The 57,399-nt window shown below is 58.9% G+C and carries 46 protein-coding genes and 4 pseudogenes; 25 read left to right on the forward strand and 25 right to left on the reverse strand.

What is annotated here, in order from left to right:
- Positions 1-79 precede the first annotated feature (79 nt).
- Positions 80-1,420, reverse strand: a complete 1,341-nt coding sequence (locus D8V06_RS26740; protein WP_130932137.1) for a nucleobase:cation symporter-2 family protein — start codon at positions 1,418-1,420, stop codon at positions 80-82.
- A 224-nt stretch (positions 1,421-1,644) separates the two neighbouring features.
- Here D8V06_RS26740 and D8V06_RS26745 point away from each other — a divergent pair, with 224 nt between their 5' ends.
- A complete protein-coding gene (locus D8V06_RS26745) occupies positions 1,645-2,559 on the forward strand; it encodes a LysR family transcriptional regulator (RefSeq protein ID WP_130932138.1) in 915 nt (304 codons plus the stop codon).
- 109 nt (positions 2,560-2,668) lie between these two features.
- Here the strand turns inward: D8V06_RS26745 and D8V06_RS26750 are convergent, their stop codons facing one another.
- From D8V06_RS26750 to D8V06_RS26770, 5 genes are read right to left on the reverse strand one after another with little or no spacing between them, the layout of a single operon-like run.
- Positions 2,669-3,853 (reverse strand): acetyl-CoA C-acyltransferase, encoded by a 1,185-nt coding sequence (locus D8V06_RS26750; RefSeq protein WP_130906458.1) that lies wholly within the window; start codon positions 3,851-3,853, stop codon positions 2,669-2,671.
- Entirely contained in the window at positions 3,850-4,314 is a 465-nt protein-coding gene (locus D8V06_RS26755) for a thioesterase family protein (RefSeq protein ID WP_130932139.1), read from the reverse strand. Before D8V06_RS26755 ends, D8V06_RS26750 begins: the two co-directional genes overlap by 4 nt.
- Positions 4,314-5,477 (reverse strand): iron-containing alcohol dehydrogenase, encoded by a 1,164-nt coding sequence (locus tag D8V06_RS26760; protein WP_130932140.1) that lies wholly within the window; start codon positions 5,475-5,477, stop codon positions 4,314-4,316. The genes D8V06_RS26755 and D8V06_RS26760 overlap by 1 nt, the downstream gene beginning before the upstream one ends.
- A gap of 31 nt (positions 5,478-5,508) precedes the next feature.
- On the reverse strand, positions 5,509-7,284 hold the full coding sequence (locus D8V06_RS26765) for an acyl-CoA dehydrogenase C-terminal domain-containing protein (protein WP_130932141.1): 1,776 nt from the start codon (positions 7,282-7,284) through the stop codon (positions 5,509-5,511).
- On the reverse strand, positions 7,281-8,519 hold the full coding sequence (locus tag D8V06_RS26770) for a 3-hydroxyacyl-CoA dehydrogenase (RefSeq protein ID WP_130932142.1): 1,239 nt from the start codon (positions 8,517-8,519) through the stop codon (positions 7,281-7,283). Before D8V06_RS26770 ends, D8V06_RS26765 begins: the two co-directional genes overlap by 4 nt.
- Before the next feature lie 80 nt (positions 8,520-8,599).
- Here D8V06_RS26770 and D8V06_RS26775 point away from each other — a divergent pair, with 80 nt between their 5' ends.
- Both D8V06_RS26775 and D8V06_RS26780 read left to right on the forward strand, forming a co-directional pair.
- Complete coding sequence (locus D8V06_RS26775) at positions 8,600-9,517, forward strand: LysR family transcriptional regulator (protein WP_130906463.1); 918 nt, start codon at positions 8,600-8,602, stop codon at positions 9,515-9,517.
- 100 nt (positions 9,518-9,617) lie between these two features.
- Positions 9,618-11,579: an alkyl sulfatase dimerization domain-containing protein gene (locus tag D8V06_RS26780; RefSeq protein WP_130906464.1), complete on the forward strand. Its 1,962-nt coding sequence runs from the start codon at positions 9,618-9,620 to the stop codon at positions 11,577-11,579.
- Positions 11,580-11,593: 14 nt separating this feature from the next.
- Here the strand turns inward: D8V06_RS26780 and D8V06_RS26785 are convergent, their stop codons facing one another.
- From D8V06_RS26785 to D8V06_RS26795, 3 genes are read right to left on the reverse strand one after another with little or no spacing between them, the layout of a single operon-like run.
- Entirely contained in the window at positions 11,594-11,887 is a 294-nt protein-coding gene (locus D8V06_RS26785) for a DUF202 domain-containing protein (RefSeq protein WP_130906465.1), read from the reverse strand.
- Entirely contained in the window at positions 11,880-12,266 is a 387-nt protein-coding gene (locus D8V06_RS26790; protein WP_130932143.1) for a DUF202 domain-containing protein, read from the reverse strand. The genes D8V06_RS26785 and D8V06_RS26790 overlap by 8 nt, the downstream gene beginning before the upstream one ends.
- Complete coding sequence (locus D8V06_RS26795) at positions 12,266-13,594, reverse strand: DUF1329 domain-containing protein (protein ID WP_130932161.1); 1,329 nt, start codon at positions 13,592-13,594, stop codon at positions 12,266-12,268. Before D8V06_RS26795 ends, D8V06_RS26790 begins: the two co-directional genes overlap by 1 nt.
- Before the next feature lie 256 nt (positions 13,595-13,850).
- Here D8V06_RS26795 and D8V06_RS26800 point away from each other — a divergent pair, with 256 nt between their 5' ends.
- The gene (locus tag D8V06_RS26800) at positions 13,851-14,804 is read left to right on the forward strand and encodes a LysR family transcriptional regulator (protein WP_130905057.1); all 954 of its coding nucleotides are present in this window, start codon (positions 13,851-13,853) and stop codon (positions 14,802-14,804) included.
- A gap of 36 nt (positions 14,805-14,840) precedes the next feature.
- Here D8V06_RS26800 and D8V06_RS26805 read toward each other — a convergent pair whose 3' ends face one another.
- The 3 genes from D8V06_RS26805 to D8V06_RS26815 all read right to left on the reverse strand — a co-directional run bounded on the left by D8V06_RS26805 (position 14,841) and on the right by D8V06_RS26815 (position 18,932).
- Positions 14,841-16,097, reverse strand: a complete 1,257-nt coding sequence (locus D8V06_RS26805; protein ID WP_130905131.1) for an MFS transporter — start codon at positions 16,095-16,097, stop codon at positions 14,841-14,843.
- Between the two features lie 110 nt (positions 16,098-16,207).
- Positions 16,208-17,371, reverse strand: a complete 1,164-nt coding sequence (locus D8V06_RS26810) for an acyl-CoA dehydrogenase family protein (RefSeq protein ID WP_130905058.1) — start codon at positions 17,369-17,371, stop codon at positions 16,208-16,210.
- 13 nt (positions 17,372-17,384) lie between these two features.
- Positions 17,385-18,932 (reverse strand): AMP-binding protein, encoded by a 1,548-nt coding sequence (locus tag D8V06_RS26815; RefSeq protein WP_130932144.1) that lies wholly within the window; start codon positions 18,930-18,932, stop codon positions 17,385-17,387.
- Positions 18,933-19,275: 343 nt separating this feature from the next.
- On the opposite strand from D8V06_RS26815, the gene D8V06_RS26820 reads away from it, so the two are divergent.
- The 4 genes and pseudogenes from D8V06_RS26820 (at position 19,276) to D8V06_RS30955 (ending at position 22,913) form a co-directional block, all read left to right on the forward strand.
- Entirely contained in the window at positions 19,276-21,093 is a 1,818-nt protein-coding gene (locus tag D8V06_RS26820) for a DUF1302 domain-containing protein (RefSeq protein WP_347237905.1), read from the forward strand.
- A gap of 180 nt (positions 21,094-21,273) precedes the next feature.
- Positions 21,274-22,437: a serine hydrolase gene (locus D8V06_RS26825; RefSeq protein WP_241667869.1), complete on the forward strand. Its 1,164-nt coding sequence runs from the start codon at positions 21,274-21,276 to the stop codon at positions 22,435-22,437.
- 110 nt (positions 22,438-22,547) lie between these two features.
- Positions 22,548-22,691 (forward strand): annotated as a pseudogene (locus tag D8V06_RS26830) (AraC family transcriptional regulator); the annotation flags it as partial.
- Positions 22,692-22,701: 10 nt separating this feature from the next.
- A pseudogene (locus D8V06_RS30955) lies at positions 22,702-22,913 on the forward strand (hypothetical protein).
- Positions 22,914-22,955: 42 nt separating this feature from the next.
- Here D8V06_RS30955 and D8V06_RS26840 read toward each other — a convergent pair.
- Positions 22,956-23,873 (reverse strand): AraC family transcriptional regulator, encoded by a 918-nt coding sequence (locus tag D8V06_RS26840; RefSeq protein ID WP_130932147.1) that lies wholly within the window; start codon positions 23,871-23,873, stop codon positions 22,956-22,958.
- A 165-nt stretch (positions 23,874-24,038) separates the two neighbouring features.
- Between D8V06_RS26840 and D8V06_RS26845 the strand changes: the two genes are divergently transcribed.
- The 3 genes from D8V06_RS26845 (at position 24,039) to D8V06_RS26855 (ending at position 27,450) form a co-directional block, all read left to right on the forward strand.
- A complete protein-coding gene (locus tag D8V06_RS26845; RefSeq protein ID WP_130905063.1) occupies positions 24,039-25,088 on the forward strand; it encodes an NAD(P)-dependent alcohol dehydrogenase in 1,050 nt (349 codons plus the stop codon).
- A 53-nt stretch (positions 25,089-25,141) separates the two neighbouring features.
- On the forward strand, positions 25,142-26,164 hold the full coding sequence (locus tag D8V06_RS26850; protein ID WP_130932148.1) for an alpha/beta hydrolase: 1,023 nt from the start codon (positions 25,142-25,144) through the stop codon (positions 26,162-26,164).
- 86 nt (positions 26,165-26,250) lie between these two features.
- Entirely contained in the window at positions 26,251-27,450 is a 1,200-nt protein-coding gene (locus D8V06_RS26855) for an MFS transporter (protein ID WP_130905065.1), read from the forward strand.
- A gap of 131 nt (positions 27,451-27,581) precedes the next feature.
- Here the strand turns inward: D8V06_RS26855 and D8V06_RS26860 are convergent, their stop codons facing one another.
- A complete protein-coding gene (locus tag D8V06_RS26860) occupies positions 27,582-28,199 on the reverse strand; it encodes a TetR/AcrR family transcriptional regulator (protein WP_130905066.1) in 618 nt (205 codons plus the stop codon).
- A 134-nt stretch (positions 28,200-28,333) separates the two neighbouring features.
- Between D8V06_RS26860 and D8V06_RS26865 the strand changes: the two genes are divergently transcribed.
- A complete protein-coding gene (locus D8V06_RS26865) occupies positions 28,334-28,774 on the forward strand; it encodes a hotdog fold domain-containing protein (protein WP_130905067.1) in 441 nt (146 codons plus the stop codon).
- Positions 28,775-28,850: 76 nt separating this feature from the next.
- On the opposite strand, the gene D8V06_RS26870 is transcribed toward D8V06_RS26865, so the two are convergent.
- Positions 28,851-30,752, reverse strand: a complete 1,902-nt coding sequence (locus D8V06_RS26870) for a potassium transporter Kup (RefSeq protein ID WP_130932149.1) — start codon at positions 30,750-30,752, stop codon at positions 28,851-28,853.
- Positions 30,753-31,125: 373 nt separating this feature from the next.
- On the opposite strand from D8V06_RS26870, the gene D8V06_RS26875 reads away from it, so the two are divergent.
- The gene (locus D8V06_RS26875) at positions 31,126-31,494 is read left to right on the forward strand and encodes an SH3 domain-containing protein (RefSeq protein ID WP_130905069.1); all 369 of its coding nucleotides are present in this window, start codon (positions 31,126-31,128) and stop codon (positions 31,492-31,494) included.
- 56 nt (positions 31,495-31,550) lie between these two features.
- Here the strand turns inward: D8V06_RS26875 and D8V06_RS26880 are convergent, their stop codons facing one another.
- Positions 31,551-32,516, reverse strand: a complete 966-nt coding sequence (locus D8V06_RS26880) for a TerC family protein (RefSeq protein ID WP_056856799.1) — start codon at positions 32,514-32,516, stop codon at positions 31,551-31,553.
- 386 nt (positions 32,517-32,902) lie between these two features.
- On the opposite strand from D8V06_RS26880, the gene D8V06_RS26885 reads away from it, so the two are divergent.
- Positions 32,903-33,805 carry a universal stress protein gene (locus D8V06_RS26885; protein WP_056856800.1) on the forward strand — a complete coding sequence of 301 codons (903 nt, stop codon included), beginning with the start codon at positions 32,903-32,905 and terminating at the stop codon, positions 33,803-33,805.
- Between the two features lie 347 nt (positions 33,806-34,152).
- Positions 34,153-36,735, forward strand: coding sequence for an EAL domain-containing protein (locus D8V06_RS26890; RefSeq protein ID WP_130932150.1), 2,583 nt, complete (start codon positions 34,153-34,155; stop codon positions 36,733-36,735).
- A 58-nt stretch (positions 36,736-36,793) separates the two neighbouring features.
- On the opposite strand, the gene D8V06_RS26895 is transcribed toward D8V06_RS26890, so the two are convergent.
- Entirely contained in the window at positions 36,794-37,288 is a 495-nt protein-coding gene (locus D8V06_RS26895; protein WP_056856802.1) for a cupin domain-containing protein, read from the reverse strand.
- A gap of 288 nt (positions 37,289-37,576) precedes the next feature.
- Between D8V06_RS26895 and D8V06_RS26900 the strand changes: the two genes are divergently transcribed.
- Positions 37,577-38,023, forward strand: a complete 447-nt coding sequence (locus tag D8V06_RS26900) for a hypothetical protein (protein ID WP_130932151.1) — start codon at positions 37,577-37,579, stop codon at positions 38,021-38,023.
- Positions 38,024-38,122: 99 nt separating this feature from the next.
- Here the strand turns inward: D8V06_RS26900 and D8V06_RS26905 are convergent, their stop codons facing one another.
- The 4 genes from D8V06_RS26905 to D8V06_RS26920 form a co-directional block, all read right to left on the reverse strand.
- Positions 38,123-41,020: an EAL domain-containing protein gene (locus D8V06_RS26905; protein WP_130905072.1), complete on the reverse strand. Its 2,898-nt coding sequence runs from the start codon at positions 41,018-41,020 to the stop codon at positions 38,123-38,125.
- Between the two features lie 178 nt (positions 41,021-41,198).
- Positions 41,199-41,843, reverse strand: coding sequence for a response regulator transcription factor (locus D8V06_RS26910; protein ID WP_130932152.1), 645 nt, complete (start codon positions 41,841-41,843; stop codon positions 41,199-41,201).
- Between the two features lie 108 nt (positions 41,844-41,951).
- Positions 41,952-42,416, reverse strand: coding sequence for a lecithin retinol acyltransferase family protein (locus tag D8V06_RS26915; RefSeq protein WP_241667870.1), 465 nt, complete (start codon positions 42,414-42,416; stop codon positions 41,952-41,954).
- 215 nt (positions 42,417-42,631) lie between these two features.
- Complete coding sequence (locus D8V06_RS26920) at positions 42,632-48,100, reverse strand: trifunctional serine/threonine-protein kinase/ATP-binding protein/sensor histidine kinase (RefSeq protein ID WP_130932154.1); 5,469 nt, start codon at positions 48,098-48,100, stop codon at positions 42,632-42,634.
- Between the two features lie 282 nt (positions 48,101-48,382).
- On the opposite strand from D8V06_RS26920, the gene D8V06_RS26925 reads away from it, so the two are divergent.
- Positions 48,383-48,775 (forward strand): response regulator, encoded by a 393-nt coding sequence (locus D8V06_RS26925; protein WP_130905076.1) that lies wholly within the window; start codon positions 48,383-48,385, stop codon positions 48,773-48,775.
- 150 nt (positions 48,776-48,925) lie between these two features.
- Here D8V06_RS26925 and D8V06_RS26930 read toward each other — a convergent pair whose 3' ends face one another.
- Positions 48,926-49,345, reverse strand: coding sequence for a cupin domain-containing protein (locus D8V06_RS26930; protein ID WP_056856810.1), 420 nt, complete (start codon positions 49,343-49,345; stop codon positions 48,926-48,928).
- Between the two features lie 43 nt (positions 49,346-49,388).
- On the reverse strand, positions 49,389-50,141 hold the full coding sequence (locus D8V06_RS26935; protein WP_130932155.1) for an SDR family oxidoreductase: 753 nt from the start codon (positions 50,139-50,141) through the stop codon (positions 49,389-49,391).
- 248 nt (positions 50,142-50,389) lie between these two features.
- Between D8V06_RS26935 and D8V06_RS26940 the strand changes: the two genes are divergently transcribed.
- The 3 genes from D8V06_RS26940 to D8V06_RS26950 all read left to right on the forward strand — a co-directional run bounded on the left by D8V06_RS26940 (position 50,390) and on the right by D8V06_RS26950 (position 53,159).
- On the forward strand, positions 50,390-51,976 hold the full coding sequence (locus D8V06_RS26940; RefSeq protein WP_130932156.1) for a winged helix-turn-helix domain-containing tetratricopeptide repeat protein: 1,587 nt from the start codon (positions 50,390-50,392) through the stop codon (positions 51,974-51,976).
- Positions 51,977-52,068: 92 nt separating this feature from the next.
- A complete protein-coding gene (locus D8V06_RS26945) occupies positions 52,069-52,473 on the forward strand; it encodes an antitoxin Xre-like helix-turn-helix domain-containing protein (protein ID WP_130932157.1) in 405 nt (134 codons plus the stop codon).
- On the forward strand, positions 52,467-53,159 hold the full coding sequence (locus D8V06_RS26950; protein WP_130932158.1) for an RES family NAD+ phosphorylase: 693 nt from the start codon (positions 52,467-52,469) through the stop codon (positions 53,157-53,159). Before D8V06_RS26945 ends, D8V06_RS26950 begins: the two co-directional genes overlap by 7 nt.
- Before the next feature lie 31 nt (positions 53,160-53,190).
- Here D8V06_RS26950 and D8V06_RS26955 read toward each other — a convergent pair whose 3' ends face one another.
- Positions 53,191-54,864, reverse strand: coding sequence for a tetratricopeptide repeat protein (locus tag D8V06_RS26955; protein WP_056856814.1), 1,674 nt, complete (start codon positions 54,862-54,864; stop codon positions 53,191-53,193).
- 236 nt (positions 54,865-55,100) lie between these two features.
- Here D8V06_RS26955 and D8V06_RS26960 point away from each other — a divergent pair, with 236 nt between their 5' ends.
- Positions 55,101-55,541: a hypothetical protein gene (locus tag D8V06_RS26960; protein ID WP_130905080.1), complete on the forward strand. Its 441-nt coding sequence runs from the start codon at positions 55,101-55,103 to the stop codon at positions 55,539-55,541.
- A 68-nt stretch (positions 55,542-55,609) separates the two neighbouring features.
- Here D8V06_RS26960 and D8V06_RS26965 read toward each other — a convergent pair.
- Positions 55,610-55,756: pseudogene (locus tag D8V06_RS26965) on the reverse strand (GlxA family transcriptional regulator); the annotation flags it as partial.
- A 1-nt stretch (position 55,757) separates the two neighbouring features.
- Between D8V06_RS26965 and D8V06_RS30960 the strand changes: the two are divergent.
- The 4 genes and pseudogenes from D8V06_RS30960 to D8V06_RS26985 all read left to right on the forward strand — a co-directional run.
- Positions 55,758-55,955: pseudogene (locus tag D8V06_RS30960) on the forward strand (thioesterase); the annotation flags it as partial.
- Between the two features lie 54 nt (positions 55,956-56,009).
- Positions 56,010-56,309, forward strand: a complete 300-nt coding sequence (locus D8V06_RS26975) for a hypothetical protein (protein ID WP_130932159.1) — start codon at positions 56,010-56,012, stop codon at positions 56,307-56,309.
- 81 nt (positions 56,310-56,390) lie between these two features.
- The gene (locus D8V06_RS26980) at positions 56,391-56,957 is read left to right on the forward strand and encodes a chorismate mutase (RefSeq protein WP_056856817.1); all 567 of its coding nucleotides are present in this window, start codon (positions 56,391-56,393) and stop codon (positions 56,955-56,957) included.
- Positions 56,958-57,070: 113 nt separating this feature from the next.
- On the forward strand, positions 57,071-57,399 hold a 329-nt coding region (locus tag D8V06_RS26985; RefSeq protein WP_130932160.1), incomplete at its 3' end, for a hypothetical protein.

A 57,399-nucleotide genomic window follows, 5' to 3' on the forward strand; every position in this document is an offset into this window, starting at 1 on the left:
TCCAGATCGCTGACGCCGGCCGGAACAAGCTGAGTGAATTGATTCATGGGTAACTCCTGGGCAGTGGAAAAACAAAAGATCAGTCGACCCATTCAGCCGCTGAGACGCCGACGCTGTCGGTCGATTTTTTTTCATTGTTGAGCAGCACGTTGAGCACAATGGCGGCGATCGCACCGAGAAAGATTCCGCTGTCCAGCACCAGTTTCAGCGTAGGGCCGACGTGCTCGAACAATGCAGGAAAAGACATCGGCAACACGCCGACACTGACCGACACCGCGACGATGATGCCGTTGCGGGTGCCTTCGAACTGCACGCGTGACAGTTCCTGAATACCTGCCACCGTGGTCATGCCGAACATCACGATCGCGCAACCACCGAGCACCGGAGTCGGCACCGCCGCGATCAACGCACCCAGTTTGGGGAACAACCCCATCAGCACCATGATTGCCCCGGCAGCGGCCACGACGAAGCGGCTCTTGATGTTGGAGAGCGCAATCAAACCGGTGTTCTGCGTGAAGGCGTTGTAGGGGAAACTGTTGAACAAGCCACCGAGCATGGTCGACAGGCCATCAGCGCGGAACGCATTGCCGAGGGTTTGTTGGGTGGTTGGCTTGCCGGTCAATTTGCCGATGGCCAGGCAGTTGCCAGTGGTTTCGGCCATGATCACCAGCATCGCCAGGGTCATGATCAAAATCGGTACGAGCGAAAATTCCGGCGCGCCGAATGCCATCGGTGCACTCAGTTCAAACCACGCCGCTTCGCTCACTCGGGTGAAATGGGTCATACCGCAGGCTGCGGCAATCAAGCTACCGACGAACAAACCGATGAGTACGCTGAGGTTGCCGATGAAGCCTTTGAATTTGGCGTAGATCACCAGCGTGACACTGACCGTGGCCAGGCCCAGCAGCAAATTGGCGGGGCTGCCGAAATCTGCCGCCTCAGGGTTGCCGCCGCCCAGCCAGATCGCGGCAGCCGGCATCAGCGAGATACCGATGATGGTGATCAGACTGCCGATCACCACTGGCGGAAAGAATCGCAACAGACGGCTGAATACCGGTGCCAGCGCAATGGTTATGAAGCCTGCGGCAATCACCGCCCCGAATATCTGACTGAGCCCGAACTCCTTGCCAATCATGATCATCGGCGCAAGGGCGATGAACGAGCAGCCTTGAATCAGTGGCAAGCGCGCACCAAATTTCCAGAACCCGATGGTCTGAATCAGCGTCGCCACGCCGGATGTCAGCAGGTTGGCGTTGATCAGCAAGATGATCTGCGCCGAGGACAACCCCATCGCGCTGCCCAGAATCAGTGGAACCGCCACCGCCCCTGCGTACATCACCAGCACATGCTGCAAGCCAAAGGTGACCAGCTGCCGCAAGGGCAAAACCTCGTCCACCGGATGAATGCGTTGTGTATTCATGTCACAGGCTCCTGAAGGTACGGCGTATGGTGTGATCGCGGCATTCTCAGGGGCGGTCGCAAGCATGCTCCAACCCCGGTGATCGATTGACGCAAGGCCATACTCGAGCGTTTTTAACGATGAAACAAATTAGCAACCATCGCTTTTTTCGATGGCGTACAAGCGGCACACTCAAGCACTCTTGTTGATGTTTAAACCCCCACGTTCGACCAGGAGTAAACCGATTGCGCTTCTCACTCGATCAACTGCAGATGTTTTCCCAAGTGGTCAAAAGCGGTTCGTTCTCCGCCGCTGGACGTAAGTTGGGCAAGACGCAATCGACCATCAGCGCAGCGATTGCCAATCTTGAAACCGATCTGGGCGTCGATTTGTTCGACCGCACCAACCGCAGCCCTGCCCTCACCGCCAGCGGCCAAAAACTGTTGATCCAGGCCGAAGCCGTGCTCGCGCGCTGCATGACCTTCGAGGCGCACGCCGAATGCCTGTCGGATAACGTCGAACCCAGCCTGACCCTGGCTATCGAAACGCCCTACGGGCCGATCATGCCGGTGCTCAAGGCCTTCGAGCAGGCGTTTCCCTTCGTCGACCTGATCATCCGCCACCCGGTGCACGGTGACGTCAGTGAACTGGTGAGCAGTGGAGAGGCGGAGCTTGGCGTGGCGTTTTCTCAACCGGGCTACCCGAAGGAACTGGCGTTCCAGCAATTGGGAAAATTGATCATGCTGCACGTCTGCCATCCCGATCATCCGCTGGCACAGCTCGACACCGTTACGTTCGATGACCTGCACGTGCATCGACGCCTGGCATTCAGCGCGCACGCGAACAAACTGCCCAGCAGCGAATACCTGCGCTCGACGCAATTGTGGCAAGCGGAGAACTACCTCGCGTTGCTCGAAATGGTCCGCGCCGCGCTCGGTTGGGCCACCCTGCCCCGTCAACTCATCCAGCGCGAACTGGCCAGGGGCGAACTGGTAGAACTACCCCTCTCGGCCTACCCGCACACCGACTGGCAAATTGGCGTCGACCTTTTATGGGCGCGCCAACGGCCATTGGGCAAGGCTGGACGCTGGCTGAGAGAGAAACTGCAGGGCAATAAAGTGTATGAACTGGATCGCAATGGACAGACCACCACGCTGTGACCAATCTGAAACGGCCGCTGACTTGAACAGTTTTACTAAAGCACACAAAAAAGCCGATCCAACTGATCGGCTTGGTTGCTGATGCTGGCAGCCCATGTTCGGGTTCGGGTTACAAAACCTCGAACAATCCCGCTGCTCCCATGCCACCACCCACGCACATCGTTATCACCACGAACTTCACCCCCCGCCGCTTTCCTTCCAGCAACGCGTGCCCAACCATTCGCGCGCCGCTCATGCCGTAGGGATGCCCAATGGAAATTGCGCCGCCATTGACGTTCAGTTTCGCCGGATCGATCCCCAACTGTTGTGCGCAATACAACACTTGGCAGGCAAACGCCTCGTTCAATTCCCACAAGCCGATATCGTCCACCTTCAACCCGTGCTGACGGAGCAGCTTGGGCACTGCCAGTACGGGGCCGATACCCATCTCTTCTGGCGCCAGTCCGGCGACTGCGATCCCTCGATACAGGCCCAAGGGTGCAATGCCTGATCGCGCAGCCACTGCCCCCTCAAGTAAAACGCAGGCGCTGGCGCCGTCGGACAACTGACTGGCATTGCCGGCCGTGACACTACCGCCCTCCACTATCGGCTTGAGTCCTTGCAGATCGCTGAGTTGGGTTGTCGGCCTGTTGCCTTCATCCTGGACAAGCGTGACATCCTGATAGCTCACCGCCCCGCTCTCCTTGTCAACGACTCGCTTGCGTGCCTTGACCGGAACAATTTCGTCGGCGAAAACACCAGCTTCCTGCGCCGCCGCGGTGCGTTGCTGAGACTCAAGCGCATAGGCGTCCTGCGCTTGCCGACTGATGCCATACCGGCGCGCAACGAGTTCGGCCGTTTGTAGCATTGGCATGTACGCATGCTCGCTCATGCGCAGCACGTTGGCATCGAACGCCTCGCTCGCCATTTGATTGTGAGCATTCTGCACCAGGCTGATCTGCTCTTGCCCGGCACCAACGGTCACCTGCATGCCGTCGACGATGATCTGCTTGGCGGCGATGGCAATGGCCATCAGGCCCGATGCGCACTGGCGGTCAATCGTCTGCCCACTGACCGAAATGGGCAAGCCTGCGGCCAGGGCCGACAAACGCGCCGGGTTGATGGCCGCAGTGCCGCTCTGCATGGCCGTACCCAGCACCAGGTCTTCGATCTGACCCGGCTCGATGCCAGCACGCTCGACTGCTGCGCGAATGGCAACGGCCGTCATACTGGGCGTCTTGAGGTCATTGAATGCGCCACGCATCGCCTTGGCGATCGGTGTGCGAGCGGTGGAAACAATCACGGCGTCTTTCATGGTTCAAGTTCCTTGTTCGATGAGGGCTGGCAGTCGCTGACCAGCTCAGTCAGTGCCAGGCGCAGCCGTTCGGGAATCGGCGCCGGGCGCCTTTGCTGACGGTCAACAAACACATGCACGAAACGCCCGGTCGCACAGGCCAGTGCCTGGCCTTCACGGAACACCGCAAGTTGATAATGCACTGAGCTGTTACCCAGTCTGCTGACCGCCAGTGCCACTTCGATGGGCTCGGGGAACGCAACCGGCGCGTGGTAATCGCAGCCGGAGCTCACCACCAGGCCGATCACCGGACCTGCGTGGATATCCAGCCCTCCCTGCTGGATCAGGACGCTGTTCACGGCAGTGTCGAAGAAACCGTAAAAGACGACATTGTTGACGTGCCCATACACGTCGTTGTCGTGCCAACGGGTGTTGATCGTTGTGAAGTGCCGATAGCCGGCACGCTGCCTGAGGTCGGTCATCAATATGCCGCTTCATAAATGGCCAACGCGTCGGCTTCGGTGAGTGTGCGCGGGTTGTTCACGAGCAGACGCTGCTGTTGCATCGCGTCACTGGCCAGTTGGGCCAGACTTTCTCTGGGAACACCAACCGCACGCAGCGTGGTCGGTAATTCGCAACGAGATCCCAATTGCGCCAACTCAGAGACAAATTGATCGGCGCGAGAATGGTGATCACCTGCCTGCAACCTTTCTCCCAGCAAAGGCAGAGCGAGTTCGGCGTAGTCCGCCATCGCTACCGGCAGGTTGAAGCGCAGCACATGAGGCAGCACCAGCGAATTCGCCAGCCCATGAGGAATGTGAAAGTGCCCGCCCAGCGGGTACGCCAGCGCATGCACCGCCGCCACCGGCGCGTTGGCGAATGCCTGGCCGGCCAGGCAGGCACCCAGCAACATCGCCTGGCGCGCGCCCAGGTTGCCGCCGTTGTACACGGCCTGGTCGAGGTTGCAGGCCAAAAGCCGTAGCGCCTCTCGCGCCAAGAGGCTGGACAGCGGATTGCGCTTGAGCTTGCTGGTGTAGGCCTCGATCGCATGCACCATGGCATCGATGCCCGTGGCCGCCGTCACGGCAGGCGGCAAACCTAACGTACAGACGGCGTCGAGTACGGCGAGATCCGGCAACAGTAACGGCGAGACGACGCCCATCTTGGTGGTTTCACCGGTGGTGACGATCGCGATGGGGGTCACCTCCGAGCCGGTCCCGGCAGTCGTCGGCACCTGAATCAGCGGCAAGCGCTGGCCCTTGGCTTGGTCGACGCCATACAGCTCGGTGATCGGTTGAGTGCACTGCGGATGCGCCAGCAGCGCGACCAGTTTGGCCACGTCCATCGAACTGCCGCCGCCAAAGCCGACGATCAGGTCGGCACCGACATGCCGGGCCCGTTCAACGGCGGCGAGCACGCAGGCCTGACTCGGATCCGCCGACACGTCACTGAAGATCGCCACGGCAACTTTTGCGAGGGTGAAACCGGGCAACACATCATCGAGCATGCCCAGGCGAGCAATACCCGGGTCGGTGACTATCAAGACACGGCGCGCGCCGCGTTCCCTGCACAGATTGGCAAGACGCTGCACGGCGCCGGTTTCGCATAGAATCTGCGCCGTAGTGGCAAAGCTGAAAGGCTGCATGTCCGCGACTCCTGATTGTTGTTATAGGTTTTCAGCAACTGAAGTCGCTCGCTGGCATCGCCATCAAGCAGTTCGCGCCACCCAACAAGGCTTCCCGGTGTGCGCTTGCACGGGGTAATACGCGCCGCCAGTAGAATTCGGCAGTCTGTAGCTTGGCTTGATAAAAGGCGTTTTCACCCGTCCCGTTAGCCAGGGTTTCACCCGCTCGAACCGCGGCCTGCAGCCATAGCCCGGCCAGCAGGACGTAAGCCGAATAGGCGAGGAAGTCCACAGAGACCGCGCCGATTTCCTGCGGATCCCGCTGGCAGGCGTCGATGATGGTCTTGCCCAACTCTCGCCATTGCTCAAGACGCTGACTGACTGCACCCGCCATGTCCTGCAGCTGGGGTAGATAGCCCGCAGCCTCGACGTGCTGAGCGAGCTCATCGATCAGCGCGTGCAATTCGGCACCGCCATCGCCCATCAGCTTGCGCCGGACCAAGTCCAGCGCCTGGATGCCATTGGTGCCTTCATAGAGCTGGGTGATGCGACTGTCGCGCATCAACTGTTCCATGCCCCATTCGCGGATGTAGCCATGCCCGCCATACAGTTGCACGCCCAGGCTGGCGACCTCCTGGCCGACATCGGTGAAGAACCCTTTGACGATCGGAATCAGAAACGCAGCGCGGCGCATGGCTGCGCGACGATCATCGGGTTCTGGCGCACCGTGCTCGAGATCGAGTTGCCGTGCGGTGTAGGCGCCCAGCATCCGGCATCCCTCGGTGAGGGACTTCTGCGTCAGCAACATGCGACGCACATCCGGATGAACAATGATTGGGTCGGCAGCCTTGTCTGGCGCCACTGCACCGGTCAGCGAGCGCGACTGCAGACGTTCACGGGCGTAGGCCAGGCCGCCCTGGAAAGCGGCTTCAGCGATCCCCAGTCCCTGCAACCCGACCTGGAATCGTGCGTCGTTCATCATGGTGAACATGCAGGACAGGCCTTGATTCGGCTCGCCGACCAGCCAGCCCTGGGCACCGTCGAAATTCATGACGCAAGTCGAAGCGCCCTTGATGCCCATCTTGTGTTCCAGCGCGCCACAGCTCAGCGCATTGCGCCGGCCATCGGCAAGGATTTTGGGTACCAGAAACAGACTGATGCCTTTCACACCCGCCGGGGCATCGGGCAAGCGTGCCAGCACCAGATGAATGATGTTGTCAGTCAGGTCCTGCTCACCGCCGCTGATGAAAATCTTGCTGCCGGTGATCAGATAGCTGCCGTCGGCGTGAGGCTGCGCGCGGGTGCGCAACAACGCCAGGTCCGTGCCGGCCTGAGGCTCGGTAAGGCACATGGTGCCGGTCCATTCGCCACTGACCATCTTGCCCAGCCAGGTTTGCCTGAGCGCTTCGCTGCCATGGCGGTGCACAGCCAGGACCGCGCCTTCGGTCAACCCGGAATAGATCCGAAACGACAACGACGCCGCCATTAACATCTCGTGGAAACAGGCCGACGCCATTTGCGGCAAGCCTTGTCCCCCGTAGGCCATCGGTCCGGTCATGCTCGCCCAACCGTTGTCGACGTATTGACGATAGGCTTCGCGAAAGCCATCTGGCGTGCGGACTTCAGTACCGAGCAACTGGCAGCCTTGCTCGTCGCTGTTGCGGTTGAGCGGGGCTATCACCTCTGCGGTGAAGCGCCCCGCCTCTTCCAGAATGCCGTCAAGGGTGTCGCGGTCCAGGTCCAGACCCAGGTGTTGGCAGTGCCCAGTGACATCGAACATTTCATGCAATACGAAGCGCATATCGCGCAGCGGTGCCTGGTAGTTCATACGCGGCCCTCCCCGACATCGGCAAAGTGTTTGCCGCTGGCCATCAATCGGGAGATCAGTCCGGCGGGATGCCAATGCTCGCCGAAAAGACCTTGCAGACGTTCCAGTCGAGCCAGCAGGGAATTCATGCCCTGCCCATCCGCCCAGCGCATCGGTCCGCCGGTTTCAATCGGAAAGCCATAACCGTTGAGCCATACCTGATCGATGTCATGGCTGCTGGCCGCAATGCCTTCTTCGAGGATCTTCGCGCCTTCATTGACCAGTGCCAAAAGGCAGCGATCGAGGATTTCCCGGGAATCGATCTCGCGGCGGCGGTAGCCCAGCCCCTGAGATACCTTGAGCACCCATTCGTCCACCAGTGGGTCATGCTCGGCCTGGCGACTGCCTGGCGCATAGCGGTAGTACCCCGCGCCGGTTTTCTGACCCAGGCGCCCGAGTTCGCACAAGGCGTTATCGACTTGCACCAAGGGGGCGTCCATGCCCTGCCCGGCCAGTTGACGCGCGCGCCACTCCAGATCGATGCCGATCACGTCATACATGCGGAACGGGCCCATGGCGAAACCAAATTGCTGCAGCACCTCGTCCACCTGCTGAGGGAATGCGCCTTCCAGGAGTAATTTTCGTGCCTCGGCCACATAGCTGCGCAGCATGCGGTTGCCGATGAAACCGGGGCAATTGCCCGCCACCACCGCTACTTTGCCGGTACGCTGCGCGAGCCTGCGGGCCACTTCGAGCACTTGGCTGTCGGTGTCCTTGCCACGAACGATCTCCAACAGTTTCATGATGTGGGCAGGACTGAAGTAATGCAGACCCAACACCTGCGGTGAACGCCCGGTGACCGCCGCAATCGCGTCGATGTCCAGCGCCGAGGTGTTGCTGGCCAGGATCGCCGTGGGCTTGAGGTGCGCGTCCAGCGCGCGAAAGATTTCCTGTTTGAGCTCCAGGCTTTCGTACACCGCTTCGATCACCAGGTCCGCTTCTGCCAGCGCCGCGTAACTTTGTACCGGGCGTACTCGCTCGAGATTGGCGTGCGCCTCGACCTGCGTGATGCGTTGTTTACCCACCTGCTGCGACCAGGTTTGCTCAATCATCGACAGGCCCGCGTCGAGTGTCTGGGTATTGCTCTCCAGCCACAGCACCGGAAACCCGGCGCTGGCCAGACTGATGACGATGCCCCGGCCCATGGTGCCGGCGCCGATCACGGCGACCTGCTGGATATCGAAAGGGGTGCTCACACGCGGTGCTCCTGCATTGGGAAAAATGAACAGCCGACACCCTAAGCAGGCTTCAAGTATTTTTGAAATTTCATTTTCATATGCCATATATTCTGCGTATGAATACTTCAAACTTTGATCTGAACCTGCTGCGCGTGTTCGACATGTTGCTGCGTGAGCAGAATGTCTCGCGCGCAGCACAACGCCTGGCGTTGACCCAACCCACGGTGAGCAACGCCCTGGCGCGCTTGCGCGATATGCTGGGCGACCCCCTGCTGGTGCGCGTCGGTCGGCGCATGTGCCCGACCCCTCGAGCGCTCGCGCTGGAAGGGCCTATTCGCGCCGCGTTGCAACAAATCGAGCAAACGCTGTCCACCAGTGACGCGTTCGACCCACTGCGCAGCCATCGTCAATTGAGAATTGCCCTGACCGACTTCGTCGAACAACTGTGCATGCCGTCCTTGCTGGCAAGCCTGCAGACGCAGGCGCCGCACCTGCGCATCGATGTCGCCCACCTAAGTCCCAGCCTGCCCGCCGAGGCGCTGGACAGAGGCGAACTGGACATGGTGCTGGGTCGTTTCGATCACGTACCGGCACGTTTCACTCGCCAGCTCTGGCGCAGCGAAACCCTGCGAGTCGCGGTGTGTCAGGACCATCCGCGACTGAGTGACGGCCTGGATCTGCAGCGTTTCCTGCAATTGCGCCACGTCTGGGTTCATGGTGGCCAGACCCGAGGCATGGTGGACCAATGGCTGGCCGAGCAGAACCTCGTGCGACAGATCGTCTACACCACGCCTAATTACCTGCAAGCCGCGCACTTGGTGGCCGCGACCGAACTCTGTGTCGTGTTGCCGACGCTGCTGGCGCAGCAGTTCGCCCGGCTGCTGCCGCTGAAGCTGTATGAACTGCCGTTCGCGCTACCGCCCTTCGATCTAGAGCTGGTACGCCTGACCCATCGCCAGCACGACCCGGCGCTGACCTGGCTCGAGGCGCAGATCCTGGCCATTCAACCGGGCTGAGCCATTACCCAATGCGATGGCTGGCATGCCGCTCTGATATTGGCTGCGACTCGAACCGCTCCTTAGAGTGGATCGCCCGAACAATAACAAGGACTGCTCCATGCGTTTTTCACAGCCTTTGCTCACCCTCGCCCTGCTGGTACCGCTGACGAGTCTCGCCGCCGCGCCTGCCAAGGATGCGACAACCATTACCCTGCAAAACAACCAGCAATGGCTGCAGCGACTGCCTTTCGCCGATCGTGGAGATTTCGAGGCCGCTGAGCGGGGGCTGATCGAGCGGTATGAGGATGTCGTCAGTAATGCGGGGGGCAAAACAGTCTGGGATTTGAAGCAATACGCGTTTCTGAACCGCACAGACGCGCCTGCGACCGTCAACCCGAGTCTGTGGCGCATCGCGCAGCTCAATACGCTTGCCGGTCTGTTCAAGGTCACCGAGGGTATCTATCAGATTCGTGGCATAGACCTGGCGAACATGACCATCGTCGAGGGCGATAACGGGCTCATCGTGCTCGACCCGCTGCTGGCGGTGGAAACCGCCAGAGCCGGCCTGGAACTGTACTTCAAGCATCGTCCGCGCAAACCAGTGACTACGGTGATTTATACCCACCCGCACGTCGACCATTTCGGCGGGGTGCGTGGGGTGATCGACGAAGCGGACGTGAAGGCCGGCAAGGTTCAGGTCATCGCACCCCACGGTTTTTTTGAGCACGCCATCGGCGAGAACGTGCTGGCCGGACCGGCGATGAAACGTCGTGCCCAATACATGTACGGCGCAGGGCTGCCGCGCGGTGAGCGGGGCCAGGTCGACGCCGGGCTGGGCAAGGGCGTGCCGGCGAACGCGACGGTCAGCCTGATCGCCCCCACCCGGGAAATCAGCAAGCCGCTGGAACGCCTGACCCTGGAGGGCATTGAGGTCGAGTTCCAGCTCACGCCTGGCACCGAGGCGCCGGCCGAGATGAACATCTATTTCCCACGGTTCAAGGCGCTGTGCATGGCCGAAAACGCAACTCACGTCCAACACAACGTGCTGACCTTGCGCGGTGCACTGGTTCGCGACCCGAAGATCTGGGCGCATTACCTTGACGAGTCCCTGGTGCGTTACGGCAATCAGGCCGAGGTGGTTTTTGCCCAGCATCACTGGCCCACTTGGGGTAGCGCGCAGATACGCGATTATCTGGCTGACCAGCGCGACATGTATGCATTCATCGATAGCCAGAGCCTGCGCCTGATCAATCAGGGCCAGACGCCAATGGAAATCGCCGAGACCCTGAGCTCGTTGCCGCCACGCCTGGCCAGCAAGTGGTACAGCCGCGATTACTACGGCTCGTTGAGCCACAACGTGCGCGCCGTGTACCAGCGTTACATGGGTTTCTATGACGGCAACCCGGCGAACCTCAATCCGCTGCCACCCCAAGCGGCTGGCAAGCGATACGTCGCTGCCATGGGCGGTGCCGACCAGGTCCTGAGCCACGCGCGTAAAGCCTTTGACGAAGGGGACTATCGCTGGGTAGCGCAACTGACCAACCATTTGGTATTCGCCGAGCCCGACAACGCCGCTGCGCGCCAATTGCAGGCCGATGCACTGGAGCAACTGGGCTATCAGAGCGAGAACGCCACCTGGCGCAATGCCTACTTGAGCGGCGCTCAGGAACTGCGCGATGGCGTAGCAGCCGCCACCGGCAGCGGCGGTAATACCGACGACATGGTGCGGGCGCTGACACCGACGATGTTTTTCGATTACCTCGGCGTTCGAGTCGATGCACTGAAAGCGGCCGACAACGACCTGACCATCAACTGGCGTTTCACCGATCTGAACGAGGATTACGCCTTGACCCTGCGCAATGGTGTACTCACCCACCGCGACCTTGCACGGCATGACCAGGCCGACGTGCAAATCAGCATGAAAAAATCGACGCTGGATCGCATCGCACTCAAGCAGACGGGTTTTATCAAGGAAGCAACGCTGGGCGATATCACGATTGAGGGTGATCGGGTTAAGTTCCTGCGCTTCATGGGTGGACTGGAGGAAGCGGACGCACGTTTTAATATCGTCACACCGTGAGCGTGGGCGGCGCCTCAGGCGCCGCTCAGCAACCCGATGATGCCGATAAGCGCGAGCAAACACACCGACATGCCTAATGCCAGGATCGCCCGCGAGGCTGGCGCTGCTCGCTCCGACTGGAGCATCGCCAATCCCTGACGATAACGGCGGCCTTGCCTTGCAAGCAAAGTCAGCGCGACGACACCGCCCATCCCCACCGACATCTGGTCACCGGCCCGCCCCGCCAGAACCAGCACCACCAGCAACGCCAACAGCGTCCTTCGCCATGCCAATTCGGTGCGCTCCGCCTGCAGCCCCGGGTCACCCATGCCAACGGGGCCAAAGCACGCTGGCGATCAGCACGACCGCGGTTAAACAGCCCAATGCCAGCAGTGGTGCGAGCGCCGGCAGAGGCAGCGGCTGGCGCTGACGCAGCGCTCGCTCCACCTTCAGCCAGCGCACGCATGCACCGATGCTCACCAACTGACTCAGTAACATCAAACTGATCGCCGTGACCATGCGTAGCCGAGGTTCGAAGACCTCCCCGGCGAGTGCTTCGACGGCGATCCCTCCCCCAAGCAGCGCCAGTGAGGTGCGAATCCAGGCGAGGAAGGTGCGCTCATTGGCCAGCGTGAATCGCGGATCAGGCGACTCACCTGCGCCCAACAGGGTTTCAGTCAAGGTACGGCGCTTTTGCTGCATGCCCATCAGCGCACACCGAAGCTGCGCAATGCGCCCGGTGAAAAGTATGAAAGGCTGGTCGGCAGATTGAAGACATAAGGTTTGCGCTGCTCATTGATCAAACCCGAAACGTGATAACGGCCGCTCTTCAAATCATAGGTGACCTCCATGGCATTGACTGCAGCCTCACCACCGGGGTGGTAAAAACTGTGCGCCCCGGACGTGCGCCACAACGTTCCCCGTTGATCGTAGAGGTCAGCCTCGAGAATCGCCCAGGTGTCTTCGTCGATGTAGTAATGACGTTTGGCGTAGATGTGTTGGGCACCGGGTTTGAGGGTCGCCACGACCTCCCACACCCGGTGCAATTCGTAGCGGGTAGGTACGGGGTCGACATGCCCTGGGCGAATCAGCTCGCTGTAGCGCAGGTGGGGTGAAGCCAGGCGATAGCTGTTATAGGGAACGTGCAGCAACTTCTTGCCTGCCAGATGCCAGTCGTAACGATCCGGCGCACCGTTGAACATGTCACGACTGTCGGCCGTGCGCAGGCCCGCCGTCCCGGGTCCGGTGGTGTCATAGTCGATACCCGGAGCACGCCTGACCCGTCGCTGGCTGGAACTGTAGACCCAGGACAGTCGCGGCTCGGCGACCTGGTCGAGCGTTTCATGCACCACCATTGCATCTCCGGCAAGCCGCGACGGCGCGGTCATGCGGTAAGTGAAGTAGTAAAGGATATTGTCGGCCCCTGCGTCCGGCAGCCCGTCCGGGCGGGCGAATTCCTGACGTGCGCTCATCAGGGTGAAGCGTCCGTTGCCCAACGGCGTCACGCTGTCCGAGACAAGGCTGTAACTGGCGTTGCGGTTGCGCGTCAGATGATTCCAGATGACCTCCAGGCCATTGCGCGGAACAGGGAAAGCGATCGCCCCGGCAAAGCCGTGCAGGCCATTGCCCTGATCCGCCAGTTGCGCGAACTCAGCATTGCGAGCGGCCGATGCGGCAAGCGGCGCAGGGACGGCGACACTGCGATGGGTGGGATAGACCGGCAGTTTCATCGTCTCGGGAAACTTCTTGAGCAAAGCGATCTGCCCGGCCGACAGTTGGTCCTCATACTGCTTGTAATTGCGCGCAGTGATTTCGTACAGAGGTCGCTCGTCGGCGAAGGGGTCGATCGGCGTGCCGTTACTTTCCAAGCGTTGCTGTGCTGCCGTCAGACCACCCTGCCAGGCCGGGATTCGACCGTCAGGGGAAGCACTTCGCTGGGCACCGATGGGCGTCAGGTCAGGGGGTAACTCGCCTGTGGCCAGCGCTGTCGTCGCCCATGACATTCCCAGCAGCAGACAGCAGGAAACGGGGGCCATCGACGACCGGAAAAAACCTCGGGTACGGGTTGTCATCACTCTTAACCTCTTATTGTGTTTATCAGAGAGTGAACAAATGCATGCCCCACCGATGAAGCTTCAAACGCATGACGGGGCAGGTGGAAGGGTCAATCTTTATGGGTGTTCCGATAGCCTCTTGTTGAGTATCAATGGATACTAAGTAGGGCCTTTGGCCCCGACAAATAGCGTCTTCAGATAGTTGTCATATCAGTTCGGCATAGCCAGAGATTTGCCCATGACCTTGAAACAGCTGCGTTACTTGATCGCCATTGCAGAAGCGGGAAGCTTCTCCAATGCCGCACGCCGGGCGTTCATCGCCCAGCCTGCCCTGAGCCGCCAGATCGGTTTACTGGAAAGCGAACTGGACATGCAGTTATTGGCCCGCCAGCACGACGGCATCGAATTGACCGATGCCGGCCGACAGTTGTACGAAGTGGCGCGATCGGTGATTCAGAAGCTCGACTCGGTGAAGGACGAACTCAAATCGAGCCAGGGCAATCCGATGGGTCATGTGTCTATTTCCATACCCGCGACAGCGTCGGCTCTGCTGCTGCCCACTATCATCACGCAGGCACAGGCCAAGTTTCCGGGGATCAAGCTAACGATTTGGGATGGCCTGAGTCGCGAAGGCGGCCAGGCGATCGAACTGGGCAAAGTGGATTTCGGGGTCGTGCCAAACGCTGAAGAGCTGGAACATGTCATTGCCGAACCGGTGTTCACCGAAGACCTGTATTGGGTAGGCACACCTGCGCAAGAGGCTGACAACTCGCCCATTACTCTGGCTGAAGCCGCGGCGACCCGACTGGTAATGCCGCCGCGCGCCCTGCACCTGCGCCGGCGTATCGAGCAAGCGGCGATGGAAACCGGGGTGACGCTCGATTCAAGCTATGAACAGCAGTCAGCGCCCGGCATCAGCAGCCTGGTGCGCGCCGGGTTGGCGGCGACCATCAGCAATTGGCCGCCGCTGACGGAACTGCTGGAACCGATATCGGCCCGGCTGATCGTGGAACCACGGATTACCCGAACCATTTCCCTGGCCTATTCGCAGCATAAGCCGCTGTCGTTTGCGGCAACGTGCATGCGTGATCTGGTGCGCGGTCTACTCATCGAGGCTGTGGTCGACGCCCGCTGGAAAGGCAGCTTGATCGAGCGCACGCCCGAGGAAGACTTGAGCCAGGTCCATCGCTGAGGGCGCTGCGCCTCAATGGCGCAGCGCCCGGCGGTGTCAACTGACCCGCGGCGCTGCGACACCGACAACCTGATGCAGCCGCTCCCGGGTTTTCTGAGGATCCATCCGGAACAACCCGATCAGCCCCGCGACCACCAACACCGCGCCGCAGACCAGGAACCCCTCCCCGTAGCCGGCCGGGTGCTCGGCGCCCGCGCCCTGCACCAAAATCCCGGTGACCACAGGCGCCGACAAACCGGCCAGCGAAGCGATGCCGTTGCCAATCGCCAGAATGCCTGCGCGTTGGCTGCCGGGCGTGAACTCGGCGAGCATGGCCGGCCCCACCGAATACATCACCAGTGCCAGGCCGCCGCTGAATGTCAGGCAGACGATCCGCTCGATGCTCGACAGCCCCGGCAGGAAAAGCGCGGCGCTCAGAAGACCACTGGCAATCAGACAGATCGAAACGAACGCACCTCGTGACCAGCGCGTCGCCATGCCGCCGCGCATCATGCGCTGCGATAACCAGGCCATGAACAGGCTCAGCGGCGTGGTGACAACTACGAACAGCACAAACACCCGGCCGGTCATGATCGGATCGATACCCAGGCCATTCTCCAGATAGCTCGGCACCCAGGTCAGCGTCAGCGCCAACGACCAATTGGCAGCAAAATGACAGAGGTAATTGCTCAGTACCGTGCTGTCCGTGAGCAATCTTTTATAAGGTACGCGCTCCTCGTCCTGCGCAAGCTGGCCGGGGCGAATGCGATCCAGCGTGCCTTCACGTCCCAGCAGCCACCACAACACGCACCAGACTGCGCCGATTGCAGCGAGGACGATGAAGTTCATGCGCCATCCGTAATGCACGCTGATCCACGGGATCATCGCACCGGCGACCAGCAAACCAAAGGCACTGCCGGTATGCAGCAGTGCGACCGGCAGGTTGCGACGGTCGTTGGGAAACCATTTGTACAAGGCGTGGGTGGCTACCGGCGACGCCGGCCCTTCGCCGATGCCCAGCAGCACACGACAGGCGACGATTGCCCACAAGGAGGTGACAAACAGCATCGGCAGTTGAATGAGCGCCCAGAACGCGCCCATGCCCAACAGCAGGGTACGCGTGGGGCGGCGATTGGCGACGAAGCCGCCGATCACTGCGGAAATCGCGAAAAACCAGTGCAGTGCGCCACCTACCAGACCGAACTCGGTCGGTGACAGGCCAAGCTCCTTGGACATCGGCACTGCAACCAGGCCAATGACGACCTTGTCGAGGAAGTTGACCAGCATCAGCAGTGCCAGCAGTACCGCAACCATCCAGGCCGTGCCCAGACGTGCGGGGGTTTGAGTGTGGGTCATGATTGTCTCTCGTTATTGTTCTTGTCAGAGCGTCCGGCCAGGTGCGGCCGGACGTGCGGCGGGCACTGCTAGCCAGGCATCAGAACGCCCTTGGCAATGGTGTTACGCTGAATTTCACTGGTGCCGGTGAGGATGCGCATCATACGGGTCGCGCGGAAAATCCACTCAACCGGATTGCCGCGCAGCAGCCCCGCTCCGCCGTGAATCTGCACCGCGCGGTCGGCGATACGGAAAGCCGTCTCGGACACGAATAGCTTGCACATGGGTGCCTGAGTACGGATATCCCCACCGGCATCATTCACCGCGGCTGTCGCATAGACCATGCTGCGCGCAGCATGCAACTCGGTCGCCATGTCGGCAATCATGTGGTTGATCGACTGGAACATTGCGATCGGCTGGCCGAACTGCTTGCGCGTTCGGGCGTAGTCGATCGACAGGTTCAGCGCCAAGCCTGCCAGGCCCAGCAAAGTCGGGCAATGCAGCAAGCGATTAAGGGTGATCCGCCCCATCGCCAGCTTGAATCCCTGCCCCTCCTCGCCAATGCGGTTGGCCACGGGCACCCGTACTTCGTCCAGGAAGATATCGCCATGGGCGCCACCGCCGGACATCACCGCATAGTCGCTCTCTATGCGCACGCCTGGCGCCTTCAGATCGATGAAGAACGCCGAAATCCCCTGGGCGCCACCGCCTGGTCCGGTAACGGCGAGCAGCACCGCGATATCGGCATAGGGCGCACCCGAGATGAAACGCTTGCTACCGTTGAGCACATATTCTTCACCGTCACGGCGTGCAATCGTCTTGATCGCCGTTGCATCGGAGCCGGCTTCACTCTCGGTCAGCGCGAAGCACACGGCCTTCTCGGCACGGCACACCGGCTGCAGGAAAGACTCGATTTGCCAGGGGCTGGCGACCTTGAACAGATGCCCAATGCGCGGCGGACCGGACAGTTCGCCAAGGATGTGCGGAGCCAGCATGGAACCGCTCAGTACCGTGGCCTCCTTCACTGCACACAGGTCTGAAACGTTCAGCCCGGCGCCGCCGATGGCCTCGGGCAGCATGATGTTGTAAAAACCCTGGTCGCAGGAGCGCTGCCAGACCTCTTGCAGCACATCGCGAGGATGGGGCTTGGCCCAACTCAGGCCTGCGCGCTGTTCAAGGGGCAGAACTTCGTCGCGAATGAAGCCACCGATGGCCTCGATGATTTGGCTGGCTTTTTCACTTGGCTGATACATGGTGATCTCCTCCTCAGATGCGGCGGTCGCAGTTTTGCCAGTAGGCATCGCGAATAAGACGGCGAACCACTTTGCCGTTGGGGTTCTTCGGTAGTTCGCTGACAAAATCCACAGCACGGGGTTTCTTGAACCCGGCCAGGTTTCGCGCGCAGTGTTCGATAACCTCGAGCTCACTGAGTGCGGTGCCCGGCTTGAGTACGATGACGGCTCGCACCGACTCGCCCCACTGCTCGTCCGGCACGCCGACGACCGCCGCCTCGAAGACTTGAGGCAAGTTGTAGAGCACCTGTTCGACTTCCGTCGGATAAATGTTGAAGCCCCCGGAAATGATCATTTCCTTCTTGCGGTCGACGATGAACACATAACCCTGATCATCCACCGTCGCCAGGTCGCCACTGAGGTAGTAACCATCGCGCATGACCTCGGCGGTGAGCTCTGGCGCGCGCCAGTAGCCCTGCATGATGTCCGGTCCCTTGACCACGATCTCGCCGATTTCGCCCGGCTTCACATCCTGGAAGTCCTCGTTGACCACCCGCAGGTCGGTCTCGAAGTAACAGCGCCCGCAGGAGGCGAGGCGTCGATAGTCGCCGTTTTCGCACAGGTGGTCCTGCTCGGTCAGTACCGTGACCAGCGAACAGGTTTCGCCGGCACCATAACCTTGTGCCAGGATCGGCCCGAACACTTCGATGGCGCGCTTGACCAGAGAAGGCGCCATCGGTGCAGCGCCGTACATGACCAGGCTCAGGCTGCTGAGGTCGTAGCGCTCCACGCCCGGGAAATTCACTATTCGGTTGATCATCGCGGGCACCAGGAATAACCGGGTGACGCGTTCACGCTGAATGCTTTCGAGCAGCAGTTGATCGTCGTAGCGTTCCAGCAACAGGTTGCAGGCGCCAACCGCCAGCAACGGCATCAACTGCATACCGCTGGCATGGGTGATCGGCCCGACGTGGGCCATGACATCGCCCGGCGCGGCACGCCGGGTGGGGCTGGCGATGCTCTTGCGGATCAGCGCCTTGCGATTACCGACGCTGAGCATGGCGGCCTTCAGCACACCGGAGCTGCCGGAGGTGTAATGCAACACGGCCAGGGCGTCGTCCGACGGGTCGCAACTGACCGGTTTATTGTCGCCTTGGCTCAGCAGTGCCGAGTAGGCGACATCACCGCCCTCATCTCCCAGCGCCACGATCAGACGCAACGCGGGGACCTGAGCCCGGCGGGCAGTCAAGGCCTGGGCAAATACAGGCGTGGTGATCAGCGCGACGCTGCAAGAGTCGTTGATGATCTGGATGACCTCGTCCAGTGACAGGCGCGCATTGACGGGCACCTTCACCAGGCCGGCCTTATAGAACGCGACTTCGGCTTCGACCAGTTCAACCCGGTTCTCGGCGAGGATGGCGACGTGCTCGCCAAGGGTGATGCCCTGGCCCAGTAATGCCGAGGCAAGCTGGTTTGTACGCTGTTCAAGCTGAGCGAAGGTCACTCGCGTGTTGACATCAATGACGGCCATTCGCTCAGGCCAATACTTGGCACTTCGACTGATTATTTTTCCAAGGTTCACGTTGTTGTTCTCGTCGACAGTTAAGACCGGAACGATCCTAAACAGCGGCGCAACGGCAAACGTAATATCAGTTCTTGATGCCGGGTATAGCGGTTTTAGCTGGCTCTACTTGTCGTCTCAAACGCCCGCGTCAGCCATGCCAAAGTGTTATGGCAACAATCCAAAGACGCTATTTGTGAGCGGATCCGCCGCCTACCTATTATCCCTCGCGACCGACAACGAACCAGCCAACGGCAGTCAATAGCCCGGATGTTCGTTCAGTTGTCCCACCCCCTCACTCTCTAATAAGCACAATAAGAGGTTAAGAGTGAACGCTATCCTTGCCCACCGGTTTCGCTCATCACTGCTACTACTGTCGTGCAGTCTTCTCGTCGCACCCGTTGATGCCATGCAATTTGAACTCGGTGAAATTGAAGGCCAATTCGATTCGGCACTGGCATTAGGTGTCGGCGTCAGCACAGCCAATCCGGACAAGCTGCAGGTGGCGGCCGCCAACGGCAATGACGGGCGGCGTAATTATCGATCCGGGGATGTGTTCTCGACGATATTCAAAGGCACCCATGACCTGGAACTCAAACTCGACAACCTGGGCATATTCGTGCGCGGAACCTACTGGTACGACACGGCGCAGCGCGATCACAACCAACGCTTCAAGAACATCGACGACAACAATCGCAAGACATCGGCAAAGACCGCAGGCTCCCAGCTGCTCGATGCATTCGCCTATTACTTCTACGACATAAACGGTGAGCCAGGCTCGGCACGCTTGGGTAAACAAGTGGTGAACTGGGGCGAGAGCATTTTTATCCAGGGCGGTTTGAACGTCGTGAACCCCTTTAACCAGGCCGCGCTGCGCCGACCAGGTTCGGAGGTCAAGGACGCGCTGGTGCCGGTCAACTTGCTGTACGTGACACAGAACATCAACGAAGCATTGTCCTTTGACGCCTTCTATCAATTGGACTGGGAACAGACGCAACTGGACAACTGCGGCACATTCTTTTCGGGCAATGATTTCATACCCGAAGGTTGCGAGAGCCTTGACGTCGGCGGTCGGCAGGTCAATCTCTCAGCGGCAAATCGAGGCCTCGGGCCATTCGGCGTGGTCATGAACGAGGAAGGTGTACGCATCCCTCGAGCGGGTGATCAGGATGCTCGCGACAGCGGCCAATGGGGCTTGTCGATTCGCTGGTACGTCACGCCGCTGGATGCCGAGTTCGGTGTTTACGCCGCCAACTATCACAGCCGATCGCCTTATCTGGGAACGGTCAGCAGCCCCTATTACAGCAATACCGGTTTCGCTCCCCAGCTGTGCAGCAACCTTGGGGTGTCATCGGCCGGCTGCGGCGCCTTTCTGGCTTCCAGTTCAGGCCAGTCCCTGGCAGGCGCGTTGCGCATGGGCACTTCCCAGTATCTCGCACAATACCCTGAGGATATCCGCCTGTACGGCGCGACATTTTCCACCACCCTGCGCACCGGCACGGCGCTTCAGGGCGAGCTGAGCTATCGCCCGAATATGCCCGTGCAACTCAATGGCACTGATGTGCTGCAGTCGCTGCTTAACGCCAACGGTCGCAGCCCTTTGTCCGAACCCGGGCAGCGACCAACCACCGACTCGACATTGTTCAATGGCTATCGGCGCAAGGAAGTCACCCAGGCGCAGGTCTCGGCGATGCACTCTTTCGGCCAGGTCATGGGCGCCAATCAAGTGCTGCTGGTCGGTGAGATCGGCGCCACCTATGTCGGCGGCCTTGAGGGGAATAACGGACCACGCTATGGCCGCTCCGGGGCCTATAACAATGGCGAGCTGATAGACAACAACGTCTGCCTGTCGATCTCGAACAGCCCTGAATATTGCAACGATGAAGGCTTCGTCACACCGTTTTCCTGGGGGTATCGGATGCGGGCGACCTGGAGTTATTCGGGCGTGATGCAGGGGCTGGACCTGCGACCCAACCTGTCCTGGTCGCATGACGTAAAGGGTTACTCGCCAGGTGACGGCTCGGCCTTCAACGAAGGTTCGCGCTCCGTCAGCCTCGGCCTGGACGCTACGTTCATGAGCAAGTATTCGATGAGCCTGTCTTACACCGATTACATCGATGGCACCTACGGTACGCGTGGCGATCGCGACTTCGTTTCGATCGGTGTCGGTGCCACCTTCTAAGCATAAAGGATAACCACAATGCCCAAATGTCCCACCCGGCCCGCATCTGCCAAGTCCACAGCCAATCTCGTACTGGGGGTAGCGCTTCTTCTCAGCAGTGCAACCTGTCCGGCCCTCGCGGCAAATGGCCCGACCGATAACGGCGTCATGCAAGGTTTTCCACCTGCACTGGAGTTTCGTGTGAACAAAGTCAACGCCTTCCAACCGCCCTTCCTGCGCTGGTCAATGCGTCACGCCCGTGAAGTGTCCGCGACGCGCAACATCGGTCGTGCTGCCCACCCCCTGTCGTTGCTCGACGCTGCAACGCGCGATCTCGACCAGGTCACTTTCAAGGCCGGCGAAGAGGACCTGACACTCGCCCGTTACCTGCAAGATACCTCGACCGATGGGCTGATCGTGCTACAGCGCGGCAACGTAATCTTTGAGCGTTACCTTGAAGGATTCGAACCCGGCCAGCCACACATCTGGGCATCGATGACCAAATCGGTCACCGGCCTTTTAGCGGCACAGTTCATCGCCGAAGGCACGCTCGACCCCCTGGCGAAACTGGCCAGTTATGTCCCTGAATTGAGCGGTACGCCATTCGGCGAGGCCACGGTACAGGCCAACCTTGATATGCAGGTAGCCGTGGCATACCCCGAAGCGGTGCCACCTGACCTCGGCCTGTTCGCCGCGACCGGGTTGATCCCGCGTAACGCAACGATGCCCGGCGATATCTATGCCTTTCTGAAAATCGCGCAAATGGCCCCTGGCGAAGGTAGATTTTTTTACCAGAACGGTTCGCCCGAGGCGATGGCCTGGGCCCTGCGGCGTATATCCGGATTGAATTGGGCGCAACTGGTCGAGCAACGCATCTGGTCGCGCTTCGCCGAGGAAGATGCCTATGTCCAGATCGACGAACTGGGCACCGAGATGGCCAGCGGCGGGATCAGCAGTAACCTTCGCGATACTGCGCGCTTCGCCGAACTGGTACGCCGAGAGCTGGCCCGAACGCCGAGCAGCGACAGTTTCAACCAGGCCGTGCGCAGTACTTTCCAGCCGGGTGACCCAACGATTTTCGCTCAAGGCAACCTCGCCCCAGGCCGGCCTGGCTACGCCTACCGCAACTATTGGTTTCAGCGAAATGATGGTGAAGGATCGGTGGAGGCCAGTGGACGTTTTGGACAAAAAATCTACATCAACCCGAAGCGCGAGGTCGTCATCGTAAAATTGTCCTCCACCGCCGACCAAGCCAGGCGTGCCACCAGTGCCGATGGCGAAGCAAAGGTTGCTGCCCGGGTGATCGATTCACCGGTTACGTTCAACAACATGGTCAATGCGGTATTGGCGCAGTTGAGGGACTGAAATCCGGGTATGGATGATGGGTTGGGGAGTTGCTTTTTCGGCAGGTAGCCATTGCCCGGTTGCGGGTTTAGTGATAACCAGGGCAAATGAATCCGTCACCTTTCTTCTTCCTCACCGGCGAACAAGGCGGCACCCTACGCGCCGCCATCGCCCCGCAGGGCCAATTCGGTAAGGTGACGCGCGCCATTCACAAAATCCACAGCTGTTACCACGAGCATCTGGATGTAGAAGCCCTGGCCCAGGAAGCGCAGATCAAAAAAATAGATCCGTCCCCTTTATTGTTCAGATCAAAAAAATAGATCCGTCCCCTTTATTGTTAATCAGAACCAACTCGCCCTCGAAGCCGCGATCATGGAACTAACGCTTTGGGTTGAGCAGCATGGCTCAGCGGAGGTCGCCGGTAACGTGCGCGGTGCTTTGGACACAATGAAGAGTTCATCAACATGACGCTTGCGGTGCTCATGACGCGCGAATGACACCGATCGCCCGTGAGGGCAAATAGCAGGAGTTTCGCCCCCCTACCCCTGACCTCGTAGCATCGCAATATCCCTCTTAGGGGGTACACCAAACAGACGGCTGTATTCCCGGCTGAACTGAGAGGGGCTTTCATATCCGACCTTGAAGGCCGCACCGGATACATCCTGGTGCTCATTGAGCATCAATCGCCTTGCCTCATTCAGTCGCAGCCACTTTTGGTACTGCAAGGGGCTCATTGCGGTGAGTTGGCGGAAGTGGTGGTGAAAGGTCGGCGCACTCATCTGCACACGGGCCGCAAGTTCATCGACGCGAAGCACCGAGGTGTAATTTAACTTCAGCCAATCGATGGCTTTCGCGATCCGATAACCTTGGCCATCGACCGAAGTTATTTGTCGAAGCCGGCTCGCCTGATCACTCTGCAAGAGACGGTAGTGAATCTCGCGTTGGATCAAGGGGGCGAGAACAGGGATGGACTCCGGCTCTTCGAGCAGTGCCAATAAGCGCTCGAATGAGGCCAGTATCGCAGGGGACACTGAACCAATTCCTACCCCCTTCGCAACGGATCGATCACGGGTTGGTGGCAGGTCACTTTGCGCTATCAACTCAGCCAGCATGCGCAGATCGAGTTTCAACGTCAGCCCTAAGCACGGTTGTTCCGGACTTGCCGTCAGCACTTCTGAATTGGCAGGCAAGTCCAATGAGGTAATCAGAAACCGCGATGTGTCATAAAGGTAGCCCTCGCCACCTACCCACAGCTGTTTCTCGCCCCGGGCGATGAGGATGATGCTTGGCTCAACCATGCAGACGATGGGCGGTGCTGGATGTTCGCGCCTGAAGAAGCCGAGACCTGTAATGGCCGTTCCGTAATCCCCTGGTTTCGAGATCTGCGCGGCGATGAACTGCGCAAGCCTTTCTTGTGGCGATGTCTGTTGAGGAGCGCGGTCGTATTTGATCGTCATGTTCGTCTTGTACCTCTTCACTGAACTCTAACTCGCCAGCACCTGTCCGTCCTGCCAAAAAACAGAGACTCATAGAATCAGGCAAGTAATCAAGCGGAATGCACTACAGAGAGCATTGGTAGACCGGGAAAATGTCCATCCGACAAATCCTTTGAGGTCTCTCCCATGCTTGTACAAGCCTATGGCGCTCACGCTGGCGACAAACCCCTTGAGCCGTTGCAGATCAACCGCCGCGAACCGGCAGCCCATGATGTTCAGATCGATATCGCCTTCTGTGGCATCTGCCATTCGGATTTGCACCAAGTGCGCGCTGAGTGGGCAGGCACGCAATTTCCTTGTGTACCTGGGCACGAAATTGTCGGTCGCGTATCGGCGGTGGGTGCACATGTAGCGGATTTCAAAGTCGGCGACCTGGTTGGTGTCGGCTGCGTTGTCGACAGCTGTAAGCACTGTGATGACTGTGACACCGGCCTGGAAAACTATTGCGATGAGATGGTTGGCACCTACAACTTCCCGACACCGGATGCACCTGGCTGGACGTTGGGCGGCTACTCGCAAAATATCGTGGTGCATGAGCGCTTCGTGTTGCGCATTCGACATCCCGAGGCTCAACTAGCTGCCGTCGCCCCTCTGCTGTGCGCGGGCATCACCACCTACTCTCCTCTGCGTCACTGGAACGCCGGCCCGGGAAAAAAAATTGGTGTGGTCGGAATCGGTGGCCTGGGCCACATGGGTATCAAACTGGCTCATGCGATGGGCGCCCACGTCGTGGCGTTCACCACCTCTGAATCCAAGCGCGAAGCAGCAAAGGAGTTAGGCGCCGATGAGATCGTTGTATCGCGCAACCCTGAAGAAATGGCTGCACATACCAAGAGTTTCGACTTCATTCTCAACACCGTCGCAGCCCCAAACGATCTTGATGCTTTTTTGGTTCTGCTCAAGCGCGATGGTGCGCTGACGCTAGTCGGCGCGCCGGCCTCGCCGCATCCGTCACCCAACGTGTTCAACCTGATCATGAAGCGCCGAACCATTGCCGGCTCGATGATTGGAGGTATACCTGAAACACAGGAGATGCTGGATTTCTGCGCCGAGCACAACATCGTAGCCGACATCGAACTGGTTCGAGCAGACCAGATAAATGAATCCTACGAGCGAATGCTCAAAGGTGACGTCAAGTATCGCTTCGTGATCGACAACTCCACATTGGTTGGTTGAACGCTCTGATCCTAGAACGCAAACGGACACAATCCAAAAGGAAGAAATATCGGATGAACAGATTCTTTCTCGCCCTGTGGCTGCTAATCGCCTCTTTCTCATCAATGGGAGCTGATATGTCTAACGGTGCTGACAACTTCTACAAGAGCGATAAGGTGACCGCTGAAAAGGTGACCTTCAAGAACCAATACAAGATGAACGTGGTTGGTAACCTCTACATACCCAAGGGAATTGACCCCAAGGCCAAGAGCCCCGCGATCATCGTTGGACACCCAATGGGCGCCGTCAAAGAGCAAAGTTCTAGCCTCTACGCTCAAAAACTCGCCGAACAAGGTTTTGTAACTCTTGCGATTGATCTGTCTTTCTGGGGTGAAAGCGAAGGCCTGCCACGCCAGGCAGTATCACCCGACATCTATGCTGAGGACTTCAGCGCTGCCGTGGACTTCCTGGGCACGCGGTCTTTCGTTAATCGTGAGCGCATCGGCATCATTGGCATCTGTGGCAGTGGTGCCTTTGTAATCAGTGCAGCCAAAATTGACCCTCGCCTAAAAGCAATTGCCACGGTCAGCATGTATAACCATGGTGACCTATACCGCAAAGGGCTTGATAATTCGACGACTCCGGAGCAGAAGCGCCAAGCATTGGCAGAGGCAGCAGAACAGCGTTATGTGGAGTTCACTGGCGGCCCGACTAGATACACTTCAGGAGCTCCGCTGAAACTGACCGGAAACGCCATCGGCGATGAGTTTGTGGATTTCTATCGCACACCTCGCGGCGAAGTAACCCCTGCCGGTGCAACGCCGCAGACTTCCACCATGCCGACGCTGACCACCAATGCGAAGTTCTACAATTTCTACCCGTTCGAAGACATCGAGACCATTTCGCCACGTCCGCTTCTGTTTATCACCGGCTCCGAGGCTCACTCCCGTGAATACAGTGAAGATGCCTACAAGCGTGCAGCGGAGCCTAAAGAACTGTTCATCATCCCTGGCGCCAATCACGTCGATCTCTACGACCGGGTCAACCTCATTCCATTCGCCAAGTTGACCACCTTCTTCAAAAGCAACCTGAAGTAGCCTGATCGGTGCCCTGGCCGGGCATCGCCTCTCTCGTAGCCTCGTCTTCGGGGCAACGACGCTTCGCGCAATACAGGATTCAAACAATGACTGATCACTCCCTCCCAGTGCCCCATAAATCATGGGGCGCCGTATTCGCCATGTCTCTTGCCGCCTTCGTGCTAGTGGCATCGGAGTTCATGCCCGTCAGCCTGCTTACACCGATTGCCTTAGATCTGCACATCACCGAGGGGCAAGCCGGCCAAGGAATCTCCGTATCGGGACTGTTTGCCTTGTTCACCAGTCTTCTGATCGCGTCGGTGGCTGCGCGGGTCGACCGCAAACCGCTGCTCATTTCGCTGACACTGCTTATGATCCTTTCTGGGACAGTTGTCGCGTTCGCCCCGAACTACTGGGTGTTCATGATCGGGCGCGCGCTGATCGGTGTTGCGATAGGTGGCTTCTGGTCATTGTCGGCGGCAACCGCCATGCGCTTGGTGCCTGATGACCAGATCACTCGTGCCATGGCAATCGTCAACGGCGGCAACGCTTTGGCGACTGTGATAGCAGCACCATTGGGCAGTTTTCTCGGCGCCTTGATTGGCTGGCGCGGTGCATTTTTGTGCGTCATCCCAGTCGCGATAGTCGCCTGTGTCTGGCTGTTGTTAAGCCTTCCGGCAATGAAATCGCACAGCGATTCAGGCGCTGGCAACGTCTTCAGGTTGATGAAAAACGTACCGGTCGCGTTAGGTATGGTGGCGGTCAGTGTGTTTTTCATGGGCCAGTTCATGCTGTTTACCTATTTGCGCCCATTCCTTGAAACGGTCACTCATGTCAGTGTCTCCATGCTGTCGCTGATGTTGCTCGTGCTGGGTCTGGCGGGCCTTGCCGGAACCTTCCTGATTGAAGCGTTCTTGAAAAATAACCTGCATCGAACCCTCATCGTCATCCCGATCTTGATGGCGATGATTGCACTGGCGCTTGTTTCATTGGGTAGCTCGGCGACCACCACGACCGTCTTGCTTGGCGCATGGGGACTGGTTGCGACTGCAGCGCCCGTGGGATGGTGGACATGGCTGGCGAGAACGCTGCCAGACTCAGCTGAAGCGGGAGGCGGATTAATGGTGGCGATCATCCAACTGGCAATCGCCTCTGGGGCAACCGTTGGCGGGCTGGTCTTTGACTTTAGCGGCTATCGAGCGACCTTCGAGTTGAGCGCAGCCTTGCTGGGCGTGGCAGCCGTTCTTGCCTTCCTGGCTGCACGCGCAGCAACGCGGGAGTCTTCTGCATTGGCGAACATTGCTTGAAAACAACCACAAGACACGCCAACGCATGTCTTGTGGTTTCGGTTGAGCATACGCTCGGAGGTTGGACGTGACTGTCAGCGTGCGCTGTCGATGATTTGATCTTCATCCGGAGTAAGGCTGTAACCCGTACATCAGCCTTGCATAATCGAGCTCCACGCAGCCTTCGCAAGAAAATCGCGGTACGCTTTCGGACTTTTTTTGACCCTCCCGGAAAGCCAGGCACGTGAATAGCTTTCCGTCGATCCGATGATGAGAGACGGTATAAGCTCTGTGGGAAGGTGACTGAACTGCTCTTTTCGGCCCTCGATACTCATCCAGTCCAGCAGTTGCTTGTTGCGTTGTTTATTGCGTTCGAGCAATTCGTCTTTGAAAGGCCCGCTTGAAACCGCATAGCGACTTTGGAACATAAAGCGAGCCCAATCCGGTTGCTCATCCACCCATTCAACGTAGCTATAAATCAGTGCCGCGACACCAGTTTGAGCCGTCTGCGCGTCTTTTAAAAAGCTATCCCGGAGCGCTGCTTGATCTTCTAAAGCAGCGAAAAAAAGAGCTGCCACTAGACCTTCTTTATTGCCGAAGTGATGGTAGATAGCCCCCACGCTCGTTTCGCATTGAGCCCGAATTGTCTCAATGTTTGTGGCCTCGATTCCTACCTCGTTAAAGCAAGCAAGCGCTTGACGCATGATGGTGCGTTTGAGCTCACTGCGCCTTCCGGGATAGATACGCTCGATTAGATCAATGGAATGCATAAGAGAAACGCCAAATAAACTTAGTTTATAGGTTGGACGCCCCGCAGAGAAAGCGCAGCTTGACAGACCTCAGAAATACAGAATATTGTTCCGTTACAGAATTTTATTCTGCAACCTGACCAATGAGGTATCTCATGAGCCAAGCTCTAAGCATGTTCAATAGCGTAGGCCCTGCCGCGTTCAGCAATATGGCCTGCCAGATGGCGCCTTACTTCAGCACGATCGCCCCTGAAATTTCTGAGCTAAGCCCAGGCCATGCAGTCGTCAGCGTGCCGTTTCGCAAGGAAATCACCAACCATCTGGCGTCTGTGCACGCGATTGCCCTGTGCAACGCAGCCGAGCTAGCGGGCGGAATGATGACTGACGCTTCGATTCCTTCAGGCGCCAAATGGATTCCGAAAGGAATGACTGTTGAATATCTGGCAAAAGCAAAATCTAGCATTCGCGCGGTTGCTGATGGCAGTGGTATTGATTGGGAAACCGCCGGCGACAAGTTCGTCCCGGTTGATATCTTCGACGAGGGCGGCGTGAAGGTTTTCACTGCCACAATCACGATGAATGTAAAAATCGTCTAAGCTGTAGCTGCCGTTCGCGATGGGCAGCTATGGTCAAATGCACTAGCAGTAAATCCGAACACCTGCTGCCCTTCCCTCACATTTCTACCTGAGTCCCCAATTCAATCACTCTGTTCAGTGGCAATTTGAAATACTTCAAATTGCTGTTGGCGTTCTTCAACAGAAACGCGAACAGGCTCTCTCTCCAGCGCGCCATACCAATGCGCTTGGTGGGGATCACCGTCTCCCGGCTGAGGAAATAGGTCGTGCGCATCGGGCTGAAATCCAGCTCATTCAAGTGACAGAGACTTAAGGCCAAGGGTACATCAGGCTCTTCCATAAAACCGAAGTGGAGACTGACACGGAAGAACCCTTCGCCATAGGCTTCTACCTCAACGCGTCGATCAGCGGGTACCCGAGGGCTGTCTTCGGACACTACGGTGAGCAACACCACCTGCTCGTGCAGCACTTGGTTATGCAGCAGGTTGTGCAAGAGTGCATGGGGAACCGCATCGGCCCTGGCCGTCAGAAAAACCGCGGTGCCTTGCACCCGATGCGGAGGCTGTGAACGGATGCTGCTGATAAACAACGGCAGAGGTAGCGCGGTCTCGTCCAGACGCTCGACGATGATCTTTCGCCCCCGCTTCCAAGTGGTCATCAAGATGAACAGGCCGATACCGGCAATGACCGGGAACGCGCCCCCCTGGAATATTTTCGGCGCATTGGCCGCGAAGTACAGGCTATCGACCAGCAGAAAGCCGAGCAGCATCGGGATGGCCAGCCAACGTGGCGTTTTCCAGAGGAGCAGCACGACAGCCGAAGACAGAATGGTGGTGATCAACATGGTGCCCGTCACAGCGACCCCATAGGCAGCTGCCAATGCACTGGACGACTCGAAACCGATCACCAGCAGCACCACACCAACCATCAACGCCCAGTTAACCGTACCGATGTAGATCTGCCCCTGCTCCTGGCTTGAGGTGTGCTGGATAAACATCCGAGGGACGTAGCCTAGCTGGATGGCCTGGCGCGTCAGGGAGAAAGCACCGGAGATCACGGCTTGAGAAGCGATAATGGTCGCCAGTGTGGAAAGCGCCACCATCGGCAGGAGTGCCCAGCTCGGCGCGAGCAGATAGAACGGATTGCGTACAGCTTCCGGACTCTCAAGGATCAGGGCACCCTGGCCAAAATAATTGAGCACCAGCCCTGGCAACACCAGAAGGAACCAGGCACGGGAAATCGGCTTGCGGCCAAAGTGACCCATGTCGGCATACAGTGCCTCTGCACCGGTCAAAGCCAGCACCACGGCACCCAAAATCGCAACGCCGATGCCTGGGTGAACCATGAAAAACTGCACGCCCCAAGCAGGATTGAGGGCTTGTAGCACTTCCGGGCGTTGCAAAATCCCGTAGATTCCAAGTGCACCCAACACCACAAACCACAGCACCATCACTGGGCCAAAGAGGATGCCGATACGCGCCGTTCCATGCTTCTGGATCAGGAACAGTGCCACCAGCACGATCACCGACAAGGGCACCACCCAGTGCTCTATTCCGTCAAACGCCAGCTGAAGCCCCTCAACCGCAGAAAGCACCGAAATTGCCGGGGTAATCATGCTATCCCCGTAAAACAGTGCTGCCCCGAACAGACCGAGCAGAACCAGCACCTTACTCATGCGCGGAATCGGCGCTGCCGCACGGCGAGCCAAGGCGGTCAACGCCATAATGCCGCCTTCGCCCTGGTTGTTTGCTCGCAGAATGAATAACACGTATTTGATCGAGACGACCCAGATCAGCGACCAAAAGATCAACGACAGAATGCCTAGCACGCCGTCGTGATTGACCTGAACACCATAGTGACCGGAAAACACTTCCTTAAGCGTATAAAGGGGGCTGGTGCCGATGTCTCCGTAAACGACGCCGACAGCAGCGACGAGCATGCCCACGCCTGACGTTTTGGTTGAAGAGTTTTCGTGTGCAAGGGTCGCTGTTTCACTCAAGGCGGCATCTCTCAGTTAACAGGGAATAACTGCACGCCATCCTTGGGCAATAGACTTTTCCACGGCCCTTGAAAAAGCCAGGCTCATGGACGTTATAAAAAACGCCGCCAGTATCGTTGCGGGCAGAAATGCTGACCGTAAAGAAAGCGTAAAAAAGTTGCAGCACCACAGCAGGAATCTGGCTTTATGCGCTCCCGGTTCGCGGAACGAAACCATCGCGTAGGGTTCATTTTCTCAATGGCAGATGTCACGCCGCGTCGAGGAAATCCATGCAGTGGCTAGGCCGGTTAATTTCTTCAGTTGATCGCGGTACGCTGATTGCCCTTGCCCCACAGACCAGATGTCCACTCAAACTAAATGAGGAAGTACGGGGATGCGAATTATCGGGTTCATGGCGGTTGTGGCGCTCTTCGGTGCGACCTGCGTGGTTGCCCAAGGTGTTCACCAGGAACCCCGGCAAACCAAGGCGGACATCACGACCGACTACGCTGACGGGTTTTCCGGTGGCCCCGATTATTGGGACGTCGCAAACCTCTCAAGCGGCGAAACTCTCAACGTGCGCAGCGAGCCCGGTGTCGGCAAGCAGATCGTCGGCGCGCTAGTGATCGGCGACCGGGTACGCAACCTGGGCTGCAAACCGGTGGGTTCCAGTCGTTGGTGCCAAATCGAGGCTGGCCTCAAGCAGAAGTTTACCGGTTGGGTAAACGGCAGGTATCTGCGCGAAGCCGCCGGCCCACCATAAGGTGTCACTTCCAGCAGCGCTGCCACGGGCTCGCTGCCTTGCGCGACAACGCTCGGTCAGTCGAGCAGCGTTTTGCTCTTCGTCATAGTCAGGCTCAACAGGACCGAAACCAATATGATGCCGCCGACGGTCGCCAGCGACCATTGGATCGGCACGTGCCACCACGGCGCGACCAGCATCTTGCCGCCGATGAACACCAGTACGATGGCCAGGCCATATTTGAGCAAGTGGAAGCGGTAGGCCAGGTCGGCAAGCAGAAAATACAGTGCGCGCAGGCCCATGATGGCGAAGATATTGGAGGTGAATATGATGAAGGGGTCGGTGGTGACAGCGAAGATAGCCGGGATGCTATCGACCGCGAAGACCAGGTCGCTGGCCTCGATCAGTACCAGCACCAGGAACATCGGCGTCGCCCAGCGCAGGCCGTTCTGGCGTACGAAGAAGCGCTCGCCATGAAAGCCATCGGTGATGCGAAGATGGCTACGCAGCCAGCGCAGCAAGGGGTTCTTTTCGAGGTCTGGCTGCTGGTTGGCGAAGATCAGCATCTTGATGCCGGTGATGATGAGGAAAGCACCAAAGACATAGAGTAGCCAGGCAAACTCCCGCACCAGCCAGACACCGGCGAAAATCATACCGGCGCGCATGATGATGGCGCCGAGCACGCCATAGAGCAGGACGCGGCGTTGCAGCTCTGGCGGCACGGCGAAGTAGCCGAAGATCATCACGAAAACGAACATGTTGTCGATCGACAGCGACTGCTCGATCAGGTAGCCCGTCAGGAATTCGAGCGTTGTACGCTGGGCGATTTCGGCGCCGAACATGCTGCGCAGATACCACCAGAGCAGGACGGCGAAGACCAGCGCCAGACTGATCCAGGCGATAACCCAGGCCAGCGCTTCGCGCACCGAAACACGATGCGCCTTGCGCCCGCCGAAGACGAACAGATCGAGGGCCAGCATGGCAAGGACGAATACGATGAAGGCGGCCCACATCCAGGGTTGGCCGACGCTGATGGCGGTCATTGACTGTCTCCGCATGAAGCAGCAATAGGCTGGAGGAGTCATGCTAACGAGCCTGTTACATCAGCAAAAATCGTTTATTCATTGCCAATAGTTCGTTTTTTACGAAGTGTTGATTCAGGTGCTGAACTGCCGGCAATCGCATTGGCTGTGCTCCATGGTCAAGGCGGGTGGCATGGCCCGCGGTTCCAGCAGCCCCGTTTACTGCGCGGTCGTGATGAAAAGGTCTGCTATATCCTTCACCAGCCCTGGCAACTGGCAAGCCGCTGATGCAGGCGTATATTGATAGTGTCGATCCAGGTAGTGAGGCGATAAAAGATCGCCAATGGTGGGACAAGCGAAAGTGCTGGGGGCGCTAGCCAACAACCCAGAACGTTTGGAGGTGTCACATGAGGCAGTATCAACGACTCTTTCTGATCGCAGGTCCGACCATGCGTCACTCGCCGGCGATGGAGCGGGCAATCGCACTGGCCGACGCCACAGGCGCAGCGCTGCACATCGCGGTGTTCATCGAAGACTTCGACCTTATGCGGTTAATGAGCAACAGTGAACAACTTCGCGAGAGTTGCCGGCAGGAAAACCTGCAGTGGTTGGAGGATGAAGCCGGACTCATGCGCAGGAAGGGCATCAATGTGACCACCGAAGTTGCATTGACCCGTGACCCGCTGCAACAGATCCTTGAGCATGTGGCTGAAATGCAGCCGGACCTGACTATCAAGGACGTACATCATGAATCGGCGCTCAAACGCGTATTCGTCACGCCTTTGGATTGGCAGTTGTTGCGCGAATGTCCCACGCCCATACATCTGGTCAGCGAAGTCAGGTGTCCGCTTCCTCGGGTAATTGTGGCAGCGGTTGACCCATCGCATCCAGAGGGTCAGATCAGCGGAATCAACGACAGTGTCATTCAGGCGGCGAACGAATTGGCGACGCAGTGTGATGCTGAATTGCACCTGCTGTATGCCTATGAACTGACACACACACATTTCTCTGATGCAGGCGCTGGCGCCGTGACGATGCCAGGCTTCAGCAACGACGTGCGCCGGTCACTCGAAAAATGCTTCATTGCCTTGGCGGCGCGCCACGGCGTGCCACCTGAGCGACAACACTTCATTGCAGGACCGCCAACCAAAGCAATGGCCGACTTTGCCACTCATACTCGAGCGGATGTCTTCGTGATGGGAAATACCCATCACAAAGGCGTGGACAAGCTGGTTGGCAGTACCACGGAGCATGTTCTGTATCAGGTGCCTTGCAGCGTTTTGGCCATCAAGGGAGAAACGGATGCCTGAAGAAAAAACCGCCACTATCGCAGCCGGCTGTTGGTGTCGATGTGGTTTTGACCCAAGCTGCTGACTTCAGCTGACCCTTAGGCGGTCTCCAGCAAGACACGCAGATCGAGCCTTCAGCGGCCGCTGCTGAGTCGGGAGATGGGCCAGCGATAGCGCGGCGTGCGGACAATTCGCGCCTCTGGTTTACGCCCTGGCGCTGCATCGCTGTGAGCGTCGATAACCAGGAACCTGCGTCGCTTCGGCAGACTCGGCCGGTCGTTTGGCGACGTACGGCAACTCACCTTTTAGCGTCCACTGCCGATAAGTTGGTGTGCAAATGAGTTGTTCTCACCGACTGCCGGGAATTTATGCCTAACGATCTCCCCACTATTTCTTGTTCCCCAACCAATCGTTCAAGCGTGGCCCTGACCCGCGCTTCGCTGTTCAAGTTTGTTGGTCTTTTGGCAGGCGTGTTTTTGCTCGCGTGCGGCTCGCTTGTTTATCTTGCGCAAAAACTGGATGGAGCGGAGGAAGTCAAGAGTGCGTTCTACACCAGGAAGGCCGTGCAATCGTTGGAAAATTCGCTGCGCTCTACCGTCAAGGATTACGCATTCTGGGGCGATGCTTACAAGCACTTGCACACTGAAGTAGACACCGACTGGGCGTACGTACGACAAAATATCGGCACCACTCTTTACACGGACTTCGGATTTCGCGGCTTGTTTGTCGTCAATGATCTCAATCGCACCGTTTATTCCGTGGTCGACGGGGAGAAGGTGTCAGTTGAAGCAGAACAATGGCTCGAGCAGTCCATCGACGCAATTCTCGACAAGGCCCGCGAGGGAGCCGAATCCGAAACGCCTACCACTACGTTCGTCAATATCGGAGGGATACCCGCCCTGATCGCTGCAGCAGCGATTACCCCGGGAACCGATCCGACGGTTAAAACTGATGACAGATCGGCGTCGGTGCTGATTTTCGTGGATCCGTTGGACAGCGCCAAACTTGCAGCGATGGGTCGGGACTTCGGAGTGGAAGGCCTGCACTTGGCCACTGCCGATGATATTCACTCGCAATCTGTGTACCCCTTGGGTGAAACCGGTGCCGCAGGCAGTCTGCACTGGAGCCCGCACAGGCCAGGTCTGCAATTGCTCGCGCTCGGGCTGCCCCTTGTGGGGATCGCTGCGCTGTTGGTGTGCCTGATGACGTGGGTTATCTTGCGTCGAACCACCGCCGCTGCGCAGGCACTTGATGCCAGCTATTTATCGCTGCAATGCAGTCAGGCCGACCTCGCCACCAGTGAGGCGCGCTTTCGCGATGTCGTTGAGGCCAGCTCGGACTGGGTCTGGGAAATGGACGGTGGCTGGCACTTCACTTATCTGTCAGAGCGGTTTGAAGAGGTCACAGGCCTTTCCCGGGAGGCATGGACTGGTGCGGCAATGGATGATCTGTTGCGCACTGAGCTAGGCACGGCCTCTCAGTGGCTCAGTATTCCGAATCGTCGGCCGGACATCAGTGTGCAGTGTCGTTACCTGGATACAAACGGCCAGGAACGAATCACCCGTCTATCAGCGCGAGCAATGGCGGGAGGAGGATTCCGGGGAACGGCAACCGACGTTACGGAGGAAGTCAAAGCTCGCCGTCGAATCGAATTCCTCTCACAGCATGACGCCCTGACCGGCCTGCCCAACAGGACCCGTCTCCAAGAGTTTCTGGATGGCAAACTCAAAGCTGTGCCGACGGTGGAACAACCCTTGGTCATGCTCAGCCTGGACCTTGATCGATTCAAACCGGTCAATGACCTGCTAGGACATGCAGCAGGCGATCTGGTGCTCAATCAGGTCTCGAGCCGCTTGGCAGAATGCGTTCGCCACGGAGACCTTGTCGCCCGAATTGGTGGGGACGAGTTTGTTCTGATACTCACCGATGTCGGGTCCCAGGAGGAAGTCGAGACCCTTTGTCGCCGTCTGATCGAGTCCGTCGAGCAACCGATAGAGGTCAGTGAACAAGAAGTGTTTGTCAGCGCCAGTATTGGCATCGCCATGGCACCCAACGACGCATGCGAGGCGAGCGAGTTGCTACGTTATGCCGATATCGCGTTATACGAAGCAAAGGCCGGGGGACGTAACACCTGGCGTTTTTATGCGGGAGACATGAACGCCAGAATTATTGAGCGGCGTCGTCTGGAAAGTGATCTGCGCTTCGCGATCAGGAATGGAGAACTTCGACTGCATTTCCAGCCGCGCTATCGGATCTCGGACGGAGAGATGGTCGGCGCCGAAGCGCTGGTACGGTGGCAACACCCTGAGCGCGGTTTGATAGCGCCGGATACTTTTATTCTCATTGCTGAAGAGTCCGGGCTGATTCTTTCCTTGAGCGACTGGGTCATCGACACGGCCTGCCGTTGCGCCGCAGGGTGGCCGGAACATTTGTTTGTATCGGTCAACCTTTCACCTAGCGAATTCAAGCGAGGCAACTTGGTGGAACGCGTGCAGAAAGCGCTGCACGACTCCGCAATCGACCCTACCCGGGTGGAGTTGGAGATCACTGAAAACGTCATGCTCGAAGATGCCACCGGCGCACTGGAACTCATGCGTACATTGAAGCGCCTGGGCGTGCGAATAGCCATGGACGACTTCGGCACGGGTTATTCATCACTGAGTTATTTGCGCACATTCCCCTTCGACGGCCTGAAGATAGACCGCAGTTTTCTGAGCAAACTGGTAGAAACAGATGATCAGTCCATCATCCAGGCGATCGTGGGATTGGGCCGCGCCTTATCGCTCACCGTGACGGCAGAAGGGATAGAAACCGCCGAGCACTTGAAGTTGCTCAAAGCGGTATCGTGCGATGAAGGCCAGGGCTTTTTTCTGAGTCGGCCTCTTGAAGCCGACGACTTCAACGTGTTGGTGAAGGCCAGAAAAAGTACAGGCTCCCCGAGCAGGGTTTGAAGCGCGGCCCTGCGTCGGCGAGCTCGCTCCTTCAGGGTTCGTCGTGCTCAGGGCTTGCTCATTTTTCTGCCTTGCGTGGATCATCATGGCTATCGATGTATTCAAGCCCCAGCGGCCCCGTGCCGTAAACCTGCGAGATGTACTCTCCTGACTTCGCCCAATGAAAGTGCGGCGTATTGGCCGGCAATATCACGACGCTTCCGGGGCCATAAGCAACCAGTTTGTCCGGATCAAAAACAGTGCCAAAGCCGATATAGAACACCCCTGACATGACGGTATAGATACGATCTTCAGGATGGGTATGGGGCATCAACCGGGTGCCATTCGGCACTTTGACTCGCACCACGTAAGGTGCCGGCTTACTGGGGTCGCCAGCCACGACAGCGAGTTTCACTTCTTTCGGGAATGCGGGAAAACTGCGCCATTCCACCTCTTCATTGTGTAACGCAGCCACTTTATCGAGTGGCAATGGTTGTGCCTGAATAAAAGGCGCGCCTGCGCTTGCGACAAAAAGTGCCGCCAGAGAAGCCGTTTTGAGAATGCTCTGAATCATGAGAGACACCTTGGCGATGCAGTGGACATATCGACGGGCTGACTCTATTCGTGATTGGCATTGCTGATAATGGCGCGGCCGCGCAATACAGATGATCCACGATGTAATCAATGTGCCGACGAAACCGCGTTTGCCAGGGCGCGCCTCATCATCATGCTCAGCGTAGTCACGCCGTACGCCCTATCAATACTGTCGATGTTCACCATCACGGCAATGAAGTTCTCTTAAAAAATCCGCGGCGTAACATTGGCTCCATACCAACCAAATACACCCCCGGAGCACACGATCATGAAACGCCAAACCATCCTCAGCATCGCTTTCTCGGTTTTCGCAATCAACGCTTTTGCCGCGACTTCTGTTCAACCCGTCGTCGCTGAAGGCGGCTCGGATCGTCTGATCGAAAGCCGTGTGGCTGAAGGTGGCGCTGATCGCCTGCTGGAAAAACGCAATGCTGTAGCGGCTGATGGTTCGGATCGTTTGAAAGGTAATGAAGTCGCCGCTGACGGTTCCGACCGCCTGCAAGGCAACACCGTCGCCGCCGATGGTTCCGACCGCCTGAAAGGCAACGAAGTCGCTGCCGATGGCTCCGACCGCCTGAAAGGCAATGAAGTCGCTGCCGATGGTTCCGACCGCCTGAAAGGCAACGAAGTCGCTGCCGATGGCTCCGACCGCCTGAAAGGCAATGAAGTCGCTGCCGATGGTTCCGACCGCCTGCAAGGCAACACCGTTGCCTGAAAGTTGAATCGCTTCCCCGCAACACCTCGAAAAGCCCGGCCTGATCAGCCGGGCTTTTTCGTGCGTGCTTCCACAAGGATTGACACGGCAGCGTAGTCATCAACGACCGATCAAAGCACTCGACAACAACGTCTCCAGCCCCATCGGCTTGGCGAAGTAATACCCCTGGGCCTGCCCCGCGCCTATTTCGCGCAGCAGATCCAACGTGGCTTGATCCTCGACGCCTTCGGCCACCACGCTCAGGCCCAGCGATTCGGCCATGCGCACGATGGCCCGAACGATTGCACGACTGCGCGGGCTGGTGGTCAGCTCAAGGATGAACGACTTGTCGATTTTCAAGCCGCTGAATTGGTACTGATGCACGTAGCTCAGGGATGAAAAACCTGCACCGAAGTCATCGAGCACCACCGACATGCCGTTGTCGGCCAATTGCTGCATGGTCTGTTGGGCAATCGCCGGCTCAGCCACCAACGCCCCCTCGGTCAACTCCAGGCAGATCCGTGAAGGTGAGACCCCGTGCAGCGCCAACAGGGCAAGTACATCATTGGCGAAATCCGGGCGCGTCATGCTGTAGCTGGAGCAATTGACGTGCACCGCAGGCCAGTTGGCATGCTCGGGCCGGGCAAGGATCGCGGCGATGCTGGCCAGCATGTACAGGTCCAGTCGGCCGATCAGGCGCAACCCTTCTACATCCGGCAAGAACTCGCCCGGTGCGATCACCCGGCCGCCCGGCTGATGCCAGCGGATCAGCGCCTCAAGGGCCAGCAGTTCGCCGCTTTCGACGCTGACAATCGGCTGGAAATACGGGAGCAATTCGTCGGTACGCTTGAGGGCGTTGCGCAAGGCCCCTTCCCGCTCCATCTGGTCCGACACTTCGCGGCGCACTTCCTGGTTGAACACCGCGTAGCTGTCACGCCCGGCACTCTTGACCCGGTACATCGCCGCATCGGCATCGCGCAGCAAGTCGGCTGGCTCGTTGTGGTACTGCTTGTCGGCGCTGACAATTCCGATACTGCAGGACGAAAAAACTTCATGGCCATTGATGAAAAACGGCAAGTCAAACGCCAGCAGAATCCGCTCGGCGATTTCAATCACCGCGTCCAGCGACGCCTCGGGCGCGAGCACCGAAAACTCATCGCCGCCCAGACGCGCCAGCATGTCGGTTTCGCGCAGGCAGCCGCGCAGACGGTGAGCGGCTTGCATCAACAGCAAGTCGCCAAAATGATGGCCGAGACTGTCGTTGACCATCTTGAAGCGGTCGAGATCGATGAACATCACCGCCAGGTGTCCGCCTTCGCTGCCGAACCGCGACCAGGCCAGATTGAGGCGCTGTTGCAGGTAGGTGCGATTCGGAAGCCCGGTCAGCGCATCGTGGGAGTTTTCGTGTTGCAGTTTGGCATTGGCATGATCGAGCTCGCGGGTGCGGTTCTGCACCCGGGCTTCGAGTTTGAGGTTGGCGGCATGGATCGCTTCGGCGGCGGTGCGGCGCGACAACGCCGTGTCGATGTGTCGCGACACGAACGTCAGCAGTTCCTGGTCGCGCAGCGTGTAGCACACTTGCGAGGTATAGCTTTGCACCGCCAGCACGCCGCGCACGACGTCGCCATCGAACAATGGAATGCCCAGCCAGGAATAGGACCGGACGGACTCCCGGGCCAATTCGATTTCACCGTTTTCGGCCAGTCGTTCAGCCTCGCCGACGTCAATCAGGCAAGGCCGACGTTGGCGAATCACATACTCGGTGAGGCCCCGGCGACCTCGCCGTGCCGCCGGGCAAATGGTCTGCCGTTCATCCACATAATAGGGAAAGGTCACTTCGCTGGTGGCGTCGTCGAACAGCGCAATATAGAAATTCTGCGCGAACAGCAGGTCACCGACGATGCCATGCAGGGTTTGGAACAACTCAGCCATGTCGCCTGGCTGGCTCGACAGTTCGGCGATCTGGAACAATGCGCTCTGTAGATGCTCGGCGCGCTCGCGTTCCGCCACTTCCTGGCGCAAGGCGTCGTTGAGCGCCGAAAGCTCCAGGGTACGGCGCATCACCGTCTGCTCCAGGTCCTCGCGGTGCAGAATCCGGTCCAGTGCCATCGCCACGTGTCGCGCCACCACCAGAAACAGCGCGCGATCTTCAGCGCTGTAGATGCGGGAGACATCGTAGACCTGCATCGCCAGCATGCCGAACACGTCATCCGAGGCGTTTTTCAACGGTGCGCCCATCCAGAACTCGGGACGATCACCCACACAGTAGAAACGCTTTTCGGACTGAGCCGCGAGGATCCCGGCGGCGTCGATCAGCAATGGCTGGCCAGAGGTCAACACTTGGCCGGTCAACGACAGGCGCGCGGGATCAAGGTATTCGTAGTGCGAAGACTCCACGGCATCAACATCGATGATGTCGACGTAATACGGATAATCGATCTTGCCACTGTGCGGGTCATACAACGCGAGATAGAAGTTCTCGGCGTCGATCAGACTGGCCAGCAGTTTGTGCACCCCCACCAGAAACACGGAACGGTCGCGGGTTGAACTGGCCAGGTAGGTGATTTCATACAACACACGCTGAGTAATCTGCGCACGGGCAAGGGTGTTGGTCTGTAGCTGAACGCCCAGACGCAGGGCAAACTCGGCGAGTGCCGGATCCGCGGCCTCGGTTTGCGGCGCAAGTAGCCAGCCCAACACACTTTCGCCTCTACCGGTCGGCCAGCAATGCAACTGCCGGGCCTGGCAAAAGGCTTCAAACGCTTGATGCTCGATGTTTGAGGGCCACTGCTGCTGCGGGTTGCCTTGGCCGACCCAATGCAGCTGTTCACCGGCGCGGTAAAACACCCATGCGGTGGTGTGGCTCCAGTTACACGCCGGGCCGAGCAACTGCTCAAGCGAGTCGTCACGGCCAATGCCGGCCATACCGACCCGATCCGGATTGTCGTTTGATTGAGGTGAAGCTGTTTCGCAATCGAACGATTGCCGTGGGGAGTCGGTCAATCCGGCAAAACTCATCAGCGCTCCCTGAGCCAAAAACTGGCGATACTGACCAACTGCTAGCAAAGTGCCAGTTATCTTCCCATTTAAAGCTTACAGTGTTTTTTTTCAACAACTTTATTGGTTTGAATGACGACCGTGAGACGGGCAGCCAGTTATTCGCGATTTGTTGAACAGAACAACCGTGCGACGCAACTCAACAACTATGCCCTACCCCCAACGCTTCCGCCATGCGAACCAGGTCGGCAAAGGACCGCGCGTGCATCTTTTTCATGGCATGGGAGCGGTGAATCTTGATGGTGATTTCGCTCAGATTCATCTCACCAGCGATCTGCTTGTTCATCAGGCCTCTTACGGCAAGGGCCATGACTTCTTTTTCCCGGACCGTCAGTGACTGGTAGTCGGCATGCAGGTTCGAAGATTGCCGTTCGAGTTCCCGGCGCTTGATATCGGTTTGCAGCGCAGACGATACCGCGTCGAGCAGGTCCTGTTCACGAAACGGTTTCGCCAGAAAATCCACGGCCCCAGCTTTCATCGCCTTGACCGACATCTCGATATCGCCATGGCCCGTGATGAAAATAATCGGGATCGCGGTGTTTGACTCAACCAGTTGACGCTGGAAATCCAGGCCACTATTGCCTTGCAGGCGCACATCGAGGACCAGGCAACTGGCGCTAGCGGTCTTTGGATGAAGGAGAAATTCCGTGGTTGAAGCGAAGGTTTCGACACGGATGCCGGCAGAGCGCAATAGATTGCTCAATGCATCGCGAATGGAGGCGTCGTCATCGACCACGTACACAATAGAACCATTGCTTTGCGGCTCACTGGAGGGTGCGCTCATGCATGGAACTCTTCGGAAAATTGAGGAAAAAAAAGTGTAGCACAGCCTGATTGGGTGTCTGGGATGCCTTTCCTGCCAAGTGCCAGCAGCACAGCCAGGCACTTGAAGCTATGCAATAAAACGCGGCTGCAACGCTGAAATCAACGAGAAAAAACCCCGTGGCGAACGCAGTAGCGCGTCGACCTGGGTACTGTAACTTTTCCCGCGAGTGCACCAACTGCAAAAGTGTTCGCAGTTATTGGAGAAAATCCGGTAATGGCGTTCACCGACTCTCGAGCGCGCGCGACTGACGATTTCATCGCTGGAATATTCACAATGTTCCCGCAGTACCCAGACGGGTTTGCCGCTGGCGAAACTGTCCAGATCAGTCACCTCGATCGGCCCCGGTTTGATTGAACTGCTGTACCCGGCGTAATGGGCAACACAGCCGCCTCCAAGGTAGATCCCATGATGGACGTAAAACCGGCGCGGACTGATCAGATGCGAGCCCACTGGCACTTGGCTCAGTGATCGTTCGATGTTTATCAGCGGTTCGGCGCACAGGTAGTTCTGTAACAGGCGAGCATCTGACACCCGGTTGAAAACGGCGGTTATCAGCGCCACTGCTTGCAATGCTTTTGCACGCACAAATGAACACTTTTCGATGACATTGGCTATTGAGCTTTTCACGATAAAGTTCTCCGCAACCCTTGAGGCTCAATATATCGCCGAGGTTGCGGAGCTTCATTTGTACCTGCGATTAGTTCGTTCGAACCATTAATATGCCCCACTTAAACTTAAGTATTAAGTCAGCCCTGCAGCACCGGCAGCGTGAACTGGACAGTGGCCCCGCCAGGCTGGTTGGCACCTGCCCATAAACGCCCGCCATGGGCTTCGATGATCGAGCGACAGATCGACAAACCCAACCCCAGGCCAGTCGGCTTGGTGGTGTAGAACGAGGTGAATACCTGGTCGGTGTTGTCCACGGGAAATCCCGGGCCTGAATCACTGACGCTGACCCGCAAATAGCCGGCATCGCCCGGCACCACGCTGATCTGCAATTGCCGCTCGCCTTCCTTGGTACTGCTCATGGCTTCCAGGGCATTCATGATCAGGTTCAGCAGCACTTGTTGCAGCTCGACACGATCGCCTTCAACCAGTGGCAGTCCATCGGTGAGCTGGGTCTGCAATACAGTGCCACTTTTCATGATCTGGCTACGGGTAAAGCCGATCATTTCGCCAATGGCCGCGTTGATGTCCACCGGCCCTTTCTGCGGCGGCGCCTTGCGGATGTGCCCGCGGATCCGCCCCAGCACATCCGCAGCCCGGTTGGCATCCTCGATCAGGCGGCTGAGCACATGACGGACTTCGTCGAGTTCGGGTGGCTGGATATTCAACCAGCGCTGCGCGGCATTGGCGTTGAGGATGGCGGCAGCAATCGGCTGGTTGACTTCGTGCGCGATCGACGCCACGAGCTGGCCCATGGTCGCGACGCGGTTGGCGTGGGACAACTCGGTCTGCACCTCACGATAGCGTCGTTCGCTTTCGCGGATTTTTTCTTCCGCCTGCTTGCGTTCGCTCAGGTCCAGCACGAAAGCCACGCCTTCCTTGCTGTCCGCTTCAAACATGGCCAGCCCCACAATGACTGGCAGTCGACTGCCATCCTTTTTGAAGTATTCCTTTTCGAAGGGTTGGGCGTGGCCGGTTTGTACCGCCTCCAGCATGGAGCGCTCGCTGGCTTCGCGATACTCCGGCACCGTCATCTCACGCCAGCTCATGCGGCCCGAGACAAGATCCTCGCGAGTGAAGCCCAGCATGCGCAGGAACGCATCATTGGCCTCGACGATGTCACCTTCGGCGTTCCATACGACAATGCCAATGATGTTGGCGTCCACCAGACGCCGGATTTTTGCCTCGCGCTCTGCGACCTCGCGGTACAAACGAGCATTTTCCAGCGAGATCGCCGCCTGCGACGCCACCAGTTTGAGCACGGCGATCCGGTCGGGGCTGAACACCCTGGCGGTCAGATTGTTTTCGAGGTAGAGCGCCCCCACCAACTTGGCCTGGATCATCAGGGGCAGGCAGAGAATCGACCGTGCGCACTGCTGACGAATGTAGGGGTCGGTAGCAAACATCGCCTCGGCCGCGGCATCGTCGAGCACAACACTCTCGCGGGTGCGCAACACATGATAGAGAACAGACTCCGGCAACAACTGCGCGCTGACCGGTGAATCGCTCAATTGCGTTGTATTGTCGCTGGTGACTTGTGCTGCTATGCGCAGCTCTGCCCCTTCCGTCAGGATCAACAACCCCCGTTCGGCACCGGCCTGTTCGATGGCGGTGAACATGACCGTATCGATGAGTTTTTCCAGCATGATTTCACCCGACAGGGCCTGGGACACCTTGAGTACCGTGGCAAGGTCCAGGTGTTCGACCGCCGCGGCCATGGTGGTGGTCGGGCCGAGCCTGTGTTCTTCGGATCTCAGCGAGGGATACTTTGCGTCCAGCTGCCGCACCTTGCCATCGGCGCCCCAACGTAAATAGCCGTAGCGGGCGTCCTGCAGATAGGCATGGGCAATCCTGACCAGACCGCGCTTGGCGTAGAAGCGTGATGCAAGTTCGCTGGCAAGCGCCTCTATATGGACAAAGCCGGTCTCCTGTGCCTGGTGAATCGCTTGCTCGTACAACAATTCGGCATCAACCACACGCCCCTCGATTCGGGCAATTTCAGCACCGACCAAAGTTGCCCTGCTGGCAAAGTTTTCCGGGCACTGTTCCGCCCAGGTCTGCAGTTGCCGACAGTCAGCCGCCATGGCGAGCAGATGTTCCGCTTGCTCGCTCACCGGGGTGCCATCGCAGCAGGCTGCACGGGCCAGTGCATCATAGAAATAAAACTCGGCTTCCTCGAAGAACGCCTGACAAACCCAGAGTAACCGCTGCGCCTTGGCGGCGGCTTTCATGGCCGCTTCAGGTTCATCGGCGAGGTAGCGAGCCTGCAATTTGCGGACCCAGTACAAGCACTCAGCCAATACCAGATCCGGGCTACTGGACAAGTGGGCTTCGGTGCCTTGCTCATTCAACTCGCCTTCATCAAGACGACCGAAGGTAGGCGTCAGGCCTCTCAACATCCGGATCAGCTTCAATTGTGTGACGATAAAATCAACCACCAAACCGAAGCGCACCTTCCTGGCGTAAGCCAGCCCCTGTTCAGACTCACCTTGCACCTCGGACAACGGCTCGCCGGCGAAGAGCAAGTCGGCAGTGAGATTGTTGCCGGCATAGGCGCCATAGGGCAGATCACCGATACGGTTCGCCGCCACAAACGAACGGCGCAGCAGGTCGCGGCATTGCTTTACGGGTTTCATCCAGCGCACAGCGAAACACGAGAAGCACAGATAGGTACTGGCCTCGAATCGAGTCAGGCCGCGCTGTTCAACCAGGTCGCAACCCAACTGACCGAATCGAAAGCCTATCTGGTAGTCGCCGAACCGCCGACCGGCGACCCTGAACACGTTGGCGTAGAGCACACACGACGCATCGCAGTTACCCCACTCGAGGCTCAGGCTGACCGCCTTGCAAATCAGCAGGTCCGTCAGGTTCGCATCGGTCTGTAAGGCAGGCGCGAAGAGTTTGCCCAGTGCATTGACTGTCACAAGGGACGTCGGATCAGTCATCAACGGCAGATCGATAAGTTCCTCGATTGCCCGATCCCCCAGCAACGACCCGATGTGGTCATACTCACGCCGCACTTCATCGTCACTCGGATGTGCCGACCACTTGATACCCACATGCTGCAGGTAAGCGAGACAGACAGCGACCGCAGCATCGCTGCGGTCCAGAAGCAGGTAGACGTCCATTTGCAGACAAGCAACGCTGGCTCGCTCTGTCACCGTTATGGCGCGCGCCGAAAGCGCCGTCAGACGTTCGTTCGCGATAGCGAGTTGACCGGTCAGGAGTTCGCATTCGGCCCTGTTCAACTCCAGTGCAAAGATCAGCCCATGCCGGCGCCCCCAGCAGTCTTCACCCGATAATTGCACACCCATGCTCAGATAATTAAGCGCGGAAGCGTATGCAGTCGAAGCCTTGGCACGCTGGCCGGCAATCAGGTTGAACTCGGCCAATTGCTCCCGCTCGCCCCGCTCAGTGAGCAGCGACGCGCCGAGATTAAGCTGGCCGACGATTTCAAAGATTGACGCTTCCAGATCCTCTGCAGGCGTCTGCGACGCCAGCAGCCGGCCGATTCTCAGGTGGGCCTGGGCGCGTGAGTCCTTGGGGATCAGTGAATAAGCGGCTTCATGGATGCGGTCATGGACAAAACCATAGGCATCGTCCAGCCGTTCGACCAGCTCCTGGCGAATCGCCTCCCACAACACGCTACGAACCTGCGCCTTGGGTACGCCCATGGCAGTCGAAAGCGCGGTGATGCCGGCAACGTGCCCCAGACAGGCAAGTTGCTGCAACGCCTGCTGTGTCTCGGCCTTCAAGCGGGACAGTTTATCGACCATAAGGTCGACGATGTTCTCGGTATAACCCTTGGCATGGATACGATCCGGATCCCAGCACCAGCGCCGCGCCTCATGATCGAACGTCAGCAGTTGCTCCTCGGCGAGCGCTTGCAAAAACTGGATCACGAAGAAGGGATTGCCGGCGGTTTTGTCCAATACCAACTGCGCCAGAGGCTCGATACGCGCCACCTCGGCATGCAGCGCCTCGGCGATCAACTGTTCGATGTGCGACTTGGCCAAGGGCGCCAGGGTGATTTCATCGACCCGACCGCCCGCATTGCGAATGGCCCTGAGTTTGCTCGACAGCGGGTGCGTGCCATCCACTTCGTTGCTGCGATAGGCGCCTACCAGCATCAGGTGGCGCACATCCGGACTGGTCAGCAGGTCTTCCAGCAGATCGAGTGTCGCCGCATCGAGCCACTGCAAATCGTCGAGAAACAGGGCGAGCGGGTGTTCGGCCCGGGCAAAAACGCCGATAAAGCGCCGGAACACCAGAAGGAAACGCCGCTGCGCCTGTTGCGGGTCCAGGGCCGGGACCAGTGGCGGCTCGCCGATGATCAGCTTGAGTTCCGGGATGAGGTCGGTCATGAGCCGCGCATTGGCATCCAGCGCCTGTTGCAACGCCTCACGCCAGTTCGCCAACTCCGTATCGTTCTTGCCCAGCAGCGAGCGCACCAGGCTTTGAAACGCCTGCACCAGCGTCGAATAGGGGACGTCGCGCCGGTACTGATCGAACTTGCCGGAGGCGAAGATCCCGCGCGGTGGTACCAGCACTTTGTGCAATTCGTTGACCACCGACGACTTGCCGATACCGGAATAGCCGGTGACCAGCACCAGCTCCGGCGCACCGTTTTCAACGATTCGACCGAACGCGGCAACCAGCTTGTCAACCTCCTGTTCGCGCCCGTACAGTTTCTCGGGAATCAGCAAGCGGTCGCAGGTGCCGTGTTCGCTCAGGGTAAATGCATTGATCTGGCGCTGTTGCTGCCAGTCGGCCAGGCATCTGCGCAGGTCATGCTCAACGCCCGCCGCCGTCTGATAGCGATCCTCGGCGGTTTTGGCGAGCAGTTTCATGACGAGGTCGGACAGTGCTTCGGGAACGCTTTCAACGCGCGAGCTCGGTGGCAGCGGTTTCTTCGCGATGTGGCAATGCACCCACTCGATCGGGTCGGTGGCGGTGAACGGCAGCGAGCCGGTCAGCATCTGGTACAGGGTGACGCCGAAGGAATAGAGGTCGCTGCGCGAATCGATCGAGCGATTCATCCGGCCGGTCTGCTCAGGCGCCATGTAGGCAAGCGTACCAGCGATGGTCTCCGGCGCGTGCCGCTCGCGGGGCAGCCGTGAAGCAAGACCGAATCCGGTGAGCCGGGCCTGCCCGTCGGCACAGTTCACCAGGATATGACTGGGCTTGATGTCTTTATGCACAAGTCCACGCTGATGAAGCTTGCCCAGGACCACTGCAATGCCAATGGCGTGATACAAAAAGCTGGTGATGTCCATGGGCGCCTCCAGCAACCGAACCAGCGGCTCGCCACCGGGGTCTTCGAGCACCAGTTGCATCTGCCCGGCTTCACGCAGCATTTCAAGCGGCCGTACCGCCCAACTGCCTTCCAGCTCATCCTTTAATGCAAATTCATGGGCGAGACGGCCAAGACAGGCCGGCAGCGGCTGTTCGGCAGCGGGACGCGCCACCAGAACGTGGCTTTCACCGCCAGCACTGGAGCGTAATTCCCGACAGAAGATACGCTCACCATCGTCCCAAAGAATTTGCATGTTGTTATCCATCGCAGAGGGAACAAAAGTCGTGTTTTGCCTGGCATTTGCCGTCGGATCAGCCATCCGGAAGCGTCGCGCCGCTTCAGATTAGCTGTTTATTGGCACGCGCCAAGTACGCATGCTCGCCATATGAGCAATTGAACACCGCCCACGATGTCATTGAATGGTCGGTGGTACATCAACACTTAGATCTTAGCGACCTATACATAGATATACTTTTCCCCCTTTCAGTACCGCGTATCGTGTAGTAACGACAGGCGCATTCACGAGCCAGACCACATGACGCAAAACACCCCGATGCGCACTGCAACCACCATTGCCATCGTCGATGATGACGATTCCGTCCGCGGTGCCCTGGAAAGCCTGGTGCGATCCAGTGGCTACAAAACCCGAACCTATTGCAGCGCCGTGGAGTTCCTCGACGCCAACGCCACCACTGAAACAGATTGCCTGGTTTCCGACATCCAGATGCCGGGGATGAGCGGCGTGGAGATGCTTGAGCGTCTCATCGCGACGGGTTACCACATCCCTACAATTTTAATCACTGCCTACCCAGGAGCGGCTCCGCCCCTGGGCTCCCATTCTCCAGAGCTGATTGCCTGCCTGCCCAAACCCTGCGACGCCGACAGGTTGCTCAACTGCATCGAAGCCGCCCTCCTCCAGCGTCACTGAAAACCCGCATTGATGCCATTCGAATGCCGTCTCGAAGAGTTTTTGCCCGTACCCACTTGTGCAAAACGGATTGAATTCATGACCACGTCATCAGCGGCCACAGGGCGGCAGTGACCTGCCACCCGGCCGTCGCGTATCGATGAGTCCGGATCACTTTTTGATCGGCGTCACCAGAGGCATATCCCCACTGTCGACGACGAACACCGCCAACAGGCGCGCAGGTTCGGTGTCACTGGCGTTGGCGCTGACTTCGTGCACGGAACCCGGCTCTTCTACGAAATTTTCGCCGACACGGTAGATCTTTTCAGGCTCGCCTTTGATCTTGATGCGGAACGAGCCCTCGAGGACCGTGGCATAGATGAATGCGGTTTTCGGATGGGTGTGTGCTGGCGATGCGGCGCCTGGCCCATACTCGACCATCACACCTTTCATGCTCTTGCCGGGGATGTTGGGAATGGGACGGTCGAACACGACGGTCACCTTGCCGGGGGGTGGCTCAGCAGCCGAAACCGACGCTGCACCGATCGACAGCGTTGCAAAGACAGCGGCTAACAGCAGACGAGTAACCATGGTGATTGCTCCTTCGTGGAAGCGAAAGTGATGATGCGCAGGGTTATCGGGTCGAGGACTGAGCGAGCCAGTCTTCGAAGCGGATGGCGCCCAGGCGTGCGTTCTTGCCGGCGGTCAGCGATTGGTCGTCGAGCACGGAGCCGAAGTAACGTGCGTTCACGTCCGCAACGACCTTGCGGTTGTCCTGGGTGGCCCGCAGGAAGCGCCTGACCAGTTCGTCGATCGGCAAGGCTTCGGGACCTGCGACTTCGACCGTGCCATTGACCGGTGCCGCCAGCACCACGTCGGCCAGCGCCGCCACAACGTCGTCGGACGCTATTGGCTGAATCAGCGCCGGCGATGCGTAAATCGCGTCACCGACGGCGAACGACTGGGCAATGCCGCCGACGAACTCGAAGAACTGCGTGGCCCGCAGCAGCGTGTAAGGAATGCCGGACGCCTTGATCAGTTTTTCTTGCGCGACCTTGGCCCGGAAGTAACCGTTATCGGGCAACCGATCAGTGCCGACAATCGACAACGCGACATGATGGCGAACCCCGGCAGCCGCTTCGGCGGCCAGTAGGTTGCGGCTCGAGGTTTCGAAGAAATCGAGAACGGCCTGATCTTCCCACGACGGCGCGTTCGCCACGTCCACCACGACATCAGCACCATCCATCGCTTCGGCCAGGCCTTCGCGGGTGATGCTGTTCACGCCTGTGCTCGGGCTGGCGGCGAGCACGTCATGCCCGCGTTCCTGAAGGATGTTCACAAGTTTCGATCCGATGAGGCCGGAGCCTCCGATGACGACGATCTTCATGGGTTTTCTCCATTTGTCGACTGCAACCGTTGCGTCGGTGTGGAACAAGAATGCCTGGGCATCCGGACCGAGTCCTTGCGCCGGCCTTGGCTTTGTCTTGGCGAATCCTTGGATTTATGTCCAAAGCAGCTGTCCAACCGCCCGGATCGCAGACGGTGCAGCGGCTTTTGAGCTGCCGTATCATTAACGTTCAATCGACAATCGCCTGGGACACGGAGTCGAAGGCGCTGCGCCAGGGGAAGCTCACGTTGCAGTTCGCATTTGATGATTTCGTGCTCAATCAGGATCGCCGGGAACTGACTTTGCGCGGGCAGGCCGTCGCTGTCGGCCCGCAGGTCTTCGATCTATTGCTGCTGTTCGTCAGCAACCCCGATCGCGTGGTCAGCAAGGACGAGTTGCTCGAAGGGGTGTGGAGCGGGCGGATCGTTTCGGAGTCGACGATCACCAGCCACATCAACGCGGTGCGCAAGGCTATCGGCGATACCGGCGAAGAACAGCGTCTGGTGCGCACGATTGCCCGCAAGGGTTACCGTTTCGTCGGACAGGTCAGGGTCGACGACAGCGGACAAGCGCCACCAGCCGACCTTGATCGACAGCCCGTGCCCCCCAGGCAAGCATCCCCTGCTGTTCTCGCCCTGCCGGACAAACCCTCGATTACGGTCCTGCCTTTCCATAACCTGAGCGGCGATCCGGAGCAGGAATACTTCGCTGACGGCGTCGTGGAAGACATCATCGCCGCGCTGTCGCGTATCCGCTGGCTGTTCGTCATCGCGCGCAACTCCAGCTTCACCTACAAGGGCCGGTCAGTGGACGCTCAGGGTGTAGGCCAGGAATTGGGAGTGCGTTATGTGCTTGAAGGCAGCGTGCGCAAATGCGCAAACAAGGTGCGCATCACCGGACAGCTGATCGACGCGACAAGCGGGACGCATATCTGGGCGGAGCGCTTCGAAGGTTTGCTCGACGACATCTTCGAGTTGCAGGATCGCATCACCGAAAGCGTGGTCGGCGCCATCGCGCCGCAACTGGAACAGGCAGAAATCGAGCGCGCCAAACGCAAGCCGACGGAAAGCCTGGGCGCCTACGATTACTATTTGCGCGCCATGGCCAATCTGCACAGCGGCAGCCGCGAAGCCATCGAGCAGGCGTTGCCGATGTTCTACACAGCGATCGAGCTCGACCCGGAATTTTCCTCGGCCTATGGCATGGCCGCCTGGTGCCACTTCTGGCGCAAGCTCAATGGCTGGATGGCCGATCGACCTGGCGAGATCGCCGAGGGCATTCGCCTGGCGCGCCTGGCGGTGGCTTTGGGCCGCGATGATGCGGTTGCATTGACCCGTGGCGGCCATGCACTGGCCCATCTCGCGGGTGAAGTGGACGGCGGCATCGCCCTGCTGGACAGGGCCAGGCTGCTCAATCCCAATCTGGCACCCGCCTGGTACCTGGGCGGCATCCTGCGCGCATTGCACGGTGAAACAGACATGGCCATCAAGGATTTGAGCCATGCCGTGCGCTTGAGTCCGCTGGATCCGGAAATGTTCAGAATGCAAGTCGGGATGGCGCTCGCGAATTTCTTCGCCGGTCAATTCGATGCCGCCGCCCACTGGGCGGAAAAGGCACTGGGCAACCTGCCCAGCCTGCTTCCCGCCGCGGCGTTGCTGGCGGCCAGCCATGCCTTCGGCGACCGAATAGATAAGGCGACACTGGCGATGCAACGCCTGCGTGAGCAGGACCCAACGTTGCGCCTGTGCAACCTCCAGGACTGGCTGCCGATCCAGCGGCCTGTGGATCTCGCGCTGTTCGCCGATGGATTGCGGTTGGCGGGCATGCCGGAGTGACAGACAGCCCTTAGGCCACTGGTCGCATGCCACTTGATCTATAGATTCATAATACCTAATTTTGTGTCTATGGACTCAAACAGGTAACGAACATGGCCGTCGCCGCGCAAGCGCAATCGTTCAGCAAAAACCAGTGCGTCACCGGGCTGCGTGCCGCCGTGAGCATTTTGGAAAAATGGCAGGCCGGCAGCGAGCAGGCGTGTCACATTCTGCGCATTTCCCGCAGCACCTACACCCGCGCACGGCAGCGTGACCCTGACTGGTCAGTGGCGCTGGATGCAGACCAGATGCAGCGCATCAGTTTTGTGCTGAACATTCACGCCACCCTGCGCCTGGTGTTCGATAACCCCGAGAACGTCTACGGTTTCCCGTCGATGGCCAATGACAACGAGTTTTTCAATGGCCGCAGCCCGCTGGAGATCATGGCCCAGGGCGACATGATTTCGTTGTACGAAACCTTCCGGCGCATTGATGTGCTGCGTGGCGCGCAGTGGTGAAGGTGGCTGAGCTGCCGGTGTTTGCCGGCAAGCCGTTGCAGGCGTATCGGCTGGTCAACTCGAAGTTTCCGCCGATTGCCTTGTTCGAAGACGTGGCTGACGCGGACGAGTTCGACGTGCTGTTCGAGATTCAGGCGCTGGTCAATCCCCGACTGAAGAATGAAGTGGGTCAACTGGAGCTGATTCCACGAAGTGAAATTCCGTTCGGCATCCCCGGGTGTTCCTATGCGACGGCGCCGTTTACTCACGTCAATCCGGCCGGTTCGCGGTTCAGTGATGGCAGCTTTGGGGTGTTGTACCTTGCCGACTCGATGGAAACCGCGCTGGCCGAGGTGCGGTATCACCAGAGCCTGTACTGGTCGAAAGTGCCAAGCCTGAACTATGAACGCTTTGTGTTTCGCGGGCTGACCTGCACTTTTGGTGATGCGGGAATGAAGGACGCGGCCACCCTGCCGACCCATGACCCGATCTATGCGCCGGACGACTACAGCCAGTCACGAGTGCTGGGCCGGGAAATCAGGATGGCTCGCTGCCCCGGGCTGCGCTATCACTCGGTGCGTCTGCCGGGCAGCTTGTGCTGGGCATTGATGACGCCCAAACCTGTGTCGTCGATCATCCAGAGCGCCCATTACGAGATGGTCTGGAACGGCCAGATCACCAGCGTCAGCCAGATCAGCGAGGCTTGAGGCGGCGTTTCTTGCCTGCCGATCGGGCAGCTCAATGGCAACAACGCTGGCCGACCCGGCAGAAACACGATGCCGATATCTCCACATCGGCACGGGCCATGGCCAGATCGAGGCGGATCTTTGCAGCCGCCGCTTCTGCCTCGCGCCCCAGGCGCGTCAGGCATTCGACATAACCATGCAGGCTCCAGACGTTGTCCAGATGCCAGGATGCCCGGCTGAGTGTGTTATCCAGTCCCAGATCGGCGCGATAGGCCTGCAAGGCTTCTTCTACCCTGCCCTGCTCAAGCAACAGGGCGCCAAGCGCGTGGCGTACCGGTTGCATCCAGCCCCAAGGCTCGTCGTACGGCAAGTGATCGTCCAGCGCTTGTGCCTCGCGCAGGTGGGCGAAGGCCTCGTCCACATGACCTTTGCGGTACTCGATTTCCCCGCGCAACATGCCCCCGGCCACGGCCAGGATGTCGTTGCAGGTGTTGTTGAACAGGTAGCGAGTGTCCGGCACCCGTGCCCAGGCTTCGAGGAAGTGCTGCTGTTCGGCTTCAGCGGCAGCGACCTGCCCGCACGCCGCGTGCGCCACGCCTTTGGCGTAATGCAGCATGGCGGTGGTCACGCAGTACAACGCCGGATCGTGGGGTAACGGCGTTGCGAGAATGTCCTGCCATTTGCCGAAGCGGATCTGCACGTGCAGCTTCATCGAAACGAAGCCTTCCAGCCAGTCGGCCATGGGCGGTTGCTCAACGCGCAGCAGTTCTTCCTTGATCGTCGCGCTCATCTGTTCGGCAGCGTCCAGCGCCGGTTGATACTGGCCGAGAAACATCGCTGCATAGAGTTTGAAGTGGTAGTTGTGGCATCGGTACAGGGTGTAGAAATTGAGCGGGCCTTCTTGCGCCAGGTATTGGCTGTCGACCTCGATCGCGCGGCTGTTGGTGATCATCGCGCCACGGTAATCGCCGCACAGCACGTCGATGTGCGACGGCATGTGGCGCAAATGACCGGCGTCCGGCACCAGGTCCCGCAGCATGTCGCCGGCGCGCAGTGCCCGTTCCGGGTACGGCGACATTTCCATGGTATGCACATACATATGCAGCACGCCGGGGTGCGGTGTCTCACCCTTCGGAGTCATGCGCTGCAGCGCCTGCTCCAGCACGGCCACAGTTTCCAGCGTGTCGGCGCCGGGGGCCGGGGTGCCGGTTTTCAGGTCCCAGAGTTGCCAGGGCGTGCGGTCGATCAACGCTTCAGCGAACAGTGCCGTGACATCCGGATCGTCGGGAAAGGCTTGGTAGACCTCACGCATGGCGGCGGCGTAAGCATCGTTCCAGGTGAGGAGTTCGTCGAGGGTCGTGGCCTGCTCGGACTGATAGCGTTGCTGCAGTGCGCGAATCAGCGCCTGTTCCACCGCCGTTGCGCCGTCCAGGTGCACCAATGCAATTTGCGTCGCCAACCGGGCCTGGGCCACGGCCTCCTTGAGTTCCTGCTCGATGAAAGCATCCCAACGCTTGTTGTAGTTGGGGCCGCTGGCATAGGCGATCCCCCAGTAAGCCATCGCACATTCGCGGTCATGTTCGAGGGCTTTGTGAAAGCAGCGGATGGCCTCGTCGTGGTTGTAGCCGTAGCACCACATCAGGCCGCGGTCGAACCAGAGCTGGGCTTGTGGCGAACTCGTTGTCACCGGGCGGCTGTAGGTGCCCAAATCGTAGTAGTCATGCATCGGTTTACCCTCCCGATCAGAGCGTGAAACCCGCGAAGAAACAGGATACCCCCACGCTTGTGCCCAGGCAGTGCAGCCGACGACAGGTCAGGCCGCATCATCACGCCCACGGGAGGTAGCTCGTTCGCTCTATCAATGTCGTCGATGTCCACCATCACTTCAATGAAGTTCTCTTAAAAACTGCGCGGCGTAACATCAGCTCCATACCAACCAACAACACCCCGGAGCACACGATCATGAAACGCCAAACCATCCTCAGCATCGCTTTCTCGGTTTTCGCAGTTAACGCATTTGCCGCGACTTCTGTTCAACCCGTCGTCGCTGAAGGCGGCTCGGATCGACTGATCGAAAGCCGTGTGGCTGAAGGGGGTTCGGATCGTTTGATCCAGAATCGTGTCGCTGAAGGCGGCTCTGATCGCCTGATCGAAAACCGCGTCGCTGCCGATGGTTCGGATCGTTTGAAAGGTAACGAAGTAGCCGCCGATGGCTCGGATCGTCTGCAAGGCAACACCGTCGCTGCCGATGGTTCCGACCGCCTGAAAGGTAACGAAGTAGCCGCCGATGGCTCGGATCGTCTGCAAGGCAACACCGTCGCTGCCGATGGTTCCGACCGTCTGAAAGGTAACGAAGTAGCCGCCGATGGCTCCGACCGCCTGCAAGGCAACACCGTTGCATAATCAATCGCAACATCGCGGTACCCAGCAAAAAGCCCGGCCTGATCAGCCGGGCTTTTTCGTGTGCGGCATCATGCGACCGATTGGCACATCTTGCGGTACGCCGCCGGCAACAAGCCCACGCGCTGGCGCAAGAGCCTGCGGAACGAGTTTCCATCTTCGTAGCCCACGGCGTAGGTGATGCTGTCCAGGATCATGCGGGTGGATTCCAGCAACTGGGTGGTGATGCGCGGCCGGTTCCGTTCAGTGAAAGGTACGGTGCCACCCGGCGAATTTGTCCGCGAACTGGGGTTGTCGGAACTGTCGATGCAAATGCCTTCGTGGCTGACGGAGTGGTCACAAAGTTGCGACGACATGAGCCTTCATCTGCGGGACGAAGAGGCGCCGCGGGCTCGACAGGCACAGGCCGTAGAATGACAGTCGCGGGGGTGCACTTTATCCTGTCGCTCCATCCACTGCCCGGAGACACCTGTGCCCTCCTTGACTGCCCGCGAGGTTTACCAGCAATTGCGCGACGCCGCCCTGGGCCTGCGCTCGCTCCAGCGTCTTGATGAACAATCTGAGCCTGGCATGGTGCAGGTCGATATCGATGGCTGGCGTTTGCGCCTTGATATCGACGCTGGTCGCCTGCGCCACTGCCTCGGCTGCCAGAGTGCGGACGGGCGGATTTTCGATGGAGGGCAACGTTTCGGCACCGATCCGGTGAGCTTGCTCAGCACCTGGGAACTGGCGCAGATCGAGCAGTTATTGGCTGCGGCTGTAACAGATTGATTACACCATTGAGCTTCGTACCAACGTCTGTGCTGTGATACATAAGACCTGATGCGCATCCCATGCCCAAGAGGTTTGCTTATGTTCCACTGCCCACGCTTGCCGCAACTGCTGAGCGGCGCCCTGCTCGGCTTGGTCGCCGCAGCTGCTCACGCTGCCCCTTCCCCTGCCCCCGATGCCCTGCAACCGTTACTGGCAACCATCAATGAGCGCCTGAATATTGCCGATCAGGTGGCGCTGACCAAGTGGGACAGTGGCAAGCCAATCCAGGATACAGCCCGCGAAGCGCAAGTCATTGCCAACGCCCGCAAGCAGGCGGTTCAGCAAAAACTTGACCCGGACGAAGCGGCCGAATTGGTTGCGGCGCAGATCGAAGCCAACAAACTGGTGCAGTATGGGCTGCTCGCTGTCTGGCAAGCCGCCCGCAAGGCACCCGACGTGCCACGGCCCGACCTGAGTCAAATCCGGCCAAAACTGGATATGCTGCAAGTCCGCCTGTTGCAGCAATACGCCGATTTCATGCCCTATCGCGTCGACCCGGAATGCCCTAACTGGCTGGCCGAACAACGCGCCAGCCTGATCAAGGATGCCCTGCATGGCCAGGCATTGATCCGCGCAACCGGTGAATTGTGCGTGACGGATCAATGACCGCATCCATTGACTGCGTCGATAGTCACCATTGATTCAATGAAGTTCTCTTAAAAACTGCACGGCGTAACATTGGCTCCATACCAACCAACAACACCCCGGAGCACACGATCATGAAACGCCAAACCATCCTCAGCATCGCTTTCTCGGTTTTCGCAATCAACGCATTTGCCGCGACCTCTATTCAACCTGTAGTCGCGGAAGGCGGCTCGGATCGACTGATTGAAAATCGTGTGGCTGAAGGGGGTTCGGATCGTCTGATCCAGAATCGTGTCGCAGAAGGCGGTTCCGATCGCCTGATCGAAAACCGCGTCGCCGCCGATGGTTCGGATCGCCTGCAAGGCAACACCGTCGCTGCCGATGGCTCCGACCGCCTGCAAGGCAACACCGTCGCTGCCGATGGCTCCGACCGCCTGCAAGGCAACACCGTCGCTGCCGATGG

Source organism: Pseudomonas sp. Sample_24 (genome assembly GCF_004307605.1).
Taxonomy (GTDB): domain Bacteria; phylum Pseudomonadota; class Gammaproteobacteria; order Pseudomonadales; family Pseudomonadaceae; genus Aquipseudomonas.

What these genes read in the sequence shown, in the direction of transcription:
- D8V06_RS26740 (WP_130932137.1), bottom strand. Translation starts at nt 1,420, where the DNA reads ATGAATACACAACGCATTCATCCGGTGGACGAGGTTTTGCCCTTGCGG.
- D8V06_RS26750 (WP_130906458.1), bottom strand. Translation starts at nt 3,853, where the DNA reads ATGAAAGACGCCGTGATTGTTTCCACCGCTCGCACACCGATCGCCAAG.
- D8V06_RS26755 (WP_130932139.1), bottom strand. Translation starts at nt 4,314, where the DNA reads ATGACCGACCTCAGGCAGCGTGCCGGCTATCGGCACTTCACAACGATC.
- D8V06_RS26760 (WP_130932140.1), bottom strand. Translation starts at nt 5,477, where the DNA reads ATGCAGCCTTTCAGCTTTGCCACTACGGCGCAGATTCTATGCGAAACC.
- D8V06_RS26765 (WP_130932141.1), bottom strand. Translation starts at nt 7,284, where the DNA reads ATGAACTACCAGGCACCGCTGCGCGATATGCGCTTCGTATTGCATGAA.
- D8V06_RS26775 (WP_130906463.1), top strand. Translation starts at nt 8,600, where the DNA reads ATGCCATATATTCTGCGTATGAATACTTCAAACTTTGATCTGAACCTG.
- D8V06_RS26780 (WP_130906464.1), top strand. Translation starts at nt 9,618, where the DNA reads ATGCGTTTTTCACAGCCTTTGCTCACCCTCGCCCTGCTGGTACCGCTG.
- D8V06_RS26785 (WP_130906465.1), bottom strand. Translation starts at nt 11,887, where the DNA reads ATGGGTGACCCGGGGCTGCAGGCGGAGCGCACCGAATTGGCATGGCGA.
- D8V06_RS26790 (WP_130932143.1), bottom strand. Translation starts at nt 12,266, where the DNA reads ATGGGCATGCAGCAAAAGCGCCGTACCTTGACTGAAACCCTGTTGGGC.
- D8V06_RS26795 (WP_130932161.1), bottom strand. Translation starts at nt 13,594, where the DNA reads ATGGCCCCCGTTTCCTGCTGTCTGCTGCTGGGAATGTCATGGGCGACG.
- D8V06_RS26800 (WP_130905057.1), top strand. Translation starts at nt 13,851, where the DNA reads ATGACCTTGAAACAGCTGCGTTACTTGATCGCCATTGCAGAAGCGGGA.
- D8V06_RS26805 (WP_130905131.1), bottom strand. Translation starts at nt 16,097, where the DNA reads ATGGTTGCGGTACTGCTGGCACTGCTGATGCTGGTCAACTTCCTCGAC.
- D8V06_RS26810 (WP_130905058.1), bottom strand. Translation starts at nt 17,371, where the DNA reads ATGTATCAGCCAAGTGAAAAAGCCAGCCAAATCATCGAGGCCATCGGT.
- D8V06_RS26840 (WP_130932147.1), bottom strand. Translation starts at nt 23,873, where the DNA reads ATGACGATCAAATACGACCGCGCTCCTCAACAGACATCGCCACAAGAA.
- D8V06_RS26845 (WP_130905063.1), top strand. Translation starts at nt 24,039, where the DNA reads ATGCTTGTACAAGCCTATGGCGCTCACGCTGGCGACAAACCCCTTGAG.
- D8V06_RS26850 (WP_130932148.1), top strand. Translation starts at nt 25,142, where the DNA reads ATGAACAGATTCTTTCTCGCCCTGTGGCTGCTAATCGCCTCTTTCTCA.
- D8V06_RS26855 (WP_130905065.1), top strand. Translation starts at nt 26,251, where the DNA reads ATGACTGATCACTCCCTCCCAGTGCCCCATAAATCATGGGGCGCCGTA.
- D8V06_RS26860 (WP_130905066.1), bottom strand. Translation starts at nt 28,199, where the DNA reads ATGCATTCCATTGATCTAATCGAGCGTATCTATCCCGGAAGGCGCAGT.
- D8V06_RS26865 (WP_130905067.1), top strand. Translation starts at nt 28,334, where the DNA reads ATGAGCCAAGCTCTAAGCATGTTCAATAGCGTAGGCCCTGCCGCGTTC.
- D8V06_RS26875 (WP_130905069.1), top strand. Translation starts at nt 31,126, where the DNA reads ATGCGAATTATCGGGTTCATGGCGGTTGTGGCGCTCTTCGGTGCGACC.
- D8V06_RS26880 (WP_056856799.1), bottom strand. Translation starts at nt 32,516, where the DNA reads ATGACCGCCATCAGCGTCGGCCAACCCTGGATGTGGGCCGCCTTCATC.
- D8V06_RS26885 (WP_056856800.1), top strand. Translation starts at nt 32,903, where the DNA reads ATGAGGCAGTATCAACGACTCTTTCTGATCGCAGGTCCGACCATGCGT.
- D8V06_RS26890 (WP_130932150.1), top strand. Translation starts at nt 34,153, where the DNA reads ATGCCTAACGATCTCCCCACTATTTCTTGTTCCCCAACCAATCGTTCA.
- D8V06_RS26895 (WP_056856802.1), bottom strand. Translation starts at nt 37,288, where the DNA reads ATGATTCAGAGCATTCTCAAAACGGCTTCTCTGGCGGCACTTTTTGTC.
- D8V06_RS26900 (WP_130932151.1), top strand. Translation starts at nt 37,577, where the DNA reads ATGAAACGCCAAACCATCCTCAGCATCGCTTTCTCGGTTTTCGCAATC.
- D8V06_RS26905 (WP_130905072.1), bottom strand. Translation starts at nt 41,020, where the DNA reads ATGAGTTTTGCCGGATTGACCGACTCCCCACGGCAATCGTTCGATTGC.
- D8V06_RS26910 (WP_130932152.1), bottom strand. Translation starts at nt 41,843, where the DNA reads ATGAGCGCACCCTCCAGTGAGCCGCAAAGCAATGGTTCTATTGTGTAC.
- D8V06_RS26920 (WP_130932154.1), bottom strand. Translation starts at nt 48,100, where the DNA reads ATGCAAATTCTTTGGGACGATGGTGAGCGTATCTTCTGTCGGGAATTA.
- D8V06_RS26925 (WP_130905076.1), top strand. Translation starts at nt 48,383, where the DNA reads ATGACGCAAAACACCCCGATGCGCACTGCAACCACCATTGCCATCGTC.
- D8V06_RS26930 (WP_056856810.1), bottom strand. Translation starts at nt 49,345, where the DNA reads ATGGTTACTCGTCTGCTGTTAGCCGCTGTCTTTGCAACGCTGTCGATC.
- D8V06_RS26935 (WP_130932155.1), bottom strand. Translation starts at nt 50,141, where the DNA reads ATGAAGATCGTCGTCATCGGAGGCTCCGGCCTCATCGGATCGAAACTT.
- D8V06_RS26945 (WP_130932157.1), top strand. Translation starts at nt 52,069, where the DNA reads ATGGCCGTCGCCGCGCAAGCGCAATCGTTCAGCAAAAACCAGTGCGTC.
- D8V06_RS26955 (WP_056856814.1), bottom strand. Translation starts at nt 54,864, where the DNA reads ATGCATGACTACTACGATTTGGGCACCTACAGCCGCCCGGTGACAACG.
- D8V06_RS26960 (WP_130905080.1), top strand. Translation starts at nt 55,101, where the DNA reads ATGAAACGCCAAACCATCCTCAGCATCGCTTTCTCGGTTTTCGCAGTT.
- D8V06_RS26980 (WP_056856817.1), top strand. Translation starts at nt 56,391, where the DNA reads ATGTTCCACTGCCCACGCTTGCCGCAACTGCTGAGCGGCGCCCTGCTC.